Raw genomic sequence first — 56,368 nt, forward strand, 5'->3', positions numbered from 1 at the left:
CAGCCTGTGGTTGCTGGCTGCGGTCATGATCATGTGCGGCGTGCTGCTGTGGCAGTTGCAGCACTGGCTGGATTCGCTGGGAAGCCAGCTGGATGGTCGCGACCCGCAGTCGGTGCGGTACTGGGTGCGGATGCTGCTTTCCGGATTGGGCGTGGCCATGGCGGTGCCGGCCATCGGCCTTTCAGTGAACCTGCGCCGCCTGGCGCGGGCGGCGATGAGCGAGGAACGCTTCCCGCCGGCCGACCTCAAGACGCTGCGCGATGTGCGCGTGCTGCGCGGCCCCGCGGCACGCGCCTGGGCGAGCCGCGTGCGCATGGCCAGCGGGGCGGCCCTGGCCCTGGCCGGGCTGCTGCTCGGATGGGCCGCGTGGGCGTGGTGGTACTTCCGGTAAGTCGCCCCGGCCACGCGGTTCCTGCGTGCGCCCCTACTCCAGGTCCTCGACGCCCAGTTCGTCCAATGCGCTCTGCATCATCTTGCGCGCTGAATCACTGAGTGCTTCATGGTCGAGCGCGAAGCGGATGGTGGCTTCCACCAGGCCGATGTGCGTACCGCAGTCGAAACGCGTGCCGCGGAAACGGTAGGCGTTGACCGTCTCGCGGGTGAGCAGCGCGGCGATGGCATCGGTCAGCTGGATCTCGCCGCCGGCACCGGGCGCGGTGGATTCCAGCAACTCGAAGATGCGCGGGCTCAACACGTAGCGCCCGACCACGGCCAGGGTGCTGGGCGCGACCTCGGGCTTGGGCTTTTCCACGATCGCGGTGATCCGACCCTGGCGTTCACTGAAGGATTCGGTGGCGACGATGCCGTAGCTGCTGGTCTGTTCGCGCGGGACGTCCTGGACGGCCACGACACTGGCCCCTGAGGCCTGCGCCAGGTCGGCCATCTGCTTGAGCGCGCCCGGGCCGCGGTTCCAGATCAGATCGTCCGGCAGCAGCACGGCGAAGGGCTGGTCGCCGACGATCGGCTTGGCGCACAGGACCGCATGCCCCAGGCCCAGCGCCTCGGCCTGGGTGACGAACACGGCTCGCACGTGGGGCGGCAGCACGTTGCGGATCAGGTCCAGCTGTTCGGTCTTGCCGGCGCGCTCGAGCTTCTGTTCGAGCTCGTAGGCCTTGTCGAAGTAGTCGGCCACCGCATGCTTGTAGCGGTTGGTGACGAAGACCAGGGTCTCGCAGCCGGCTTCCACCGCCTCGTCCACCGCGTACTGGATCAGCGGCCGGTCGATGATCGGCAGCATTTCCTTGGGGACGGTCTTGGTGGCGGGGAGGAAGCGGGTGCCGAGGCCGGCGACGGGAAAGACGGCCGTACGGATGCGGCCGTGTGGTTTGGAACCAGCGGACATCAAACCTTCCTGATGTTACGGGTGGGGAATGCCACCACTGTAGCGGCTTCACGCGGCGGCGCATGCACGCCGACGGGTTCGAATTCGGGCACCGCGGCACGCAGCAGCGATGCCAGCGCCTCGTTGTCGAATCGCGAGGCCGCCTCGCGCAGCTGCCCGACCGAGCTCTCGATGTTGAGCGCCGAGACCTGGCGCGGTTCGGCCTGCAGGATCTTGGGGTGGGCCGTGGGGCGGTAGCGCTCGTCGGCATGGAAGAGCGTTTCGTGCAGCTTCTCGCCGGGACGCAGCCCGGTGAAGACGATGGCGATGTCGCGGCCGGGCTGCTTGCCGGCCAGGCGGATCATCTGCTCGGCCAGCAGGCGGATCGGCACCGGCTCGCCCATGTCGAGGGTGTAGATGGCTTCGTGGGTCCCGATCGCCGAGGCCTGCAGGATCAGCTGACAGGCTTCGGGGATCGTCATGAAGAAGCGCGTGACCTCGGGGTCGGTCACCGTCACCGGACCGCCGGTACGGATCTGCTCGCGGAACAGCGGCACCACGCTGCCGGCCGAGTCGAGCACGTTGCCGAAACGCACGGTGACGAACCGGGTCGAGCGGTGGTCGGCCAGCGACTGGCAGGACATTTCCGCCAGCCGCTTGGTGGCGCCCAGCACATTGACGGGATCGACCGCCTTGTCGGTCGAGATCAGCACGAACGTGCCCACGCCGTGCTCACGGCAGGCCCGCGCGACCGTGTCGGTCGCCAGCACGTTGTTGCGGATGGCGGCACGCAGCTGGGACTCCAGCAGCGGCACCTGCTTGTAGGCCGCGGCGTGGAAGACGGCGTCGGGTTCGGCCAGGCGCAGGGCGTGGTTGATCACCGCCGGGTCGCCGCAATCGCCCAGGATCGGGGTGTATTCCAGGTCGGGGAAGTCCCGCCGCAACAGGGCTTCGATCGTGGTGAGGGCGATCTCGTCGGTCTCCACCAGCGCGATGTGCCGGGCACCATGGCGGGCGCACTGACGGCACAGCTCCGAACCGATCGAACCGCCGGCGCCCGTCACCAGCACGGTGCGCGCGCCCAGCCAGCCACGGATCGACTTCCAGTCCGGCAGCACCGGCTTGCGCCCGAGCAGGTCCTCGATCGCGACTTCCTTCAGTTCACCCGGCAGCGAACGCCCTTCCAGGACGTCCTGCAGTCGGGGGACCATGCGGAAGGGCAGCCCGGTGCGCTCGCAGGCCGCCAGCACGCGCTGCATCTGGCTGGCATCAGCCGAAGGCATGGCGATGACCAGCAGCTTGGCCGCCGTCTCACGGGCGATCTCCGCCACTTCCTGGACCTTGCCGAGCACGGGCACGCCCTGCACCTTGCTGCCGCGGAGCACGCCGGCGTCGTCCAGGAATCCCACCGGATGGTAGGTCCCCACGCGACGCAGGTCGCGCACCAGGGCCTCGCCCGCGCGCCCGGCGCCCAGGATCAGGGTCCGGACGTTCGAGGACCGGTCGCGGTTTTCCAGCCTGCTGTCCTTCCAGGCGCGATAGGCCAGGCGGGGTGCGCCCAGCAACGCCATGAGCAGCATCGGATACAGCACGAGCACGGTCCGGGGGACCATGTCGAGCCGGTTATAGAGGAATAGCGCCAGTCCGATCGCGAACAGACCGAGCAGACAGGCCTTGGAGATGTTCCACAGGTCGGGAACGCTGGCGAAGCGCCAGAGGCCGCGATACAGGCCGATCTGCCAGAACACCAGTCCCTGCGCCGCCAGGACCAGGGCGACCTCCGTCGACCACAGCGGCAGTTCCGGCGGGTTGGCGACGATGCCCCAGCGCAGCCGGTGAAGCCCCTGCCACACCACCCAGACCATCAGCAGGTCATGGGTGACCACTGCCTGCCGCGGCAAGGTGTTCTTCCACCGCTCAAGCCAGGAACTCATTCCCTGTCCTTTTCCAGATTGGTGCCCAGCGTAGCCTGTCGCCCCGGCCCTCGATACTGCAGCCAGCCCCAGGCGGCCGTAGCCACCATGACCCACCCAAGGACCAAGGCTCCCCTCCCCGTCCCGTTCGTCGCAAGGCCCACTGCCAGCAGGCAGGCGACCGCGGTCCAGCCTGCGTAAGCCAATGTCACGATAGTGTGAGTACCGGCGGCTGCGGCCCAGCGCTGGTAGGCGTGCTGGGTATGCGGGGTCCACCAGCGTTCACGACGCGCCATCCGCCGAATCAGCGTCAGGGAGGCGTCGACCAGGAAGGCCGACAGCGGCAACAGCAGCAGCCATCCGTTTGCGGGCGCCGCTGCCAAAGCGGCTGTCACCAGGGTCGCCAGGACGAAGCCCAGCGAGCCACTGCCGACGTCGCCGAGGAAGATCCTGGCGCGTGGAAAATTGAAGGGAAGGAAGCCCAGGCAGGCTGCGCACAGCGCCAGCCCGAGCAACGCCCAGGCCCCACCGGCCATGGCGCCCAGCGCCCATGCGGCCAGGGCGGCCTGCGAAGCGGCCAGGCCATTGATGCCATCCATGAAGTTCCAGACGTTGGTGAGCACCATCACAGCCACGAACGCAAGAACCGCGATCCGCAGGTCGCCCCAAGTCCCGGCGGCGCCAACGGCCAGGATGCTGGCCGCGATGGCCTGCACGCCCAGCCGCAGCCAGGGCGAGAGTGGACGATGGTCATCGATCAGGCCCACGCCGGCGACCAGCATCAGGCCGATGACGAAAGCCGTCAGCAGCACGATGTGCTGCGGCTGGCGCCAGGCCAGCGCGGCCGCGGCCACCATCAGCGCCACCACGATCGCAGCGCCGCCGCCCCGGGGAGTAGGCACCGCGTGGCTGCGGCGTTCGCCGGGTTGGTCGATCAGTTCGCGATGGAGCGCGTAGCGTCGCGCCAGCCACGTGCCGGCGGCCGCGATGATGAAGTGCAGCAACCACCAGAGCACCATGCAGTCAGACCACTGCGTAGTTCAGTAGCGGCTTGACCGTTCCCCATTCCTTGCAGCTCGGGCACTGCCAGTGGTGGCTGCGTGCGCCGAACCCGCAACGGGTGCAGCGATAGCTGGGGTTGCGGACCAGCAGCTGGTCGGTGATGTGCTTGAGATCGTGCAGGGTCGCCAGCGGGTCGGCGCCCTCGGCGATCGTCAGGTCGATCAGCGCCGCTTCGCCGCGAACCGAAGGCCGGTCCTTCAGCTGGCGGGCCAGGTAGGCGCGGGCTGCCGGAACGCCTTCGTCGGCCTCCACCATCCGGGTCAGCGCGAGCACCGGCGAAATGCCGCGGTAGTGCTCGCACATCTCGGCCAGGAAGGCACGGGCGCCGGGGCCGTCGCCGGCGTGCTCGTAGCACGGCAGCAGCAGCGGAAGGATCTCGGGCAGGTAGTCGGGATCGTTGCGGGCGACGCGTTCGAAGGCCCGGATGGCGCCGGCCTCGTTGCCGGCGTCCAGTTCGATGCGCCCCTCGATCACGCCCGCGCGCACGGAGTTGGCATCGGCCTCGTAGGCGCGGGCGACGGCTTCGCGTGCGGAGTCGACTTCGCCCGCCGCGCGCTGGCGCTCGGCCAGTTCGCATTCGAACTGGGCGATGAGCTTGCCCATGGGTTCACCGGTGGCGGCCTCGAAGCGGCGCGCGTTCTCGATCGCCTTGTCCCAGTCGCGCTCGGACTGGTAGATGCCGATCAGGTGCCGCAGCGCCATCGGCGCCATGTCGAGGGCCACCAGGTCGCTGAAGACGGTCTCGGCGCGATCGAGCAGGCCCGAGCGCATGTAGTCCTCGCCCAGCGCCAGCAGGGCCTGGACCTTCTGCGAATCGCTCAACCCCGGACGCTGCACGAGCGCCTGGTGCAGCCGGATCGCGCGATCGACCTCGCCCCGGCGCCGGAACAGGTGCCCCAGGGCCACCTGGGTTTCGAAGGTGTCCTTGTCGAGCTCGGCGATGTGCAGGAACAGCTCGATGGCCTTGTCCGGCTGCTCGTTGAGCAGGTAGTTCAGGCCACGGAAATAAGTGGTGGACAGCTTGCTGACCTGGCTGTCGCTGTGGCGCTCGCCACCGCGGCGGCCGATCACCCAGCCGCTGACCGCTGCTATTGGAAGCAGCAGGAAGAACCAGAACCATTCGTTGATGAAGGCCATCGATCAGAGCCCGTGGTTAGCCGGTGGCTGCACGCGCTGCAGGCGCGCCAGTTGCCGTCGCAGGGGAAGAACCACGCTTGCGGCAATCGCCGTGCCGCCCAGGATCACACCGACCAGCAGCGCGACGAGCAAGGCGACGCCCAGTGAGGTGGTGAGATGGATGGCGCCGAAGTCGATCGCGATTTCCTGCCGGTTGAGCGCGCCCACGATGGCGCCGAGCGCGATGAAGGCGAAGGCGACCAGCAGGCGGATCACGCGCATCACGGCCTCCCGTTGGCCTTGCTTCGTCTCGCGTAGCTTAACGGACGCGTCAGATTGATGCGACGCATCATCAGGGCGGAAGACCACACGGCCTCGCCCCAGGAGCTGGAAAGCAGTGATCCGCCGCAAGCCGCGGCAGGGTTACTCGACTTCCTCGACCGGCGTGACGGCACTCACCCGTTCACGCAACTCCTTGCCGGGCTTGAAATGCGGTACGTGCTTGCCGGGCAGAGCGACCGACTCACCCGTCTTGGGGTTACGGCCCAGCCGTGGTGGACGGTAGTGCAGGGAAAAGCTGCCGAAGCCGCGGATCTCGATCCGCTCGCCCCCCGACAGCGCGCCCCCCATCATTTCCAGCAGCGCCTTGACCGCAAGATCCACGTCATCGCCCTTCAGGTGGGCCTGACGCTGGGAAAGGATCTCGATCAACTCGGATTTGGTCATGGGTGTGCGCTGTACTTCCATAGCGTGGGCGCGGGCCCACAGTTTCTGCTTGCAATCCGCCTGTGACTGCTGGCGCCGGCACTGCTGGCGCCACGCCCCGAGCGGAGCACCGTCGCCAGATGCACGGATGCGCACGAGACGGCGATTCCTGCGGTGTTGCCAGGAGCCGCCAAGCGGTTCCCGACAACGGTATTCCTACAAACGGAAGGCGACCCGGAATCCGGGCCGCCTTCGCGCCTGCTTGCAACTGGGGCGATTACTCGCCCTTGTTGCCCAGCTGCTCGCGCAGCAGCGCGCCCAGCTTCGTGGTGCCGCTGGAGGCTTCCGCCGCGGCGCGGTTGTAGTCCGCCAGGGCTTCGGCCTGCTCAGCCTGGTCCTTGGCCTTGATCGACAGCTGCATGCTGCGACCCTTGCGGTCGGTACCGACGATCTTGGCTTCGATCTCTTCGCCGACCTTCAACACCTTGCTGGCATCGTCCACGCGGTCGTGGGAGATGTCGCGCGCGGCGATGTAGCCTTCGATGCCGCCGTCGAGTTCCACGGTGGCGCCCTTGGCGTCGACTTCCTTCACGATGCCCTTGACGATGGAACCCTTGGCGTTGGTCGCCACGTAGGTGCCCATCGGATCCTGTTCCAGCTGCTTGACGCCCAGCGAGATGCGCTCACGCTCCGGATCGACTGCCAGCACGACGGCTTCCAGCGTGTCGCCCTTCTTGTAGTTGCGCACGACGTCTTCGCCGGTGGTGTTCCAGCTGATGTCGGACAGGTGGACCAGGCCGTCGATGCCGCCGTCCAGGCCGATGAAGATGCCGAAGTCGGTGATCGACTTGATCTGGCCGGACACCTTGTCGTTCTTCTTGTGGATGGCCGCGAAGGTCTCCCACGGGTTGCTGCTGACCTGCTTCATGCCCAGCGAGATGCGGCGACGCTCCTCGTCCACGTCCAGGACCATGACCTGAACCTCGTCGCCGACCTGCACGATCTTGGACGGGTTGACGTTCTTGTTGGTCCAGTCCATTTCCGAGACGTGCACCAGGCCTTCCACGCCCGGCTCGATCTCGACGAACGCGCCGTAATCGGTGACGTTGGAGACCTTGCCGAACACGCGGGTGTTGGACGGGTAGCGGCGGGCGATGTTGTCCCACGGATCCTCGCCCAGCTGCTTCAGGCCCAGGCTGACGCGGTTGCGCTCGCGGTCGTACTTGAGCACGCGGACGTCCAGCTCGGCGCCGACTTCCACGACTTCGGACGGATGGCGCACGCGCTTCCAGGCCATGTCGGTGATGTGCAGCAGGCCGTCGATGCCGCCCAGGTCGACGAACGCACCGTAATCGGTGAGGTTCTTGACGACACCCTTGAGGATGGCGCCTTCGACCAGCTTCTCGAGCAGCTGCTCGCGCTCTTCCGAATGCTCGCTCTCGACCACCGCGCGGCGGGAGACGACGATGTTGTTGCGCTTGCGGTCAAGCTTGATGAGCTTGAACTCGAGTTCCTTGCCTTCGAGGTAGGACGAGTCGCGCACCGGGCGCACGTCGACCAGGGAACCGGGCAGGAAGCCGCGGACGTCCTTGATGTCGACGGTGAAGCCGCCCTTGACCTTGCCGCTGATGCGGCCGGTGATGGTGGCGTTGGCCTGCAGGGCCTCTTCCAGCTCGTCCCACACCATCGAACGCTTGGCCTTCTCGCGCGACAGCACGGTCTCGCCGAAGCCGTTCTCGAGGGAGTCCAGGGCAACCTTGACTTCGTCGCCCACGCCGACGTCGATTTCGCCGGCGTCGTTCCGGAACTGTTCGATGGGCACGATGCCCTCGGACTTGAGGCCGGCATTGATCACCACCACGTCGCCACGAACCTCGACGACGGTACCGATGACGATGGAGCCCGGCTTCAGCTTGGCCAGGTTGGTCTGGCTCTGTTCAAACAGCTCGGCAAATGATTCGGTCATTGAAAAATACTCTGTTGGACACACGGGTCGCGGCGGAAAAACGCGGACTGACGTCCACGGGGACCGGCGACCCACCCGTTGTGCGGCACGGACGAGCCATGCCAGTTGGTGGACCCGCCGCGCAAGTGCGACGGGAATGGTTTTTGGTGCAGCCTGCCGCGGAAAAAGCGCTCAGGGCGCCGGCATCAACGCCAGCACCTGTTCGACGACCGTTTCGATCCCCAGTCCCGTGGTGTCGATGCGGACGGCGTCATCGGCCGGTCGCAGCGGCGCCACAGCTCGCTGGGCGTCACGGGCATCGCGGGCCAGAATCTCCCGCAGCAGACCGCTCAATGTAACGCGAACCCCTTTTTCCATCAACTGCTTATGGCGTCTTTCGGCCCTTTCCTCCGCACTGGCGGTGAGGAAGACCTTATGGGCGGCGTCCGGGAAGATGACCGTACCCATGTCCCGGCCGTCGGCGACCAGGCCCGGGGACTGGCGGAACTGGCGCTGCCGGTCCTTGAGGGCGGCCCGGACCTCCGGGATGGCGGCGATGGCGGAGGCCGCGGCCCCGGCCGTCTCGGTCCGCAGCTCATCGGTGGCGTCCACCCCGTTGACCACGACCCGCAGCTCGGGTTCGTCCTCGCGGAACTCGATCCGGGTGTCGAAGGCACAACGCACCAGGGCGGCGTGGTCATCCAAGTCCAGGCCCTCCCAGCCGGCCGCCAGGCCGACCGCGCGGTAGAGGGCGCCTGAATCGAGGTAATGCCAGCCCAGGCGCTGGGCCACGAGGCGGCTGATGGTGCCCTTGCCGGAACCGGAGGGCCCGTCGATCGTCAGTACGGGAATATCGTTCATCCCCGTATTATGACGACTTGGCCCCGTCCGGCCCCCAGCCGGCAGGTCCCGCCCAAGCCCGGAGGGCTGGCCGGATTCTTACCCCGTCGCGCAACCGCTTGATCCGACGACAAAATGTCGGCTAGAATCGCGGGCTGACTTTTGCCCCACCCCTCTTTTTCCCAATTTCCGTCCGAGGTTTGTCATGAAGGTCCTGTCCTCTCTGAAGTCGGCGAAGGCCCGTCACCGCGACTGCAAGGTCGTCCGCCGTCGTGGCAAGGTCTTCGTGATCTGCAAGTCGAACCCGCGTTTCAAGGCTCGCCAGCGCTGATCCGTCGCTGACCGCGCGACCGATCCACCGGCTTGGCCGGTATCGGGCGAGTGGAATGAAAGGCCGCCGCGAGGCGGCCTTTTCGCGTTTGCGGCCCCTTGAAGGGCCCGACAAGGTGCGCAAACCGTGACGGCCTCTTGCTGCCGTCGGGTGCATGCTTGTGCGTACAATCCCACGTCCACTGGGGAGTGCCACTGCCATGAAAGCCTTTATCGCCGTCCCGATGTTCGCCCTGCTGGCCTTCGCCGGCGCCGCTTCCGCGGACACGCTGCTGATCGAGCGCGTGCAGGAAGAAAACAAGGCCGCCATGCCGGCCCGCGGCCAGACCATGGCCCAGGTCGAATCGCGCTTCGGCGCGCCGGCCGAGCGCATGGATCCCCGTGGCGGCCAGAAGCGCCAGTGGCCGACGATCAACCGCTGGGTCTATCCCGCCTTCACCGTGTACTTCGAAAAGAGCAAGGTGATCGACGTGGTGGCCAACAAGGCCGACGCCGAAGAGATCGGCCCGAAGCCGCCGATCAAGTAAATTGAGGGGCCTCGCCCCTCACCCAGGCCGCCCGACCGGGCGGCCGATCAGACAAGGCGGGCCGCATGGCCCGCTTTTCGTTTCCGGCCCCCGTCCCCGACGCCCCTGCCTGCGAAAACCTGCCCGATGACCCCTACCCCCCGCTTTCCCGCCGAATGGGAACCCCAGTCCGCCGTCCTCATCGCCTGGCCGCATGCCCAGACCGACTGGGCCGATCGGCTCGGCGAGGTCGAGGAAACCTATATCGCCCTGGTGGCGGCGCTGACCCGGTTCGAGTCCGTCCTGATCTGCGTCTCCGACGACGATCTGCAGACCTACGCCGAGGCGCGCCTGCGCTCGGCCCGGATCGACCTGTCCCGGGTGCGCTTCATCCCGGTCGAATACGACGACACCTGGCTGCGCGATTCCGGCCCGATCACGCTGCGCGAGGGCGACGGCTTCCGGCTGCTGGATTTCCGGTTCACCGGGTGGGGCGGCAAGTTCGAGGCCAGCCGCGACGACCAGTTGATCCAGCACCTCGCGGAAACTGGAATCTTCCTGAAGAGTAATCGCCAACCAGTTGATTTTGCACTGGAAGGTGGCGCAATCGAGACCGACGGCGCGGGCACGCTGCTGAGCACCTGGCAGTGCCTGCACGAGCGGCACCCGGAGCGGAGCCGGGACGAGATCACCGGCAAACTGGCGCAGTGGCTGCAGCAGGACCGGGTGCTCTGGCTCGACCACGGTTACCTCGAGGGCGACGACACCGACGCGCACATCGATACCCTCGCCCGCTTTGCCGCGCCGGACGCGATCGTGTTCCAGGCCTGCGACGACCCGGCCGATTCGCATTACGCCGAACTCCACGCCATGGGCGAGGAGATCGCCGCCCTGCGCACGGTCGAGGGCCGACCGTACCGGCTGTTTCCGCTGCCCTAGGCGCGCCCGATCGTGGACGAGGGTCGGCGCCTCGCCGCCAGCTACGCCAACTTCCTCATCGTCAATGGCGCCGTGCTGATGCCGGCCTACGGCGACGAGGCCGATGCCCGCGCGCAGGAGGTACTGGCACAGGCCTTCCCGGACCGCGAAATCGTGGCCATTCCCTGCCGCCCGCTGATCTGGCAGAACGGCAGTCTGCACTGCCTGACGATGCAGTTGCCGCTGGGCGTGGTTGCCTGAGCCTCACCCCAGCGCGTCCTACAATGACGCGGGAATACCGAAGCGAGCGCACATGAAGAAGACCACCCTGCCCGTCGCCCTCATCCAGGAACGCAACCACGGCGACGCCGATGCCAACCTCGAGGTGATCGAAGCCCGCGTCGCCGAAGCGGCCAGGCGCGGCGCACGGCTGGTGCTGCTGCAGGAACTGCACAACGGCCCGTACTTCTGCCAGCACGAATCGGTCGGCGAGTTCGACCTTGCCGAGCCGATCCCCGGCCCGAGCACCCAGCGGCTGGGACCGCTGGCCAGGCAGCATGGCGTGGTGCTGGTGTCCTCGCTGTTCGAGAAGCGCGCGACCGGCCTGTACCACAACACCGCCGTGGTCTTCGACAAGGACGGCTCGACCGCGGGCAAGTACCGCAAGATGCACATCCCCGACGACCCGGGCTTCTACGAGAAGTTCTACTTCACGCCGGGCGACCTGGGCTTCGAGCCCATCGACACGTCGGTCGGCCGTCTCGGCGTGATGGTCTGCTGGGACCAGTGGTACCCCGAGGGCGCGCGGATGATGGCGCTGGCCGGCGCGGAACTGCTGCTCTATCCCACCGCCATCGGCTGGGATCCCGACGACGAGCAGGCCGAGAAGGACCGCCAGCGCAATGCCTGGATCCTCAGCCATCGTGGCCACTCGGTGGCCAACGGCCTGCCGGTCCTGTCGTGCAACCGCGTGGGCCATGAAGCCTCGCCTCTGGGCACCTCCGGCATCCAGTTCTGGGGATCGAGCCACGTCCTGGGCCCCCAGGGCGAATTCCTGGCCGAGGCCAACCAGAACGAACCGGAAATCCTGATGTGCGAGGTCGACATGGAACGCAGCGAGCACGTCCGCCGCATCTGGCCGTTCCTGCGCGACCGCCGCATCGACGCGTATGGCGATCTGCTCAAGCGGTACCGCGACTGACATGTCCGACACTGCGGCGGCCAGGCCGAGCCTGCGCGCGGCGACCGCGGCCGACCTGGCGGCGATCACGGCGCTGTATGCCGAGGAAGTCCGCACGGGCCTGGCGACGTACGAGTACGCGCCCCCGGACGAACCGGAAATGGCCAAGCGCTGGCAGGCGATCGTCTCGCAGGGCTATCCGTTCCTGGTGGCCCACCTGGATGAGCGCCTTGCCGGCTACGCCTACGCGAGCGCCTATCGCACGCGCGAGGGGTATCGCTGGACGGTTGAGGACACCGTCTACGTGCATCCGGCGCTGGCCGGACGAGGCGTCGGCCGCTCCCTGCTTCAGCGTCTGATCGATGACTGCACCACGCTGGGCTACCGGCAGATGGTCGCGGTCATCGGCGACCGCTCCAACGCTGCCTCGATCGCGCTGCACACCCGGCTCGGGTTTGCCACGGTGGGCACCTTCAGGGGGCTGGGCCGCAAACACGGCCAATGGCTGGATACGGTGCAGATGCAGCGTCCGCTGGGTTTTGGCGACAGCTGCGCGCCCTGACCGCCGAACCGACGAGCCTCGCCAGCCCTGAGACGCCGCTTTGCCGGTGCTGACGAGCGGTCGCCTAGAAACGAACGATCGTGCTATTGTTCGCCGCATGAACGCTCTCACCGCCACGTCCAAGGGTGCCGCCACGCGGGACGCCATCATCGAGCGGGCCTACGAGATCGCCCGGTTCTCCGGCGTCGAGGGCCTGTCGATCGGGCCGCTGGCCCAGGCGGTGGGCATGTCCAAGAGCGGCGTCTTCGCCCATTTCGGATCCCGCGAGGACCTGCAGATGGCGGTGATCGAATCGGCCGCCACGCGCTTCGGCGAAGCGGTCCTGATGCCGGCACTGTCGCAGCCTCGCGGCCTGCCCCCGCCTGCGCGCCGTCATGCACCACTGGTTCGAGTGGGTCCGCGGCAATTCCGGCGGTTGCGTGTTGCTGGGTTCGGTCACCGAGTACGACGACCGCCCCGGCCCCATCCGCGACCAGGTGCTGCGCAACGAGCAGCGCTGGCGCACAGAGCTTCGCCGCACCATCCAGCTGGCCATCGACTGCGGCCACCTGCGCGAGGGCGACACCGACCAGTACGCCTTCGAGCTCTACGCGATCCCGCTCGCGGTGCACCACGAATCCGGCCTGTTCGGCTACGACCTGGCCCGTCGTCATGGCGACAGCGCGGTCGAGCGCTGGATCGCCAACTACTCCCCCCACTGCCTGATCCGCCCCCGAGGTATGCCATGAACGCCATCGTTCGCCGTCCCGGCACGACCAGCATTAGCACGATCGTTCGTAATGTCATCGCCCTGTATGCGGTGCGACTGGAATTCCTGCTCGCCGGTCCCCTCGCCCCCGAGGCCATGGCACGGAAGGCGGGCGAGCTGTTCACCCGCCCCTTCCGCTCGTCCCGCAGCCGCGCGCTGGCCGCCCCCACCTGCGGGGCCGCGGAGTTCGACCTCGACATCGATGGCCTGCCCATCCACACCTATGTCTGGGGTGATCCGCACCGCCAGCCCTACGTGCTGTTCGCGCACGGCTGGTCGAGCCATGGCACGCGCGCGGCGCCGTGGCTGCGTCCGCTGCAGGACGCCGGCTACGCGGTGGTGGCGTTCGACCAGGCGGCGCACGGACGCAGCGGCGGCAGCCACACCACCCTGCCCGATTTCACCTGCCACCTGCTGTCGGTCGCGCGCCACTTCGGTCCGGCCGCCGCCGTGATCGGCCATTCGCTGGGCGGCGCCGCCGCCGCGCTGGCGCTCGCGCGCGGGCTGCGCGCCGAGCGGGCGATCCTGATCGCGCCGGCGGCCGATCCGCTGGCCGCGGTGGAACGCTTCTCGCGCTTCGTCTGGCTGGCCGGCTGGCTGGGTCGCCGGATGTTCGCGCGTTTCGAACAGGCCATGCGTTTCGACGCGACCGAGCTGCAGGCGCACGTCAACGCCCCGGCGATCGGCCGCCCCGCGTTGATCGTGCATGACGTGGAGGACCGCGAAGTGCCGTGGTCCGAGGGCGAGCGGTGGGCGCGCTTCTGGCCCGACTCCCGGCTCCTGAGCACGCGCGGCCTGGGCCACAACCGCATCGCCGACGATGCCGGCGTGATCGGGGCGGCGCTGCGCTTCCTGCGTGGAGAGGTGGTGGGCGACCGGGTCGTTTCCAGCCCGAACCTGCCCTACGGATTCGCCTGAGTCCCGGCACGGAACTTCCCGGGAGCTCGCGGCAGCCGTCGCCTGCGGGCCTGCGCGCCGTCGGTTTGCCCGTGGCGGCGCGCACGCTCTATCCTGCCCGACTTCGTGCGACGGGCACGCCTGACTGCGCGCCTCGCGCTCCGGACTGGATGAACGATTCGATGAACCCTGGCCTCGACGGCCAGCCCCACGCCATCGTCGAGCGCGACGGCGTGCGCTACACCCTGCTGGGCACCGCGCACGTCTCGCGCGCCAGCGTGGACGCGGTGCGCGATGCCGTGGCCAGCGGCCGCTACGACGCCGTCGCGGTGGAACTGGACGCGCCGCGCCTGCAGGCGCTGACGGAACCGGACGCCCTGGCCAAGCTCGACCTGGTGCAGGTGATCCGCACCGGCCGCACCGCGATGTTCGCCGCCAACCTGGCCCTCGCCGCGTACCAGCGCCGCCTGGCGGAGCAGCTGGGGATCGAACCTGGCGCGGAACTGCGGCAGGCCGTGCTCGACGCGCGCGAGCGCAACCTGCCCGTGCACCTGATCGACCGGGAAGTCGGCCTGACCTTCCGCCGTGCATCCCACCGCCTGGGCTGGTGGGGCCGCGCCAAGCTGGGCGGCGGCCTGGCCGCCTCCCTGTTCGTCGACGAGCAGGTGGGCGACGACGAGATCGAGAAGCTCAAGCAGGGCGACATGCTCGAATCCAGCTTCAGCGAGTTCGCCAGCGACAGCCCGGAAGTGTTCGACACCGTCATCGCCGAGCGCGACCGCTACATGGCGGCACGCCTGCGCGAATCGCACGGCGATGCCCGGGAAGTGCTCGCGGTCGTCGGCGCCGGCCACCTGCAGGGCATGGCCCGCCACCTGCGCGAGGAAACCCGCGAACCGGCGTCCCTGCGCGAGGAACTGGAGGCGCTGCCGAAGAAGAGCGACATTCCCTGGTTCACCCTGCTCCTCGCCGCGTTCGTGATCGGCGGTTTCGGCTGGGGCTTCTACCGCGGGGGGCTGGAAGTGGGTTCCGACCTGCTGCTGCACTGGGTCCTGGCGACCGGCACCCTAGGCGCCATCGGTTGCGCCATCGCCGGCGGCCATCCGCTGAGCATCCTGACCGCATTCGTCGCCTCCCCGGTCACCCCGCTCCATCCGGCGCTGGCGTCGGGCACGCTCAGCGCCCTGGTCGAAGCCTGGGTACGCAAGCCTACCTATGCCGACTTCATGGCCCTGCGCGATGACGTGGGCACGCTGAAGGGCTGGTGGAAGAACCGCGTCGCCCGCGTGCTGCTCAACTTCTTCCTGACCAGCCTGGGCACGGCCATCGGCGTGTGGACCGGCGGCGCGGCGATGCTGAGCAAGTTGCTGGGCTGAGTTCCGCCCGGCAGGGCCATCGCTCGTTGGAACAAGCCGATTGGCGGGCGGCCATCGGTTGAGTGGGCCTGCCAGCTGCGCGCAGCACGACGGCCTGGACACGTCGGCGGGATGCGTTCCCGCGCTGACGGGCTGCCCGGTTGAACGACCTGCCGCCGTAACCCTCGTGCCGGCTTGATCAACCCGCCGGCCTGGTTCCGGACAACGGGGCCACTCACGGCAGACAAGCTCTACTCCCCACCAAAACAAACGGGCCGGTTTCCCGGCCCGTCCGCTTGGTTCGATCGTGCCCGGCCTTTACGGGCCGGGCAATATCGCCGTGACCGAGCCGGCCGGCAGGGCCGGTTTGCCCTGGGCGCGACGGATCACGCGCACCGTGCCCGTCCTCAGGTCGTCCAGCAGCGCATAGATCGTCGGCAGGAACAGCAGGCTCACCAGCGTGGAGAACGCCAGGCCGCCGGCGATGGCACGCGCCATCGGGTAGTACGCCGGGCCGTCGCCGCCCATCTGCGTGCCGCCGATGGCGATCGGCACCATCGCCAGGATGGCCGTGCCCATCGTCATCAGGATCGGGCGCAGGCGTTCCTTGCTGCCCACCACCAGTGCCTCGGTGCGGTCCAGCCCCCGGCGGCGCAGGTTGTTGATGTGCTCGATCATCACGATGCCGTTGTTCACCACCACGCCCATCAGCACCAGGATGCCGATGAAGGCCATGATGTTGAACTCGGTGCCGGTCATCCAGAACAGCCAGAACACACCGAACACCGAGAACAGCACGCCGGACATGATCGCGGCCGGGAACAGCAGGGACTCGAACACGGCCGCCATGACGATGTAGATCAGCAGCAGTGCGATGGCCAGGTTGAACAACATCTGCTTCATCGCCTCGTCGTCGTCGCCGAAGCCGCCGCCCTCGAAGCTGTAGCTGTAGCCCGGCGGGAACGACACCGACTTGAGCGATTCCTCCATCGCCTTGCGGGCGTCGGGCATGGTCACCTTGTCGGGCAGGCCCGCCTGGATGGTCAGCGTCGTCTGCCGGTTGGCGCGCTTGATCGAGGTCGCCGCGGGCTTCACGTCCACGTCGACCATCGCCAGCAACGGCACCGTGCGGCCGTCCGGCGCGCGCACCGTGAACGACGCGATGTCCTCCACGCCGAAGTGGTCGGCGCCGGCAAAGCGGATCCACACCGGCACTTCGCTCTCGCCCCGGCGGAATTCCCGCAGCGGCGCTCCGCGCAGGGCCAGGCCGACGAACTGCGAGACCTGCTGGGCGCTGAAGCCGAAGGACGCCGCGCGCTCGCGGTCCACGTGGACGCGCAGCTCGCTGTTGGTGTCACCGATATCGATGCGGACGTCGCGCAGTTCCTTGCGCTTGGACAGGATCGGCACCAGGTCCCGGCCCAGCTCGGTCAGCGTTTCGGTGGAGTCGCCGACCAGGAAGACCTGAGCCTTCTGGCCGGGTCCGCCGCCGCCGGGACCGTTGTCGCCACCCGCGCCGATGGTCGCCCGGGCCGACTTGGGGATCTCCTTGCTGATGGCGTCCACCAGCGGCTTGATCGAGCCGGCGTCGTCGGCGAAGGTCACGCGGGTACCGGCCCAGCCTTCCTCGCTGTACCAGGAGTAGATCTGTTCGATGTGGTACTTCTTGCGGTTGGCATCCAGGAACTGCTCCACCCGCAGCACTTCGTCCGACATCTGCTCCTTGGTGTAGCTGCCGTTCCACTGGTAGAAGAACTCGGTCTCCTTGCCTTCCTCGCCGCCGAACATGTTCACCTTGGTCATCTTCAGCGGGACCAGGCTGACGGCGATGATCAGGATGATGCCCAGGATGGCCTTGCCACGGTGTTCCAGCGTCCAGCGCAGGAAGCGTCCGTACTTGTGCTGCATGCGGAAGATCAGGCCGCCTTCGTTGCGCACCATCGGCGGGGTCTTCAGCCGCGCCGAGATCATCGGGATCAGGCTCACCGCGACCAGCCAGGAGGCCAGCAGCGACACCGAGATCGTGATCGCGATCTGCGACATGTAGATGCTGAGGAAGTTGCGGTCGCCGAACAGGTTCGGGACGAACACGATGCAGTGGCACAGGGTGCCCGCCGACAGCGCGATGGCCACGTGCCGGGTGCCCAGGATCGAGGCCAGGCGCGGCTGGCCGGGAAGGCGCTCGCGTTCCTGGTAGATGCTTTCCACCACCACCACCGCGTTGTCCACCAGCATGCCCACCGCCAGCAGCAGGCCCATCATCGACAGGATGTTGAGCGTGACGCCGGCGAAGTACATGAAGCCCAGCGTCATCACGAAGCAGATGGGGATCGCCAGGGTCACCATCAGCGTCGACGGCCAGTGGCGCAGGAAGAAGAACAGCACGGCGATCGACAGCAGCAGGCCGATGCCGCCCGCCTCCGCCAGCTCCAGCAGGGACTTGGTGACGTTGTCGCCCTGGTTCTCGATGATCTTGATCTGCACGCCGCTCAGCGCCGGCTCCTCGCGGATCCGGTTGACCTCGGCCAGCGCGTTCTTCGACACCTCCACCAGGTTGGCGTTACGCTCCTTGAAGATGTCCAGGCCCACGGCCGGATGGCCGTCGAGGCGGCGGCCCATGTTCATGCGGGCCGGCTTCAGACGCACTTCGGCCACGTCGCCCAGGCGGACGCCGTTGGCGATCACCAGGTCGCGCAGTTCCTGCAGGTCGGTCAGCTCGCCCACGGGCTGCACGCGCAGGCGCCGGCCTCCGTCGTCGATCTGGCCCGCCGACACCGAGAAGTTCACCGCCTGCAGGCGCGTGCTCAGCTCGTTGAGGCTCAGGTTGTGCGCGCTGAGGCGATCGGGTTCGATCGCCACCTCCACTTCATTGGGCGGCGCGCCGGAGATCTCCACCCGCGCCACGCCCGGGATGCGCTCCAGGCGGCGCTTGAACTCGCGGTCGATCAGGTCGTAGGCCGAGACCAGGTTCTGCGACTCGCTGGCCAGCCGGACGCGGAGCACGGGCTGGTCGGTGGTGGAGAACTTCAGCACGAAGTAGCGCTGCAGGTCGTCGGGCAGGTCGGCGCGGATCGCATCGATGCGCTCGCGCGCCTCCGAGGCGGCGATCGCGACGTCGCGCTCCCAGTCGGTGAACTGCATGAAGATCGTCGCCCCGTCGGCCTTGGCCTCCGAGTCGATGCGCTTGATGCCGCTCATGGTCGACATCGACTCTTCGATCGGGCGCAGCACCGTGCGCTCGACCTCCTCCGGCGTGGAGCCCGTGTAGGGCACCTGGACGAAGATGAAGGGCGGCGAGACCTCGGGGAAGGCTTCCAGCGGCAGGCGGATCGCGGCGATCAGGCCGATGACGAACATCGACACGAAGAACATGATCGTCGTGACGGGCCGCTTGATGCTGAGTTCGGCGACACTCATGCGTGGCCTCCGTCCGTCAGCGGGTCGCCCTCGTGCTCCAGCGCGGTGGCCACTTCGGCCTGGTCACGGCGGTTGCGGCGACCGCGTTCGCGGTAGTACTCGTCGGCGCGGCGGTCCAGCCGGTCGTACACCACCGGGATCACCACCAGGGTCAGCAGCGTGGACACCAGCAGGCCGCCGATGACCGTGATCGCCATCGGCGAGCGGACCTCGGCGCCGGCGCCCATCGCCAGCGCGAGCGGCGCGAAACCGAACAGGGTGCACAGCGTGGTCATCACGATCGGACGCAGTCGCGAGCGGGCGCCTTCCACCAGTGCCGTGCGCTTGGCCACGCCTTCCTCGCGCAGCTGGTTGACCTTGTCGATCAGGATGATGGCGTTCTTGACCACCAGTCCCACCAGCAGGATCAGGCCGATGAACACCACCACCGACACCGGCGAGCGCGTCATCAGCAGTGCCAGCACGGCGCCGACCAGGGCCAGCGGGATGGTGAACAGGATCACGAAGGGATGCAGCAGCGACTCGAACTGCGAGGCCATCACCAGGTAGACCAGGAAAATGGCCAGGCCGAAGGCGAACAGCAGCGAGTTGATCGACTCCTTGAGCTCTTCGCCCTGGCCGCCGATGTGCATGCGCACGTCCGCGCCGAGCGGCTGGGCCGCCACCAGGTCCTGCACTTCCTGCACGGCGCCGCCCAGGTCGATGTCGCGCAGGTTGGCCGAGACGATCGCCACGCGTACCTGGTCGACACGGTGGATCTCGCTGGGACCGGTGGTCGACACGACGTCGGCGACGGAGTCCAGCGTGACCGGACGGCTGCTGCCCGGATTGACGATCAGGTGGCGGATGCTCTCGACCGAGGCGCGGTCCGATTCCTGCGCGCGCACCAGCACGTCGATCTTCCGGTCGCGGAAGCTGTAGCGCGTGGCCACCTCACCGCGCACCTTCTTGACCACCGCGTCGGCGATCTGGCGCGTGGTCAGGCCCAGCGACGCGGCGCGGTCCTGGTCGAAGCGGATCTGGATCTCGGGGAAGCCCTGCTCCACGGTCGACTTGACGTCGGCGTAGTGCGCGTTCTTGCGCAGCATGGCGGCCATCTGCTGGCCGGCGCGCTGGATGGTTTCCAGGTCCGTGCCGTGCAGTTCGATTTCCAGCGGCGGCGAGAAGTTGAACAGCTCCGGCCGGCTGAAGTCGACCTGCGCCTGCGGGAAGGCCCGCATCGTCGCGCGCAGCTTCTCGGTCTGGCTGGCTTCGAATTCCTTGCTGCCGCCGCCTTCCATCACGATCGACAGCTTGCCGATGTTCTCGCCGCTTTCGGTGGGGCTGGCATCCAGGCGGGTGCCGCTGCCGCTGACGCCGTACATGCTCGCGATGCCGGCATCCTTGGCATGGCGGGCCTGCAGCTGCGTCACCATCGCATCGGTGTCGCGCAGCGGCGTGCCGGGAGGCAGCTTGACCGTCATTTCGAAGCGGTCCTGGGCCAGCTGCGGGATCAGGTCGGCGCCGAGCATCGGCACCAGCACCAGGGTCAGCGCGAAGGCCGCCGCAGCGCCGCCCAGCACCAGGCCGGGGCGATCGAGCGCGGAAGGCAGCAGGCGCAGGTAGCGCGACTCCACGCGCCCATAGGTCCCCATTGCCCGATCGCTCAGCCAGCGCATCACCGGGCCCACGCCCCCGCTGACACCGCGCCACACGCGGACCACGACCCAGGCGATGCCGAAGAACGCCCAGCGGAACGCGCCACTGATCATGTGCACGATGAACGCCAGCGGCTTGAACGCGCGCGAGGCGGGCTGCCACTTCGGATGCGGCGCTTCCTCCGGGAAGGCCAGCGGCGGCCGGCCCTTCAGGGCGCTGAGCATCGGAATCAGGGTCATCGCCACGACCAGCGAGATGCCGATGGCGATCGCCACGGTCAGCGCCTGGTCGCGGAACAGCTGGCCCGCGATGCCTTCCACGAAGACCAGCGGCAGGAACACGGCGATGGTGGTCAGCGTCGAGGCGACGACGGCCATGCTGACTTCGCGCGTGCCCTGGATGGCGGCATCCAGGATGCCCAGGCCGCGTTCGCGCGCCTTGGCGATGGATTCCAGCACCACGATGGAGTCGTCGACCACCAGGCCTGTGGCCAGTGCCAGGCCGCCCAGCGACATGACGTTGAGGCTCAGGCCCAGCTGGTCCATGAAGAAGAACGTGGTGATGATCGAGATCGGCAGCGACAGGCCCACCACGAAGGTGCTCCAGCCGTCGCGCAGGAACAGGAAGATGATCAGGATCGCCAGGAAGCCGCCGATCACGGCGTCCTTCTTGACGTCGCTGATGGCGTCGCGGATGAAGCCGGACTGGTCCTCGATCGTGGTCAGTTCCACGTCGGCCGGCATCTGCTCCTTGATCTCCTTCAGCCGCGCCTGGATGGCGTCGGCGGTGGCGACCGTGTTCGAGTCGCCTTCCTTGTAGATGGCCAGTTCGACCGCTTCACGGCCGGCCAGGCGGATGATGGCCTCGCGTTCCTTGTGGCCCTGGCGCACGTCGGCCACGTCCTTCAGGCGCACCGGCATGCCGCCGGCGGCGACGCTGGAACCGGAAGACTGCGCGCTCTGCACCGAGGCCGCTGCTGCCATCGCGCTTGCGTCGCCCGAGGCAGCGGCCACGCGGGCCATCTGTTCGGCCGCGCTCGCCGCGGCGCCGCCACCGGCGGCCTGCGTGGTGACGAGCATCTCGCGGATTTCGTCCACGGTGGCGAACTGGTTGACAGTCCGCACCAGGTAACGCTGGGTTCCCTCCTCCAGGCGGCCGCCGGAGATGTTGATGTTCTCCTGCTGCAGGCGCTGGATGACGGTGTCGATCGGCAGGCTGAGCTGGGCCAGCTTCTGCTGGTCGATGTCGACCTGGATCTCATCCTCCAGGCCACCGCCGACCTTGACCGCGGCCACGCCGTCGACGGGCTCGAGCTTCTTCTTCAGGTCGTCGTCGGCGTACCGGCGCAGCATGGTGAGCGCACGCAGCGAATCGCCGTCCTTCTTGGAGGACAGCGCCAGGCGCAGGATCGGCTGGGTGGACGGATTGAAGCGCAGCAGCACCGGCTTCTTGGCTTCCAGCGGCAGCTGCACGACTTCCATCTTGTCGCGCACCTCCAGGCTGGCCTGGTTCATGTCGGTACCCCAGGCGAACTCGAGCACCACGTCGCTCTGGCCGGTGCGCGACACCGACTTGAGCTTGCGCAGTCCCTTGACCACGCCGACGGCCTCTTCGACCGGCTCGCTGATCAGGGTTTCGATTTCCGCCGGTGCCGCACCGGCGTATTCGGTGCGCACCGTCAGGGTGGGATAGCTGAGGTCAGGCAGCAGATTCACCTTCAGGCTGAACAGCGCGATCATGCCGAACAGCAGGAAGGTGATCGCCGTCATGGCGATGGTGACCCGCCGACGGACCGAGAATTCGATCAGGCCGCCGGAGGCCGCTTGCGTGGTGTTGGTCACGGGTTTGGGCCTCGGGCTCAGTTCTTCTTGGCTTCGGTCTTTTCGGCGGCGGCGACCTTGGGCGCGCCCGCACCGATCACCTGCACGACGGTGCCATCGCGCAGCGCGGTCTTGCCGGCGATCACGACCTGCTCGCCCTGCTTCACGCCCGAACGCACCTCGGCCCATTCGCCGTCGGTGTAACCCAGCTTGACCGGCACGCGCGCGGACTTGTCGCCGCGCACCACGAACACCGCCGGTTCGCTTTCATCTTCCAGCAGCGCCACGCGGGGCACCACGAGCGCATCGGCGCGCTGGTCGTAGTCGATCCGGATGCGGCCGAACATGCCCGGCTGCAGGGTGCCGCCGCCTTCGAAGGCGCAGATCACGCGGAAGGTGCCGCTGCCCGAATCCACGACCGGGGCCACGCGGTCCACCGCGCCGGTGAAGACCTTGCCCGGCAGCGCGTCGACCGTCAGCTGCACCGGCAGGCCCGGCTTGAGCGTGGCCAGTTCGCGCTCGGGGACGTTGAGCACGGCTTCCAGGCGGGAGACGTCGACGATGCGGATGATCGGCGTGTTGATCTGGACGAAGTTGCCGGTCTTGATCGAGCGCGACGCCACGATGCCGGAGATCGGCGCGGTCACGTTCGCGTACACCAGTTCCAGGTTCGCGGCCTTGTAGGCGGCGCGCGCGTTTTCCAGGTCGTAGCGCAGCTGGTCGTGGTCGTTGGCGCTGATCAGCTTCTGCTTGGCCATTTCCTGCGAGCGGGCGAAGTTGGCTTCCAGCTTGCGCAGCTGGGCCGCGGCCTGGGCGGCCTGGAGGGTGGCGCGGTCCGCGTCCAGGCGGACCAGGGTCTGCCCGGCGCGCACGTGCTGGCCTTCCTCGACCAGCACGCTCAGGGCGACGCCCGAGACCTTGGCGATGACCTGGGCTTCGGCCCGGGCGTCCAGCGGCGCGGTGCCGGTGTAGCTGGCGGCCACGGCGCGGCGGGAGGCCCTGGCGACCTCGACCGGCACGGCGTCGGGCCCCTTCTTCTCTTCCTTGGCCTTGGCTTCGGCGTCGCCGTTGCCCTTGCTGCAGGCGGACAGGGCAAGCAATCCCGTGAAGAGCAGGCCGGTCAGTACGGCGGCGTATGCGGGGCGGGCGGGGGTCTGGAGGCGCATGGAATCGGTCCCTGGAGGCAGCAGTTAATGGCGTATGCCGGTGTTGTAGATAGGTATATCACCCCGCCCTTCACGGACCATCGGCCGAAGGTCATGGTGACTGGAGCCACGGATGAGACGGGAGGAAAAAACCGGTGCCACGACGCACCCCTCCTTGCATCGCACGGGCTCCCTTTCTTCGATGCGCGGCGCCCGGGATTGGTTGCGGACATCGGCGGCTGCGGGCGCGGATGTGGCGCAGGCTTCGTTGCGACCAAGCGGACGGCTATACTTGCCGACTTGTGCGCGCAGGCCGGGGCCCGAACGGGCGGTCCCACCGGAACGAAGGCGGCGCCGCAGCCCTAGCCAATGCCCATCAGCCATTCGAGAGTGCGGACTACATGATGCGACCGCTGACGATCGCCGCCTGCCTCGCCCTGACCACCGCCGTCGCGTTTGCCGACGACGTGACGCCAGCGCAGGCCACCCCCACCGCAGCCCCCGCGGCTGCCGCCGTGCCGGCGACGCCGGCCGCTACGTCGGGCGACGCCGCCCGCGGCAAGCAGCTGGCCTTCACCTGCCACGGCTGCCATGGCGTCCGGGGCTACAAGAACGCATACCCGAGCTACCACGTGCCCCGCATCGGCGGCCAGTCCAGCACCTACCTGACCAACGCCCTGACCGAATACCTCAAGGGCACCCGCAAGCACCCGACGATGCAGGCCCAGGCGCAGAGCTTCTCTGACCAGGACGTCGCCGATATCGCCGCCTACCTGTCCAGCCTGAAGTGAGCGCATCGACCATGACGAAGAACCTCCTCGCCATCGCGCTCCTTTCGGCCGCATCGCTGGCCCTGACCGCCTGCGGCGGCGGCGAACCGACCGCTCCTGCCGAGCACGAAGCTGCCGCGGAACACGAAGCCGCCGCCGAACACGAAGCCAAGTCCTCGTCCGCCGGCCTGCCCGGTGGCCACGCCGAAGCCGGCGAGCAGCTGGCCTCGACCAAGAACGCCAAGACCGGCCAGTCCTGCGTGGATTGCCACGGCGCCGAAGGCAACGCGCCGATCGACGCCAGCTATCCGAAGCTGGGTGGGCAGTACGCCGATTACCTGGCGCAGGCCCTGCAGGGCTATCGCGGTGGCAAGCGCGAACATGCGCTGATGTCCAGCCAGGCGGCCGAGCTGACCGACCAGCAGATCGCCGACCTCGCCGCGTATTTCGGCTCGCGCACCACGCAGCTGCGCGACCTGGAAGGCACGACCGAAGAGTAAGCGCCCGGCGCTTGCTGGTATCACGGACGGCCCGCGCATGCGGGCCGTTTCTGTTTTGGACGAAGCAATCAGCCCCTTCCCCCGTTGACCAGCCTTCGGCTGTTGAAAGCAAGGGGACGATTGGGATGGGGGCGACGATCGCCGCTCACCCAACGAAAGTGACGGACCCTTCTTCTGGTGCCTCGCGACCGGCCGCCCACTTCAACCCTCCCCCGCAGGCGGAGGAGGGAGCAAGGCGCTGCGGATCCGCTGAACCATCTATCCCGCTTGCGTCACCCGCCCGGTGGCGGCTTGACGCTTCCGTTGTCTTCCTGCAGGTGCGGCTTGAACGGAATGTCCGGCGGCGGTCGCGCGCGCGCGGGCTGGTCGTTGACGTTCGGGTCGCTGATGCCGCAGCCGCCGCCCAGCTGCAGGATCGAGACGATGCACTCGATCTTCTTGGTGGTGCCCGGAATCGGGATGGCCATCCGCTTGATGCCCTTCCGCACCCATTCCTGCAGCAGCGTTTCGTGCGGATGCCAGTATTTGTCCAGCGTCGTGGGCTCATAACCCACGGGCTTGCGCTTGAGCCACGTGCCGGAGCGGTCGAGGTCGACGATGCGATCGTCGATGGTGCCGGGTGGCTGGCCGGTGTTGATGGGGCTTTCGCCCAGGCGCGGGCCGCCTTCGGCGTTGTACAGGCCCTTGGGTTCGCCGCGCTGTCCACCGGGCGTGTTGCGCGTGGACGCGCCCCAGTCGTCCGATCGCGAGGGCGTGGGGAACGCGCCAGGCGCGGACACGGGCTTGGGGCCCTGCCCTGCACTGGCCGCCGCCGGTTGCGATCCCGATCGTGCTGCCGCGGGTGCAGCCGCGGCCCCCGATGGCGCAGTACTTGAAGGTGCAGTGGATGGCGTGGCGTTGGCCGGTGACGCCGACGGGCTTGCCGCCGTCGACGCCTGCGACGCCGCCGGCCCGGGCCGGGTCGGCGTCGGCGAGGTGGCCTGCGACGTGCCGCTGGCAGGCACGGCGGACCGCGCGGCCGAAGGCGTTGGGATATCGCGCGTGCGGACCGTCGCCTCGGGACCGGCGATCGTGGGCTGGGGCGCGGAAGGCGCGGCGATTTCCACCGGCCGCACCTGACGCACGGGCGCAGCCACTTCGCGCACGGCGACGTCGGGGACCCGCGCCTGCACCGGACGCGCGGCGATCTCGCGCGGCGTCAGCTCGGGCATCGTGATCCGCGCCGGCGCCGGTATGTCCGCCTGTTCCACCGTGGCTTCGCGCGCCTGCACGTCGCGTGCGACGACCTCGCGCGGCGCGACCTGCGCCGTCGGCGCCGGCAGCACGAAATCGCTGGGTTCCGGCGTGGGCGCGCTGACTTCCACGCGCTGTTCGACCGGGGGTACCGGCGCGGGAGCCGGTTCGGGCACTTCCTGCGGCTGCACCTGTGCCACCGGTGCCTCCAGCGTGGGCTCGACCGGCGCGGGCTCGCTGACCGATGCCGCCGGCAGTGCGGGTGCGGCCTCGTCCGCCTGCGCAGCCTGCGCCGCGGCCGCCGCCGGCGTCTCCTGCACCTAGGGCACGGGCTGGCCGCCGCCGACGTCCTCCGGCGTGCCGGTGCCGACGAATTCGACCTGCACCACGTCCTCGCCGCGACGCTTGGTCGCTTCCAGTTCGACGGCGAGCAGGTAGACGAACATGAACCAGATCAGCAGCGCGACGAAGACCAGGTGCCAGACCAGGGTGATCGTTGCCGCGATCAGGTGCGTGCGACGGTCTTCGGGCGCCGGGCCGTGCCATTCCTGGCGCCACAGCGAACCAAAGGCCTGCCAGCGGGTGAGCTCGCCCGAACGGCGCGGGCGCTCGGCCAGCGGGCGGGCCAGCAGGATGTCGACCATCGACTGCGCGGTCGCGCCGGTGACCCTGCCCACGCGCGCGGCCATGCCGTCGAACCAGGCCTTCCAGGCGGGCGGGAACTCGCCCGGCGGACGACGCAGATGGGGTGACGTCAGCTGCAGCCGGCGCTGCAGCGCGAGGAGGAGATCTGCGGCGGTATACAAGCGCCGCGTTCCTCTCAGGCCGCGTCGCGCGGGATGTAGGGAGCGGCGCCGGTGTCGTGATCGGTCGCGTCACGCACTGCCGTCACCCCGGGCACCTTCTCCATCAGTGTCTTCTCGATGCCCTGCTTGAGCGTCACGTCAGCCATGCCGCAGCCATGGCAGCCGCCGCCGAAGCGCAGCCACACCACGCCGTCGGCCCCCACTTCCTGCACCGCGACGTGGCCGCGGTGCTGGGCCAGCTGCGGGTTGATCTCGTGCTCCACCAGCCAGCGCACGCGCTCGACCATCGAGGCCGAATCGCCCGGCACCTCGCCCTTGATCCGCGGCGCGCGGATCTGCAGCTGGCCGCCGGTGGCCTGGACTTCGTAGTCGATCTCCGCGCCATCCAGGTAGGAGGTGCTGGCCGCATCCAGCCACAGGGTGAAGCCGTTGCAGTCGATCGCCCATTCGTCGCCCTGCAGGTCGCCGGGTTCGGCGAACTCCAGGCGGACGTCGGCCTTCACCGTACCCGGGTGGACCGCCGACAGGCGCACGCCCAGACCGGGCAGCGCTTCGCGCTCGATCAGCTTGCGGAAGTGGGTCTGGGCGGATTCGGAAATATTGATCATGCGGCTATTCTAGCGGGGTCCACGCGGCCTTAAGCCCGGCCGTGCCTACTCTACGACGTCGAGCGATGTGAATTCGTTCAGTCGATGTGCCCGCCGGAGAAAGCGCACCATGAGCGACCTCATCCCCCTCGCACAGGCCCATTGCCTGCCCCGCCGCGGCAGCGAGCACCGCCTGACCGAGGCGCGAGTCCGCGAGCTGATGCCCGACCTGCCCGGCTGGGAACTGGTCGAGGACGGCCATGCCCTCTCCAAGACGTTCAACTTCGGCAACTATTACGAAACGATGGCCTTCGTGAATGCGCTGGCCTTCATGGCCCATCGCGAGGACCACCACCCCGACCTTGGCGTGCATTACAACCGTTGCGTGGTGCGCTTCTCGACCCACGACGTCGGCGGACTGAGCGAAAACGACTTCATCTGCGCCGCGCGCGCCGAAGCCCTGACCGGCTGAGGAGACGCCATGACCCGCTCCCTGCTTCCGACTTGCGCGCTGGCCGTGGCCGGACTCGTCCTGGCCGCCTGCGGCAAGGCGCCCGCCCCGGCTGCGTCCCTGCCGCCCGCCACGCCCCCGATGGCCCAGCACACACCGCCCCCCGATTACCCGCCGGAACTGGCCTGCCGCCAGGTCGGTGGTCAGGTCGTGCTCGATGTACGCCTGGCCCCCAACGGCGTGCCGGTGGGCATCGACATCTTCCGCAGCAGCGGCGTCAAGGCGCTGGATGACTCGGCGGTCACCGCCGTGCGTGGCTGGCAGTTCAAGGGCGCCACCGCCGGCGGCAAGCCGGTGCCGAGCAAGGTGCAGGTGCCGGTCACCTTCGCGCCGCCCAATCCGCCGCCCGACGAGTGCAACCGCTACCTGTGAGAAGGTGTTGACCGGCCGCGCGCCGGATCGAAGGAGCGAATGGACACGGACGGACTCAAGGCCTGGTGCGCGGGCTTCCCGGGCGCGCAGGCGAAACTGCTGCCGGCGCCGTCGAACGTGCTGCTCTACCAGGTGCTCGGCAAGCAGTTCGCCTATTTCAAGACCAGCGAACCCGAACGCTGGCGCTTCAGCGTACGGGTCACGCCCGACCGCTTCCTGGAACTGACCGACGTGCCCGGCGTCAAGCCGGCGCGCTACATGGCGCGCTTCCATTGGGTGACGATCGTCGATGTCGCCGCATTCGACGAGGACTACCTGCGAGAACTGGTCGCCTGGTCGTACCGCCGCGCCGTGGACGCGTTGCCGAAAGGCCAGCAGGCACGGCTGGCCAAGGCGGCGCAGGCAGCGCGGGACGACGTCTGAGGAATGCGGGCGACGGGCATCCGCCCGCGTCCACTCTCCGGGAGTCGCGTTCCACTCTTTTGGAGTCGCGATCCACTCTTTCAGAGTCACGCGCCACTCTTTTAGTGTCGCGCTCCAGTCTTTTAGATTCGCGATCCACTCTCCGAGAGTCGCGCTCCAGTCTTTTAGAGTCGCGCTCCACTCTTTTAGAGTCGCGCTCCACTCTTTTAGAGTCGCGCTCCACTCTTTTAGAGTCGCGCTCCACTCTTTTAGAGTCGCGCTCCAGTCTTTTAGAGTCGCGCTCCACTCTTTTAGAGTCGCGCTCCACTCTTTTAGAGTCGCGCTCCACTCTTTCAGAGTCGCACTCCACTCTTTTAGAGTCGCGCTCCACTCTCGGAGAGTCGCGCTCCACTCTCTGAGAGTCGCGCGCCAGTCTTTTGGAGTCGCGCTCCACTCTTTGTAGCCGTCATCCCCGCGAAGGCGGGGATCCATGGACGTTTGCCGGGTCGGACGTGGAACTCAAAGAGCGGAGCGAAACTCTCCAAGGCCGGAGCACAGGACCCGACCCGGAAGAACGAAAGCAACGTCCATGGATCCCCGCCTTCGCGGGGATGACGGATCAAGGGGGTTCCCACCCCGCCTTCGCGGGATGACGGTTCCAAGGGGATCCCCGCCTTCGCGGAGATGACGGCTCCAGGGGTTTGCCATCCCCGCCTCGGTTCCAAGGGGTTTGCCGCCTTCGCGGAATGATGGAGCGGGTTGCCACCCCTCCTTCCAAACGCTGACGGTTCCAGGGGAATTGCCATCCCGCCCGCTACGCGGGGATGACGGTTCCAGGGATATTCGCCAGCCCGCCTACACGGGCCGCCTGGCCCTCAGCCCAGCTTGTCCAGCACGTCGACCAGCTCCGGCGCCAGCGGCGCATTGAGCAGGTAAGGTGCGCGCCCGCCGTCCAGGCTGAATTCCAGGGTGGAGGCGTGCAGGAACATGCGGCGCAGGCCGGCCTGGTCGCGCAGGCGCTTGTTGGCCTCCGGGTCGCCGTACTTGTCGTCGCCGGCGATGGGGTGGCCGATGTGCTGGGAATGGACGCGGATCTGGTGGGTACGCCCGGTCTCGATGCGCACCTCGCAGTACGACTGCCCCCCGCGGCGCTCCAGCACCCGGAAATGGCTGAGCGAGGCCTTGCCGGCCGGATTGACCTGCACGTGGCGCTCGCCGCCCTGCCGCAGCCCGACGTGCAGCGGGGCGTCGACCGTCATCACGCCGTCGGGCATGCGACCGGTCAGCAGCGCCAGGTAGCGCTTGGCGATGCCGCCGTCCTCGCGCATCAGCGCCTGCATCTCGACCAGGGCCGCCCGCTTCTTGGCGACCACCAGCAGGCCGGAGGTATCCCGGTCCAGGCGATGGACCAGTTCCAGCGACTGGTTGGGACGCAGGGCCCGCAGGGTCTCGATGGCCCCGAAGGAGATGCCGCTGCCGCCGTGGCTGGCCACGCCGGAGGGCTTGTTCAGGGCCAGCAGCCGGGCGTCCTCGTACACGATCGCCGCTTCCAGGGCCTTGAGGAAACCCGCCGGCGGCGCCTGCCGGGGCCCCTCTTCGGCCAGGCGGACGGGCGGAATGCGGATCTCGTCCCCGCCCACCAGCTTGCGTTCGGCCTTGGCGCGGCCGCCATTCACCCGTACCTGGCCGGAGCGCACCAGCTTGTAGACCAGCGAGCGGGGCGCGCCCTTGAGCTGCCCGAGCAGGAAGTTGTCCAGGCGTTGGCCATCGCGGTCTTCGGGCACGCGCACGGTGCGCACGCCGCGGTCATCGGAGGCCGCAGCGGGCGCGGGGGTGTCTGAACGGGTCATTGGCTGGATGAGTCTGCTACACTGATGACGCGAGTAAGGTTTTGATTTCGCTGGGAGTCCGTCGACGGGCTCAGAGGATGAGCGGCTAGTCCGACTCAGGCTGAGCAGTCACGAAGTTCACAACACGTGGGGTCGAAAGCCCCGCTCCCGCGATCCGGTCCGCGCCTGACCACTGCCCTAGGGGCAGCCATGTTAGCAGCGACGGCCCGGCGGAACCGGCCCTCGTCCGACGGGTCAAACCGTCTGGTGATGAACACGACCCGCGCGACGGGAGTCGCCGGCCCGCAAGGCCGCGTCGGCGTTCGAGAACAGGCAGCTCCAAGCCGTCCGGACCGCCACGCAGCCCTGCGACCTGCCTCCCCCAGTCGCCGGCCTTTAGAAACGAACCAAGTAGTCAAGCGCTCCCGCGGCATGCCGTGGTGTCGTAGCGCTGGAAATTGAAGCCGGCGGCGCGTGCAGCGCGGTCAGCCATAGGCAGCCCGGGCCAGCCCCGCGCCTGTCGGCTTGCGGTATCCAGAGGCGAAACGCCCACGGCGTTCCGCGCGGCCTGCTTTCGAGCAGGATGAAGCGCGCGAGGAACGCAAACAATGAAGCGAATGCTCATCAATGCAACGCAGGCAGAAGAACTGCGCGTTGCCATCGTCGACGGCCAGACCCTGTACGACATCGACATCGAACAGCCGTCGAAGGAACAGAAGAAGTCCAACATCTACAAGGGCAAGATCACCCGCCTCGAGCCCTCGCTCGAAGCCGCCTTCGTGGATTACGGCGCCGAACGCCACGGCTTCCTGCCGCTCAAGGAAATCTCCCGCGACTACTTCCAGCCGGGCGTCGACCACAACAAGGCCGGCCTGAAGGAACTGCTGCGCGAGGGCCAGGAGATCGTGATCCAGGTCGACAAGGAAGAGCGCGGCAACAAGGGCGCCGCCCTGACCACGTTCATCTCGCTGGCCGGCCGCTACATGGTGCTGATGCCCAACTCGCCCACCGCCGGGGGCGTCTCGCGCCGGATCGAGGGCGACGACCGCGCCGCGCTCAAGGAAGCGATGGACAAGCTGAACATCCCCGATGACATGGGGGTGATCATCCGTACCGCCGGCGTCGGCCGCGATGCCGAGGAACTGCAGTGGGACCTGGACTACCTGCTCCAGGTCTGGAAGTCGGTCGCCGAGGCGGCGCTGACCAAGCCCTCGCCCTTCCTCATCTACGCCGAATCGCGCCTGATCATCCGCGCCCTGCGCGACTACATGCGCCCGGACATCGGCGAGATCCTGGTCGACACGCCGGAGATGTACGCCGAGGCGCGCGAGTTCGTCGAACAGGTGATGCCGCACAACCAGCGCAAGCTCAAGCACTACACCGACGACACCCCGCTGTTCAACCGCTTCCAGATCGAATCGCAGATCGAGAACGCGTACGAGCGTGAGGTCCGCCTGCCCTCCGGCGGCGCCCTGGTCATCGACCAGACCGAAGCGCTGACCGCGGTCGACGTCAACTCGGCCCGCGCCACCAAGGGCGGCGACATCGAGGAAACGGCGTTCCACACCAACCTGGAAGCGGCCGAGGAAGTGGCCCGCCAGCTGCGCCTGCGCGACCTGGGCGGCCTGGTGGTGATCGACTTCATCGACATGTCGTCCAACAAGCACCAGCGTGAAGTCGAGAACCGCCTGCAGAACTCGCTGCGCCACGACCGTGCGCGCGTGCAGCTGGGCCGGATCTCGCGCTTCGGCCTGATGGAGATGTCGCGCCAGCGCCTGCGTCCCTCGCTGGGCGAATCCAGCCAGATCGTCTGCCCGCGCTGCGAAGGCCACGGCCGCATGCGCAGCGTCGAATCGCTGTCGCTGTCGATCCTGCGCCTGGCCGAAGAGCACGCGATGAAGGAGAACACCGGCCAAGTGCTGGTGCAGGCTCCGACCGAGATCGCGAACTACCTGCTCAACGAAAAGCGCCGCGCGCTGAGCGAGATCGAGAAGCGCCACGACTCGCCGATCGTCATCGTCGCCGACGAGCAGCTGCACACCCCGCACTACGAAGTCACGCGCATCCGCGAGAACGAACTGGGCGAGGAAACCAGCAAGCCCAGCTACCACCGCGGCACGCCGCGCAAGCTGCCCACGCATGCGCTGACCAAGGCCCACCTCAACATCCCGGACCTGCCGGCGGTGACCAACGTGAAGCCGGCCTCGCCCGCGCCGATCCGCGAGCCGCGCGAACCCGTGGCCCCCATTGCCGTCGCGCCCGTTGCGCCCCCCGTGCCGGTGGCCCCGCCGCCGGCACCGGGCATCGTCGATCGCATCCTGGGCTTCTTCCGCGGCAGCCGGCCGATCACGGTCGAACCCACGCTCGAGCAGCGCATGCAGTCCGAGCGCGGTGAGCGTGCCCGCGCTGGCCGCGACAGCAACCGCCGCGATCGCGGCGGCAAGCCCGGCCGCGACTCGCGCCGCGAGGACTCCCGCCGGGATGACTCGCGCCGCGACGAGCGCCGTGGCGGCCAGCCGCAGGCCCAGAAGCAGCAGGCCCTTCCCCAGGCCCAGCCGCAGAAGGGTCAGCCGCAGCCCCAGGCCAAGGGACAGGCTCCCAAGCAACAGCAGCCCCGCGAGGAGCGCCAGCCCGCCCAGGCCGGCGCGCCGCGTCCGGGACGTGACCAGGCCCGGCCGCAGGGCGGCCGCCAGGAAGGCCGCGCCGATGCCGCGCGTGCCGAGGGCAAGGACGGCGCACGCGCCGACGCGCCGCGGGTCGACAACGCCAGGCCCGAACCCCGACCGGAGCGCGGCGAGCGCGTCCGTCCGGAAGCCGCCGTCACCGATGCACTGCGTAACGAAGCGCCGGCGGCCGCGGCGGCCGTCGCGTCGATCCCCGATGCCGACATGGCCGTCTCATCCGCCATCGCGGCCACCGATGCGGCCCATGTCGCGGCTGGCCACGCGGGTCCGGCGTCCGGCGATGCGGCCGATGCCGACGCTGCCGGTGAAGGCACCGGTCGTCGCCGTCGCGGACGTCGCGGCGGCCGCCGTCGTCGTCGTGGTGGTGCGGGCGAAGGTGCCGCGCTGGCCGGCGACGAGATGGCCCATGGCGAGGATTCGATGGGCGAGGACATGCTCGACCCGGGTCTGATGGACGACGAAGGCGACGATGCCGACGGCGAACGCGCCCCGGCCGCCGCCCGCTCGCAGCCGGAGTTCGACTTCGACGACCTGCCGGCGCCCGCCGTGGCCGACGCGACGCCGGCCCCCGCCCGCGAAACCGCGCACACGTTCGACACGACGCACCGCAATGTCGCCGCTGCTGTACCCCCGGCGCCGGCGGTTTCCGCCGCCGCGGTGGCCGCAGCCGTGGTGGCACCGGTGGTCGTCGAGTCGACCGTGGTCGCACCTGACGTGGTCGCTCCCGAAGTGATCGCCCCCGAAGTGGTGGCCGAGGTGATCGCACCGGCGGTCATCGCACCGGCGGTCTTCGAGTCGACGGGCAACCGTCCGACGGTCAACGGATCGGCGGAGTTTGCGCCAGCCGTCATGCCCGCCGCTGCCCCGGCCCCGTCGATGGACGTCGCTGGCCCGGCAAAGCCTGCCGCAACGCCGGCCGACGTCGCCGCGTCCGCCGTATCCGACGCCGCGTCGGGCTCTGCCGACTTCTCGGACCAGTCGCCGGCGGCGCATGCCACGCCGGCGGCCTCGACGGCGACCCGTTTCGACGCGGTGGAAATCGCGGCCGACGCGGGCGACGCCGCCATGAACGACGACGGCGCGTCCAATGGCGAAACCTCGGTGGACAAAGTCGCCGCGGCTGCCGATGCGGCCGCCGTCGTGAACACGATGCCGGCCGACGTGGCCTCGTCGACGGCTCCGGCCAGCAGCGAAGTCGAACCCGCGCTGACGGCCCCCACGCCGATCGATGAAACGCCGGCCGACGACGTGGCGGTGGAATCCGCTCCGCGCACCGCCGGTCTGTTCGACAGCCTGCCTGACAACGCCGCTCCGTCGGCGGTGCCGGGCAACGTGGACACGCCGCGCGAAGGTGGCAGCGACGAACAGCGCGTCTGATCGCTGCACCCTGCAACACCGGAACGGCCGCGAGCGATCGCGGCCGTTCTGTTTTGAGCCGTGCGGTCGTCAGATGTTGATCAGCCGCTTCCCCCGCTTGCGGGGGTGAGAGGACGCAGCTTGCGGACCACCGGTCCGCGCGTCATCGAACGCCAGCAGGCCATGCCTGCTGGCCGGGACGGTTGGGATGGGGGCGGCCGATCGCCGCGTACCCGCCCTGTCCAGCCTCAAGCTTTACCGGCACGCACTCGTCGCTAGCCCACCGGCTCGCTTTCCAGCATGCCGTGCCGCTTGAGCAGCCGCGCCAGTGCCATCGCGTCGTTGACCTGCAGCTTCTCGAACAGCCGCGACTTGTGCGTGCTGACCGTCTTCGGACTCAGGCTCAGGCACACCGCGATTTCGCCCGGGCGCTTGCCCTCGGCGAGCAGCAGGCAGATTTCCAGCTCGCGCGGCGTCAGCTCGTCGAGCGGGTTGCCGTGTCCACCCAGGCCGGCAAACGCCAGGTGCTGGGCGATCGAACGGGCCAGGTAACGCTGGCCCTGCGCCACCTGCCGCACGGCACGCAGCAGTTCGCCGGCGTCCGCGCACTTGCCGACATAACCGAAGGCCCCGGCCTCGATCAGGCGCCTGGGCAGCGGCCCATCCTCGAGCACGGAAACGATCACCACGCGGGTGCCGTGGTCGCCGCGGACGATGCGTTCGGTGATTTCCAGGCCGCTCATGCCGGGCAGGTGCAGATCGCACAGCACGATGTCGGGCTGGAGCTTGCGGATCATCGGCAGTGCGACGTCGCCACTGTCGGCTTCGCCGACGATCTCGATGTCCGGCTCGGCGCCCAGGATCATCTTCATGCCGGTGCGCACGAGCGCGTGGTCGTCCACGATGTAGACGCGGATGGTCATCCATGACTCTCCAGGTTGCTCCTGTGCCGCAGGCTAACGCCGTCCCCGGGCCACCGCAACCGCGACGTCCGCGCAACGCGGAGCGGTTCCAGAGCGGTTCCGGCGCGCGCGCGCCTGCGGCACACTGCGGGCAGTTTCCCCGCCAGCCTCCGAGCACCCGCCATGCGACTGACCCGCCCTGCCCTGCTTTCCAGTGCCCTCGCCCTCGGCCTCGCCCTGGCCGCGTGCGACGATCCCGTCGCCGCGCACACCGCGCCGGCAACGGCGGGGGCGCCCGCTTCCGCTCCCGCCGCTAGCGGTGACGATCCCTGGCTCGCTGACGTAAGCGCGATGGTCCAGGCCGATGCCGGCGCTGGCCGCCGCGTCGCCATCCAGCATCGCCTGGATGCACTGGGCATCGCGTGGCGCGACGTGCCCTTCAAGATCGACGAGGAGAGCGGCACCAACGTGTGGGCCGACGTCGCCGGCGCCCCCGAGGCTCCGCTGCTGCTGCTGGGCGCGCATTCGGACCAGGTCGCGCAGGGCGAAGGCGCGACCGACAACGCCAGCGGCAGCGCAACCGTGCTCGCGCTGGCGCAGCGCCTGAAAGCGCGGCCGCTGCAGCGCCACCGCGTGGCCGTCGCATTCTGGGACCTGGAGGAAAAAGGGCTGCTGGGTTCGAAGGCCTTCGTGGCCGCGACGGGAAGCCCCAAGCCGGCGCTCTACGTGAACTTCGACGTGTTCGGCTGGGGCGACACGGTGTGGCTGATGACGCCGCAGGCCGACTCCGCCCTCGCGCAGGCGACGGGCACCGCGGTCCAGGCGCAGGGCCTGAAGCTGTCGGCCGGCGACAAGTACCCGCCCACCGATCACCTGCCCTTCCTCAAGGCCGGCTGGCCGGCCGTGTCCTATTCGCTGGTGGGCGGTGACGAGATCGCGCTGATCCTCGACATGTACGCCGGCCGGAAGCCGGGCGCGGTGCCCAAGGTGATGCAGGTGATCCACAGCGATCACGACACCCTCGCCAACATCGACCCGGCGGCCGTGGCGCGCGGCGTCGACGCGGTGGAAGCGGCCTTGCGTGCGTGGGATGCGCAACCGGTGGCGCAGACCGGCATGCCTTGAACGACGTCGCGCCGGACAGACAAAGGGCCGCCCTCGAGGCGGCCCTTTTTCATGCTGCGCCGCGAAGCCGGCGCAGCAGAACAGGATCCTTCAGCGCAGCAGGAACTGGATGATCCGCGCCGGAAGCCCGGTATAAGGCGGACGCAGCCGATCGGTCACCGTCCAGCGCACCTGCCGCAGCACCGGCATCGCCTTGGTGAAGGTGAGGAAGCCTTCGTAACCGTGGTACTGGCCCATGCCGCTCGCGCCGATGCCGCCGAACGGCAGGTTGCTGCAGGCGTAATGGAGCAGCGTGTCGTTGATGCACACCCCGCCGGACACGGTGCGCTCCAGCAACTGGTCCACGCGTGCGCGGTCGTGTCCGAAGTGGTACAGCGCCAGCGGCCGGTCGTGCGCGTTGATGTAGTCGATCGCCTCGTCGAAGCTGCGATAGGTCTTCACCGGCAGGATCGGGCCGAAGATCTCCTCCTGCATGACGAGGGCGTCGTCGCCCGGTTCGATCACCAGCGTGGGAGGCAGCAGGCGGTCGTCCTGCGCCTGCGCCGCGTCGCCCAGCGGCAGCAGCGGAACCACTTCGTAGCCGCGGGCGACGGCGTCGTCCAGGTAGCCACGCAGGCGCTCGTACTGGCCCTGGTTGACGATGCGCGTGTAGTCGGGGGTGGCCTGGATATCGGTATAACGGCTCTGCACTTCGCGCCGCAGCGCCTGCACGAATGCATCGCGGCGCGCGTGCGGCACCAGCACGTAATCGGGGGCGATGCAGGTCTGGCCCGCGTTGAGCAGCTTGCCGGTGGCGATGCGCGCCGCGACGACATCCATCGACGCGTCCTCGCCGACGATCGCCGGCGACTTGCCGCCCAGCTCCAGCGTCACCGGGGTCAGGTTCGGCGCGGCGGCGGCCATCACCTTGCGGCCCACCGGGGTGGACCCGGTGAAGAACAGATGGTCGAAGGGCAGCGCGGAGAACGCCGAGGCCACTTCCGGTCCGCCCAGCGCCACGGCGACGCGATCGGCCGGGAAGACTTCCGACAGCAGTTCACGCAGGAACCGGCTGGTGCGCGGCGTGTGCTCGGAGGGCTTGAGGTAGACGTGGTTGCCGGCCGCGATCGCCGTGGCGAGCGGGACCAGTGCGAGGTTGACCGGGTAGTTCCACGGCGAGATGACGCCGACCACGCCGACCGGCACGTGGTGCACGCGCGCCGATGCGGGCCACAGGCGCCAGCCCACGCCGCGCCGGCGCGGCCGCATCCAGCTGCGCAGGTTGGCCAGCATGTGGTCGATCTCGACCAGCACGGTCATGCCGTCGGCGAGCAGGGTCTCGTGCGAGGAACGATGGCCGAAGTCGTCGCTGACGGCGCGCGCCATCTCCTCCAGCCGCCCGTGGAAGGCGGCCCGCAGCCGCTTGAGGTCGTCGCGGCGCTGCGCGAAATCCGGACGCTTGCGCAACCAGGCCCGACGCAGGGATTCCAGCGTGGGGGCGAGTTCGTTCGTGGGGGTGTCGGCGGCGATGTCCATGGCGGATCCTGGTCGATACGCCGAAGTATGTCCGAGCGGACGCGGCACCGCACGCGCCGGGCGGCCTCCGCTCCCGGCCACCTGCCGGACGGCCCGGAGACGCAAAGCGACCAGCCGCCCTGGCTCAGCCGTTTCGCACGGCCGCCTGGTTCCCGGCCTCACTCCCCGTCACGGCCCACGGCGCATGATCGGAACGCCGGGTCCAGCCCGGCCGGTCGGCCCGCGGCGCGCGACACGCGCGCGGAGCCTGGGAGATCCATCGACCGCGCCAGCCAAGGGAGCAGCACATGGCCTCTTCGAACGCGAGGAAGTTCGACTTCAAGCCACGCGAACAACTCGACCTGCTGGTCGATGAATTCGAACGCGACGTGGACCACCGCCTCCAGGAACTGAGAACGCACCTGGACGCGCGCGCCGAATCGATCCTGTCGATGACGGGCGCCGACGACGACCGCCACGTGTGCAACCGCATCGACGCGATCCTGCACCGCCGGGGGTTGCGGGGCCAGGATCTTCCCGAGCGCTGACCGCGCGCTGGCGAGGCCACGGGGGCGGCGGGACTCCGCGGCGGCAAACGCGGGATCGGTCGCGACGCGACACCTTCGCGGCGACATCACCGCCACGGCAAGACGATCGCGCAGGCGCCCGCTGCGCTGCGCGCGAACCTTCCGCCAGGCACCGGCGCCCTCCCGCCAACGGGACCCCGAGGTCGCCATGCTCTGGTACTACGTCGCTCCCTTCGTCGACGACAAGTGGAACATCCTCTTCGAGGACCAGCCTCGTCCCTACGTCTACGACTCGCAGGAAGAAGCGCTGAAGGCGGCGCACGAGGCCGCGCGCAGCTACACGAAAAAACACAAGGCGCCGTCGGGCGTGCGGACCCGGGAGGGCGATCGCTGGCGCGACGACGGGACCTACGGCGAAGACTAGCCTGCGGTCCCGGCGCGGCTGGCACCGCGGGCTGCGCCCGCCCCGGCGGGGCTATGATCCGGACAGACCAAGCCGCCGGAGCCTGCCGTGCATCTGGAACTGATCGTATTGGCGGCCGCGTCCGTCCTGCTGGTCGGCATGCTGGTGTTTTCCGAGCTCGGTCGCCGCCTGGCTGCCGCCAGGCTCGCGCGCGACCCGAAGGGCGTGAAGGGCACCGGATCGGCGGCGGCGGCCGTCTTCGGGCTGCTTGGCCTGCTCCTGGCCTTTACCTTCTCCGGCGCGGCCGGCCGGTTCGAAGCGCGCCGGCACCTGATCACCGAGGAAGCCAACGACATCGGCACGGCCTACCTGCGCATCGACCTGGTGCCCGGCCCGGCCCAACCCGAACTGCGGGCCCTGTTCCGGCGTTACGTCGATGTCCGGGCCGTCACCTATCGCCAGTCCAGCCTGGCGGACAGCCAGGCCCGGCTGGCCGAGGCCGCCGACCTGCAGGCGCGCATCTGGGCGGCCGCGCTGGCCGGTTGCCGGCGGCCTGAAGCCGCCACGCCCTGCACCATGCTGCTGTTGCCCGCGCTCAATGCGATGTTCGACATCACCACCACGCGCGCGATGGCCACCGAAAACCATCCGCCGCTGGTGATCTTCCTGATGCTCGCCGCGCTGAGCCTGGTCGGCGCCCTGCTGGTGGGCCACGACATGGCGGCCAACCGGGAACGTCCCTGGCTGCATCCGATCGTGTTCGCGACGATCATCTCGCTGTCGGTATACGTGATCCTGGACCTGGAGTTCCCGCACCTGGGGCTCATCCGCGTGGATTCGGCCGATCACGTGATCAGCGACCTGCGCAGCACCATGGACTGAATTCAGGCGCCTTCCAGGCCGACGATGACGTTGCCCACGGCCTTGCCGGATTCCACCAGTTCATGGGCCCTGGACGATGCGGTCCAGCGGAAGGCGCGCGGCAATGTTGTGCTGCAGTTGTCCCCGTGCCAGCAGGTCGGTCAAGCCGTTTATGGCCTGCGACCGGTCGCGTGCCGACAGGTGGTAGACGATGAAGAAATGCACGGAGATGTTCTTCAGTATCCCCGGCACGAATGGAACGCTGATGTCGGGCTGCCCGCTGCCGTAGACGACGACGTCGCCGCCTGTTGCAAGGCTGGCGAAATCCTGCTGCGCGTTGGCCGCGAAGTCGACTTCGACGATGCGGTCGACGCCCAGGCCGTCGGTGGCCGCGAGGACGGCGGTGGGCAGATCCTCGCGCCGGTAATCGATGGTGAGGTCCGCGCCGGCGGACCGGGCGAGCGCCGCCTTTTCCGGGCTGCTGACCGTGGCGATGACCTGGCGCGCCCCGGCGAGCTTGGCCATCTGCACCGCGTAATGGCCCACGGCGCCCGCGCCACCCGCCACCAGGACCCGCTTGCCGGCGACGCCGCCGCCCATGTGGACGGCGTGGTAAGCCGTCAGCGCCGGAATCCCCAGCAGGGCGCCCACTTCCAGATCCACGTTGTCGGGCAGGCGCACCGCCTGCCCGGCCGGCAGCACGAGCCACTGCGCGGCCGTGCCGTCCGCGCGCCCCCACGCCGCGTTCCAGATCCACACCCGCTCGCCGATCCGCTCCACCGGCACCTGCGGTCCGACGGCATCGATCACACCGGCGCCATCGCTGTGCGGTGTCACGCGCGGGAATGGCAGCGTCTTCGAGCGCGTTCCCGCACGGCTCTTCACGTCGGATGGATTGACGCCGGACCAGGCGATGCGGACACGCACTTCACCTGCTCCAGGCTCGGGGCGCTCCAGTTCGACTATGGAAAGCACCTCGTGCGCGTTTCCGGTTCGCGTGTAGCTTGCTGCTTTCATGGACGTCACCTGCTCCTGGGCCCGAGCCCTGACCGGGCCGGCCGTGGGTGAAGCAATCCCGACGCCGGCATCGTACTGCGAGCTTGCGTCGGTCCCTGGAACCGACGTGCCCGAACGTCGGACATGGTGATGGGTCCCCGGGGGCGACAGACGACCTGCGGTGCAACGGTGTGGTTCATCGGGTCGGCTGCCGGACCATGGCCGCACGAATCGGATATCGCCCGGCGCTCGGGCGGCCAACACTACGGTCCTGCTTCGCCACGAGACCGCCGTGATCACTCTCTACGACTACCTGCCCTCCCAGAACGCCTGGAAGGTCCGCCAGCTCCTCAACCACCTCGACCAGACCTATCGGCAGGTGCTGGTGAGCATCTTCGAGGGCGAGGGAAAGCGCCCCGCCCATCGCGCGATAAGCCCGACCGGAACGGTGCCGGCATTGCGCCTGGACGACGGCCGCGTGCTGGCCGAATCCAACGCCATCCTCATGTACCTCGGCGAAGGTTCGGCGTACCTGCCCGAAGACGCCTACGGCCGCGCCAGGGTCTGGCAATGGCTGTCGTTCGAACAGGAGCGGGTGGAAAGCCAGATCGGTGCGCTGCGGCACTGGACACTGACCGGCAAGCTCGCGCGCCGGCCGCAGCTGCTGGTGGAGCTCAAGCGCAACGCGGGCCTGCAGTCCCTCGCGATCCTCGACGCCGAGCTGGCCACGCGCGATTTCATCGCGGGCGACCACTACACCATCGCCGACATGTCGCTGTTCGCGTATGCCAGCCGCGCCGAGGAGGCGGGACTCCCGCTGCAGCCCTACCCGCATGTCCGCGCCTGGGTGGCGCGCGTGGAAGCACAGCCCGGCTTCCTGGCCACCATGCACCCGTATTCGATCGACCCCCACTCGGTCCACGAACTGCCCTGAGCCGGTCGGCGCAGGCTTCGCGGCAGCGCGCCGGGCCGTCGCCTTCAGCCACCGGGTAGTTCCCACGCGTCGCGCACGATATGCTCGACGCGGTCCCAGGGAATGTCACGTCCGTGGTGGAATTCGAGCCACAACGCACGCAGGGTCGGTACCGCTTCGTTCCACGTCCTGTTTCCAAAAACCCGTCGCGCATTGGAACCCAGCGACTTCAGGAACTGGTACTGCCCTTCGTTGATTTCTGCTGCCATCCGACGCCCCGATCCGTTCACGGCGGAGCGTAAGACGGTCGCAATGAATCACCCTTTCATCTGGCCAAACGGTTCAGATGGCGCAGACCCGGGCTGTGGGGGACTGATGCGCTGCACACCCAGGACGAACTCCCCGCGAAAGCGCATGGGCCCGCCAACGTGCTGGGAAACCTCGGGCGAACCGTAGGCAATGGCGGTACGCCAACGCCCGTGGTGTTCGACCTTGACGCCGGCCGACTCGCCGTTGCGCGAATAGGAAAGTTCAGCCGCCCTGGCGGCGATGCGGATGGCCGCGCCTTCGGACTCGTAGGTGCAACCGGCGGGATGGTCCTGCGACAGGAGTATCCAGCGGTCCTGACCATAGGGAGCAACGTAGAACCAGAACACGGGGTAGCCACCTGCGGGAACCTCATCAGAACCTATGCGCGGGTGCGTGAAGTGAGGGTATGTATTTGCGTCGAAACCGGTCCGGCGCGGTACGCAGCCTGAATTGCTCAGCAGATCGGGCACGGGGCAAGTAATGGGCGGGCTGCGTGACGGGTAACGCTTTTCCTGACCACTACCCCCAGGGGACGCGTTGCGATGCCTGCAGTAAACCCGTGCCGGCCCGCGATGCACACCCGCGGATGCCACCGCCGCGCTGCGCATGGCCGCGTTCGGCACAGCGAACTGAACGGCCCTGCCCGTCCCTGCAGGCATCGCGATGGGCAAAGCGCTGGCGCGATGCCTAGAATCCAACTGCCCCGGAAATTCCGGCGGCCAAGGGACGCACAAGCCACCCCACCCCAGGTGCCCCGCTGAAATCGCTCGCCGCCCCCACCATCGCTCTGCTTGCGCTTGCCGCCGGCACGGGCGCGTTCGCCGCATCCGGAGCATTCGCCCGCGACCCCGCCGGCGGCGCCCCGGCCGGCCAAGGCCCTGCCCCTGCAGGCATCGCTGCACGCGGCGGCGCCGGAACTGGACCAGAACGTGCTGGCCATGGCCCTGGAGGCGCGTGACTGCGCGGGACGCCGCGGGCTGGCGCCTGCGTCGCAGCGGCTGGCGGTCATCGATTACACACGCCCCTCCACCGCGCGCCGGCTCTGGGTGTTCGACCTGGACACGCGCCGACTGCTGTTCTCCGAACTGGTGGCCCATGGCAAAGGCAGCGGGGACAATTTCGCCCGCTCGTTCTCCAACGAGGCCGGCAGCCAGCAGTCCAGCCTGGGCCTGTTCCGGACCGCGGAGTCCTACATCGGTCAGCATGGCTACTCCCTGCGCATGGATGGGCTGGAACCGGGTTTCAACGACCGTGCGCGGGATCGGGCCATCGTCATGCACGGCGCGTGGTACGTGGATCCCCGGCTCGCCAGCTCGCAGGGGCGCATCGGCCGGAGCCATGGTTGTCCGGCGGTCAGGACTGAAGTCGCGCGCCGGATGATCGATACGCTCAAGGAAGGCCAGTTGCTGTTCGCCTGGTATCCCGAAGCGCAATGGGTGAAGCAGTCCCGGCTGCTGGGATGTGGCAAGTTGCGCCCGCGTGGGGCAGCGAGCCGGGGCGCGCGTCCACATTGAGCGGGCAATGTGCCTGCTCGTTGGCAAGTGGCCAACACTCCGGAGCGTGGCCAGGTCCGGCCTGGCCATCGGCACGCCCATCCGGATCGCCGGAGCAAGCGCCCTCGCCCTTGATCGAGGTCAAGCCAGCCCTGGGAGAGCGGTCCATGCTGGCGCCTGCGGGCGCGTGGCCCCGCGAATTTCGCAGGTCCGGCACGGTACGTAGCAACCCGCCGCTTACCGCGTCCGGATGGCGCCAGACGGTCGACGATGAACGCAACCGCGCCCAATCCGGAGGGTCTCACCACGGCCGAAGCGGTCGCGCGCCAGCGTCGCGATGGCCCCAACCTGCTGCCCCAGCCAGACCGTCGCAATGGGCTGCGAATCGTCTGGAGCGTGCTGCGCGAACCGATGCTGCTGCTCCTGATCGGCGCCTGCGCGCTCTACCTCCTGCTGGGCGACGCACAGGAGGCCCTTGTGCTGGCGGCTTCGGTCGTCCTCGTCGTGGGTCTCACCGTCTACCAGGAATATCGCTCCGAGCGTGCGCTGCAGGCGCTGCGCGAGCTGAGCAGTCCCCGCGCCCGCGTCCTGCGCGACGGCCAGACCCGATTGCTCGCGGCACGGGAGCTTGTGGTCGGCGATGTCATCTTCGTGACCGAAGGGGACAGGGTCCCGGCCGATTCGCACGTACTGACGGCAAGCGACCTGATGCTCGACGAATCCATGTTGACGGGCGAGTCGGCTCCGGTCCGGCGGCCGGGATCGCCGGAGGAGGACGCGGACAGCGCACTGATTCGTGCCAGCACACTGGTCGTTCGAGGCAACGGCACCGCGCAGGTGGTGGCCATCGGAGTACACACCGCCGTTGGGCAGATCGGCCAGGCCTTGCGCACACTGCGGTCGCCACCCACACCCATGGAACGGGAGATGCGTCGCGCAGTCGGGCTGTTCGCGGTGCTGGGCATCGCGTCGAGCGTAGTGCTGACGTTGCTGTACGTTGCAGTACATGGCAACTGGCTCAGTGGACTGCTCGCCGGCGTCACCCTTGCCATGGCAAACATTCCGGAGGAATTTCCGGTCGTACTGACCGTGTTCCTGGCCTTGGGCGCGTGGCGGATGGCAGGTCATCGCGCGTTGGTGCGCCGCGCACCGGCGATCGAGGCGCTGGGGTCGGTGACCGTGCTTTGCACGGACAAGACCGGCACGCTCACGCAGAACCGCATGACCCTGGCAGAACTGGTCACCGACCAGGCGCGGGCCACGCCGTCGACGCTGGCTTCCCGCGAACTGGAGGCGCTGCTGGACTGCGCGGACCTGGCGAGCGCGGATGAGCCGTTCGACCCGATGGAACGCGCCATCCGGACGGCCGCAGCGCCTCGGCCATCCACGCGCGACCGCAGAACCCGTGTCCGGGAATACCCCTTCTCATCGGAACTGCTTGCCGTAACCCATGTCTGGCGACGCGCCCTGGCCACCGGACTGGAGGTGGCATGCAAGGGCGCGCCCGAAGTCGTTGCCGGGCTCTGCAACCTGCCGGCCGAGACACGTTCCGTCGTACTTGCCCAGGCCGATGAGATGGCTCGCCGCGGGCTTCGCGTGATCGCCGCGGCATCGACTGTCTGGAACGAAGGCGAACGCAGCCTTCCCGCAACAGCCCGGGGGTTCAATCTGGAGTGGCGGGGGCTGCTAGGCCTGGCCGACCCCCTGAGGCCAGGCGTCGCCGGTGCAGTCGCCGATGCACAGGCTGCTGGCGTCCGCGTCGTCATGCTGACCGGAGATCATCTTGAGACTGCCCGCGCCATCGCCGCCCAGGCCGGAATCACGCAGGATGGCCGGATCGCACTTGGCAGCGAGCTTGAAGCGCTGGACCCGGCGACACTGGCCGAGTACGCGAACCACGTCGACGTCTTCGCCCGCGTGAAGCCCGATCACAAGCTCCGCCTGGTCAATGCCCTCAAGGACGCAGGCCAAGTCGTGGCGATGACCGGAGATGGCGTGAACGATGCACCGGCGCTCATGTCCGCCCACGTGGGCGTCGCCATGGGCGAACGCGGCACCGACGTCGCGCGGGAAGCGGCCTCCATCGTGCTGCTGGACGACAACTTCGTTACCGTCGTACGCGCGATCAGACAGGGCAGATGCATCTACGACAACATCCTCAGTGCCGTGCGGTACATCCTGGCCGTCCATGTTCCCATCACCGGCCTGGCGCTGCTGCCACTGCTGTTCGGTGGAACGTTGATCCTGATGCCCCTGCACATCGTGTTCCTCGAACTGATCATCGACCCGGCATCGACACTGGTTTTCGAGGGCGAGCCGGCGGCTGCCGACGTGATGCGACGGCCCCCGAGGCCGCCCTCGCAACGGCTGCTGGATATCCCCACGCTGGTGCGCGCCCTGGGCCAGGGACTGGCGGTCTTTGCACTGGTGACCGCGATATACCTGCTGGGGCGGTCCAAGGGCATAGCGACTCCGGAACTGTCCGCCCTGTCGTTCACTGCGCTGGTTGCAGGCAACCTCGGGCTGATCGTCGTCAATCTCTCCCGCAAGGCGAGAAGCCACTGGTGGCGTATTCGCAATCCCGCCTTCTGGATGGTGGCGCTGTCGGCCCTGGGCCTGCTGATGATCGTCACCCGGCTCCAGGGCCCCGGGAACTGGTTCGGCTTCGCGCCGCCGTCCTGGGAAATGACGATCCTCTCGCTGGTCCTCCCGCTTGTCGGGCTGGCACTTCTGGAGGCCGCGCGAGTGCTGTGGACACGTCGCCGAGTGGCGGTGACGGCTGTGCCTGGTAGCGGCTAGCCGGCTCGCCAGCAGTGTGCGACGCGAGCTGCCCGCGCAGCAGAAGCGGCATTTGATCTGGATCAAGGCCTCGTTCGACGACGGGTGCGATGGTCCCCTGCACAGCGTTGCAGGAGCGATCAGACCATGATCCACGATGTCATGCTGCCCATCACTGGCACTGCTGGCGACGCCAACGCGATCTCTGCGGCCGTGCTGCTGGCCTCCACGCTCGATGCGCACCTCGCCGTCGTGCAGCCCATCACCTTGCCACTGCCGATGCTGGGTCCCTGGGGCCCTGGCCCCGGACGACCTCGTGGACCAGTTCTACGCGCAGCTTCGCTCCGAGGCGACGCAGAAGGCGGAGCAGGTCCGGGAAAGACTCGCGAAGGAGACAGTGTCGTGGGACGTCCGTGTCGACGACGCCATGTTTGCCGAAGCACCACGCTCGATGGCCCGTCAGGCGCGATACGCGGACCTGGCCATCCTTGCAGCCCCCGATGAGGCGGCCGACGAAGCGCCCATTTCCCGCGCGTTCTTCAGCGCCATGCTCTTCGAGTCCGGTCGACCCGTGCTGGCCGTTCCTCCTCGGCAGACCCATGAAGGTCCGCTCCGTCACGCCGTCGTGGCCTGGAAACCGACCCCGGGAATCCACCCGGGCGGTCCATGATGCGCTGCCGCTGCTGGCCCGTTCCCAGTCAGTGGATGTCGTGACAGTCGACCCGGAGACCGGCGACATGGGCCAGAAGGCAGACCCTGGCGTCGACATCGCGGCGCACCTCGCGCGCCACGGCCTGCGAGTCAACCTGCTCAACATTGCGGGAGGCGGACGGACCGCCGCGGCCGCCCTGCTCCAGCACGCGCGCGAGTCGGGAGCCCAGCTTCTGGTCGCCGGCGGCTACGGACATTCGAGGCTGCGGGAGTGGGCACTGGGTGGAACAACGCGCGAGTTGCTGCACAGCGGAGCTCTGCCCATCCTCTTCTCACATTGACGGGACTGCCAGGCGCTTTTCGCGCGCCGAACACGCTCGATGCATTTGTCGGCCGATATACCGCACCCGATCTGCGCCCCACCCCCGGGCGGCGCCCTCGCCGGAAGCAGGGCGCCGGGATGAAATGAACCCGCGAGCGTCTACAGCACGAGTTCGTGGATCACCTGGCTGGCATCCTCGGGATCCATCCTGGCATCGAACCCCAGGTACCTGGCCAGGTCCGCCATGCGGACGTTCTCGGCGGAATCGATCGAGTTCATCTGCCGGATGCCGTTGGAGCGGGCAACTTCGATCAGGTGGCGCATCAGCAGCGTTCCCAGTCCCTTGCTCTGCCATTTGTCGCTGACCGTCACTGCGCACTCGCACTGCGATCCATCCGCATTGGTGCTGTAACGGCTCACCCCGACGACATGTTCCACGCCCTCCTCCCGGACAACCGCGACAAAAGCCACGTCGTGCACGTAGTCGATGTGAGTCAACTGTTCAATCAATTGCTCGCTGGGCCGGCGTACCTGTCCCAGGAAGCGATAACGCCTCTGGCGTCATCCGACAGGCCTTCGATGAAGGCGCGTTCCTCATCGCGATCCTGCGGTGTTATGGGTCGAATCACGACATGTGTCCGATCGCGAAGGGTCTCGGACCACCGGGGGAACTCAGGCCCGGCCGGGCCTTTGGAAACCAATGGACCACTGTTCACGGTTGCCTCTCCAAGGGACTCTCCCAGAGCCTAAACAATCGTCCACCACGCGCTCTTGATCCACGTCAAACACATTGCGCAAGCGCCGTTGACCAGGATCAACATCCGCCTGGGTTGCCGCACCTACGCTGGGATCGGCTCGCTTGGGAGACCGACGATGTTCAAGGACCTGCTGATACCCATGCTCGCCGGCGAGATCCCGGAGGCCGCCGTCAACACGGCATGCGCCATCGCCAGACAGCACGGAGCACACGTGGATGCGCTGGTAGGCGTCAGCGTGATAACGCCCAACGCACTGGCATGGGCATACGACCCCGCCGGGGTGCGTGAAACACTGCGCGAAACCGCGGACGCGGCGGTGGCCGCCCTTGCCGCGAGCGCACAGGCCAGGCTGGCGCGGGAAGGCGTGAACCATGGCGTGCGACGGTGCGGCAGCATCTGGCTGACGACTGCCGAGTTCGCAGCGGCCTGCGCAAGATCCTGCGACCTGGTGGTCCTGGCACGTGGTCAACTGGACGACATGGGACGGCGCCTGTTCGCGGCCTTGATGTCGGGAAGCGGCCGCCCGGTCCTGCTGGTACCGGACGGCGCGGCGGAACCTGGCCGGTTCGAACGCGTACTGGTCGCCTGGAAACCCTCCCCACAGGCAAGCAGGGCCTTGCACGATGCCCTTCCCCTTCTGCGCCAGGCCCAGCGCGTCGAGGTGATCGAGGTGGGGGAAGCCGATCAGGAGCCCCTCTCACGGGACGCCGAGCAGGCGTTGCATGCGCATCTGTCGCGGCATGGCATCGAGGCGCAGATCATCCGACGCGATGGATCCCACCTGAATCCAGCGGTCCCGATCATGCAACATGCTGCGCTGTCGACCACCGATCTCATCGTCGCCGGTGGCTACAGCCACTCCCGGGCGAGGGAACAGATCCTTGGCGGCGTGACGCGGACGCTGCTGGAGCAATCGGCCTGTCCGGTCCTGTTCTCGCATTGAGATGCGAGCCTGGGCTATTCGCCCCGCGCAGTACCGGTGAACTCACGGGACTCCCGCGCCAGTGCCTCGTAATGCTCGCGATAGCGATCCAGCGCCTGCTCATCCAGTTCCTCCAGGTCCAGCAGGGCATTGCTCGCCGCCTCCGTGACCCTGATGAGCTCATCGAGCTTGATCTGGATGGCCTCCGTATCCCGGTTCTGGGTGTTCTGGATCAGGAAGACCATGGCGAAGGTCACGATCGTCGTAGTCGTGTTGATCGCCAGTTGCCAGGTGTCGCTGAACTGGAACAACGGGCCAGTCACCAGCCAGGCGACGATGACCAGAACCGCCAGCGCGAAGGTCAGCGGCCGGCCCGCCACGCGTGAGGACTGTTTGGAAAATCGATTGAACAGCTGATTGACCATCGTGAGTTCTCCAATTTTTCTCATCCCTTGCAGAGCCTGCCGACCCGGTGATGTGACCCGACCCAAACAACGCAGGCACAAGTGCGCATCTTGCCGCCTTCCGTCAGGCCCATTGTGCGCAATCCACGTGCGGCCCGGTGGTCCTCCGGCCGTGCCTCATGGCTCATGCACGACCCCGCCCCGTCCCGCCGTCAGCCGCGCGACCACCGCCTCGGCAAGCGGCCCTGCAAGGCTGATCGCATTGGTGGCGTGGGCAATGCTGTCGGTGCTGACAACCCGCCCGGCACCGGCCCCATGCAGCGACTCCGGCGAGCCGGGGGCGAAAATGGCATGGATCACGACACAGACCGGCGGTGGAAATCCCAGTCGCCGGAGGTGCTCGATCGCCGCGCACAGCGTCCGACCCGTCGACGCGATATCGTCCACGAGTACAGGGGTGTGGGCGCGGAACCGATCCATGTGCGGGACGGCGACCTCGACGTCGCGGTCGCCATGCCGTGTCTTGTGGAGCACCTGGAACGGTGCGTCCGCCCGCGCGGCTACCTGCGACACCCACTGCGCGCTCTCGGCATCGGGGCCGATCAGCAGCGGCATCGGGACGTTGGTGCGGATCCAGTCCGCCAGGTGGGGCGCTGCCGCCACGCAGGTCGTGGGCATGCGGAAGACGGCGTCCAGTGACGACACGCGGTGCAGGTGCGGGTCCACGGTGACAAGCCAGTCCACCGTCTGATCCAGGAACTGCGCGAACGCGTTCATGCTGATGGCTTCGCCACCGTGGAAGCGCGCATCCTGGCGCATGTAGGACAGGTACGGCGAAACCAGCCCCACGCTTGCCGCCCCGAACTCCCGCGCCGTATTCGCGGCGAACCGGACCGGCAGGGCCTTGCGGTCCGGATCATTGAGGCTGGTGAAGACGATCACGTCGGCACCGGCAACATCCTCGTCCACCGTCACCAGCGACTCCCCGTCGGGAAAGTGCCGCCATTGGAAGCGACCCAGCCGCGCGCCGAGCCGTGTTGCCACGGCCGAGGCGACGCAGATGTCATCCGGGAACGAGAGCACGACCGCCGCCATCAATACTCGCCAGCAATGGTGAGAATGTCCGGGTGCGCGTGCGCGTACTCCAGTGCGTAGGCGAGCTCGCCAGGCGATTCGGCGTGCACCACCAGCAGGGGATCTCCCCGCTGGACACGGTCACCTTCGCGCAGGGTGCACACCAGGCCCGCCGCCGCGTCACGTGGAGCTCCGGCCAGCTTGGCAACCCGTGCCAGTTGGCGATTGTTGATGCAGGCGATCGTTCCGCTGGACGCGGCGAGCAGCGGCCGGACAAACCTGGCGACGCCTGGCTCGCGGAATCCCCCTTGTGCGTTACAGATGGCCATGAACTTGTGCAGGGCGGCGCCAGAAGCGAGCACCGCGGCAGCCTGCGCCCGGCCAGCGCCCTGCGCCACGCCGGGCAAAAGCTCCAGTACGGCGCCGGCTATGTCGAGCGCGCGCTCACGCAGATCGGCGGGAGCGTAGGGAATGCCTCTGAGCACCGCCAGGACGTCATGCGCTTCCAGCGCGGGTCCGATCCCGCGACCTACTGGCTGACTTCCATCGGAATAGCGAACGCCCACCCGCAGCCCCACCGCCTCACCCACGAATGCCAACCGACGCGCGATTGCGTCCGCGGCCGCCGGGGTGCGGATCTTGGCCGTGATCCCGACTGGTATATCGATCAGGACGTGCGTCGAGCCTGCGGCGACCTTCTTGGACAGGATGCTGGCGACCATCTGGCCGTCACTGTCGAAATCCAGAGGGCGCTCGATCTGGATCAGGATGTCGTCGGCGGGACTCAGTCGCATCCTTCCTCCCGACGCCAGGCATCCGCCTTCGCGTTCCACCACGACGCGGAGGGTGTCCGACTCCAGGTCGACGTTGGTCATCGTCGCCATCACATCGGCCGTACCGGCCGGCGAAGTGATGGCCCTAGAAGAGGTCTTGGGCACCCGATGGCCCAGCGCGGCGACGATGGAGACCACGATCGGCGTCGTCCGATTGCCGGGCAGACCGCCGACGCAGTGCTTGTCCAGCACCGGCCCCGGCCCCCAGTCCAGGCGTTCACCCACCTCGATCATCGCCCGCGTCAGGGCCACGGATTCATCCAGGTCCATCCGGTCTCCGGCACAGGCGGTGACGAAGGCCGCCAGTTCGATATCCGACAGCCGGGCGGTCATGACATCCCTCAGGACCGCCGCAAACCTGGGCTCGTCCAGTCGCTCGCCAAAGACCTTGGCCCTGAGCACGCCGGCCGACTCGGGCGGGTCGGCATGGGCGAATCCGGCGAGCGCGCCAGGCTGCGGAGCAAGCGCCTGCCATGCCGCGTCGGAGAGTGCTGCTTCGCAGGGGCCAAGCCAGTCTCCCGTGACCACGTTGAGGATCGCCACGATCTCGCGGCCGCCGCAGGTGACCTTGACCCGCGTCAACGCAGCGAAACCTTCGGCTCGGCAGACCAGGCATCCCTCACGCAGGTACAGCACCGGCTGACGATAGGTATCGATGCCAGCGCGGCGCAGCGGCAGGCGGATGTGCTCCGGGCTGTACCGGTCTGGTCCGGCCGCTGGGTTGGTCTCATTCATTCGAGCGTCCCGCAGTGCTCTGGCGACTCTACTCGCCGACCCGGAACTCCAGTTGACCCTGATCAACAGTTGTTGGGATCCGGCCGGAAATCGCCGGAAGCGCCTGGCTTTCCGCCAGCGTCCGTGCAGTTGATACAGATCAATGCGACTGGCGCTGCGGGATGCGATCGTCGGGCCCGGCTCGACCAGAGCAGGCCCGCATGATCCATGACCTCACCCTCGCGGTCACCGGCACGACGGGCGACCGGAACGCCCTCGCGGCGGCGGTCGCCCTCGCCGCTCAACACAAGGCCCACCTGACGGCGGTCCAGCCACTCGAGCTCCCGGTTCCGCTGCCAGCCCCCTGGGATACCGCGCCAGTGACGGTGGAGCACGAAATCTGTAACGCCCGGCGCGCCGAAGCAAACCAGCGGGCCGAGAGGCTTCGCGACGAACTGTCCTTGCAAGCCATTTCTTCGGAGGTTCGGGTTGCGGAAGCCCGCTACATCGATGCCCCACTGGCCGTCGCCCTTCTGGCACGCCATGCGGACCTGGGTGTGGTCGCGGCGCCTGTCCAGAATGCGGATGACGGAGCGATTGCGCGCGCCTTCATCGGCTCGCTGCTTTTCGAGTCTGGACGTCCGGTCCTGGTCGTTCCAGCTCACCATGCCATCGAGCTGCCCCTTCAGCACGCGGTCGTGGCGTGGAAGCCCACCCGTGAGGCCACGCGAGCCGTCCACGACGCATTGCCGTTGTTGAACCCGGCGGCGACGATCGACGTGGTCGTCGTGGACCCGCGATCGGGCGAACCTGACCAAGGGGAAGAACCGGGATGCGACATCGCCGGCCACCTGGCCCGACACGGCTTCAAGGTCAACGTCGTCACGCTCAAGCGGGGCCACGACACGGTCGCCACCACCCTCCTTCGCCACGCTGCGCAATCCAACGCGCGGATGCTGGTCGCGGGCGGCTACGGTCACTCGCGCATGCGCGAATGGGCGCTGGGCGGTACGACGCGCGAACTGCTCCAGGCCATGCACCTGCCGATCCTGTTCTCGCACTAGGCGAGCACGCATTCACCACGGCCTGATGCCGCGGCGCATGTCTGCGTGCTCGCGTGCAATGGCTTCAGCGCGCGGTGTACCCGCCATCGATCACGAGTTCGGAGCCCGTCATGAACTTCGATTCGTCCGAGGCCAGGTAGACTACGCCCCACGCGATGTCATCGGGCTCACCGACATGCCCCAGCGGATGAAGCTGGCCCAGGTCCGCGCGGGCCGCGGCCAGATCCGTGGCGCCGCTTGCGCCCATGTGGTGGACCACCATGGGTGTCCAGATATAGCCCGGGTGCACGGAGTTGACGCGGATTTTGTCGGCGGCGTAGAGCAGCGCGTCGGTGCGGGTCATCAGGGTCACCGCGCCCTTGGAGGCATGGTAGGGCGGCACGTCCGGCGCACCGACCAGGCCATAGATCGACGAGAGGTTGATGATGCTGCCCGACCCGGCGCGGCGCAGGTGCGGGATCGCATGCTTGATGCAGAAGAACACCCCCTTCACGTTCACCGCCTGCACGCGGTCCCACTCGGCCTCCGTTACCTCGTGCGTCGGCTTGTTGACGCCGGCGATGCCCGCGTTGTTGACGAGCACGTGCACGGCGCCAAAGTGATCGGCCACGCCGTCGATGGCCGCCTGCACGGCGCGTTCGTCGGCGACGTCGACGTGCCAGTAGCGCGCGGGGAAGCCCCCCCCCTGCAGTTCCCCGGCGAAGGCGCGCCCGGCCTCGTCCTCCACATCGAACAGCGCCAGCTTCGCGCCCTCCTGCGCCAGGCGCAACGAACAGGCATGGCCTATGCCCAGGCTTGCGCCGGTGACGATGCAGACTTTGTCCTTGACGCGATTCATGGTGCCTCCACGTCAATGGCCAATGCCGGCGTCGCAACCGTCCCTGTGCCTTTGCTAATGACGCGCTTGTGGAGACGGCACGCCAGGGGCGCTGGGACCGGCTTCCGCGCGCCCCCCGGCCGATGCGTCACGTCGATTGAGACGGGCAACGAAACGACGCAGCTCGTCGCGGTGGGCGCCCGGCCACATCCGCACCCTTGCCGCCTTCCGTGCAGAAAAAGGCCACCTTCTTGGCTTGCGTGGCATTTCGTTCGGCGAAGGTCCGGACCGGGGCCGCCAGCCGGCTGGCCCAGATGGGCCCGCCAATCACCAGGAGGTCGTAATCCGCCGGGGCATGCGCGCCGGCAAGAATTGCAGGCCTGCGCCTGAGCGTCGCGTCGAACAACGCGCCGACGACGCCCCTCAGCCCACGCCGTGGCTTTGGCTCCCTGATTTCCTCCATGTCCGCGCCGGTGGCGGCTCGAATCTCCTCGGCCACGCGTCGGGTGTTGCCACCCATCGAGTAGTAGGCGATCAGGATGTCGTTCATGGCTGCACCTCACCCGTCGTCATGGATTCCAGGCGATGTCCCTCGCAGTCCCTGGCTTCGCGCGGCGGGACGGACACGCCACCGGAAGCCATTGCGGGAACACCCTTGCCGGTAATCGCCCATCCAGTATCGGTGCGTACGGCGTCAAACGATTTGACCCAAATCAAGCATTGCTCTCACTGCGCCGCGGACAGATCAACACACTGGCCGTACTCAGGCACGTGGGCCGGCCATTGAAGTTCGCGTTCGATGCGAAGCCGCAGGGCGTCGGCTGCGTCGGGCTCGCCATGGGTCACGAAAACACCTCGTGGGGACCGCGGCGCAGTACGCAGCCAGGCGATCACCTCGTCCGCGTCCGCATGCGCGGAGGCCGAGCCCAACTGCACGACCTCGGCACGGACAGGAACGTCCTGGCCGAAGATGCGCAGTGCGGTTTCGCCACGGGCCAACGCCGCCCCGCGGGTACCGCCGGCCTGGAAACCGGACAGGAGGATGCCGTTGCGATGATCGGGAGCGAATGCAATCAGGTGATGCAGCACCCGTCCGCCTGTCGCCATGCCACTCGCCGCCACGATGATCATGGGACCTCGGCGTCGGTTCAAGGCCTTGGACTGCTCCACGGTGTTGACGATCCGGGTCACCCGCTGCATGGCCTGCAACTGGCCGCCACTGAGCCGGTGCTGGTCCCGATATCGCTGATACAGGCCGGTGACATCTGCCGCCATGGGACTGTTGAGGTACACCGGCACCTCGGGGATCTCGCCGCGCGCCTGGAGCTGGGCAATCATGTGCAGCAGCAGCTGCGCCCGCCCGACGGCGAAGGCCGGGATGACCGCCACGCCGCCCCGGGCGAGGACGCGCCCCAATGCTTCCTTCAGCTCCTGCTCGAATGCCATGGGCAGGTGTTGGCGATTGCCATAGGTCGACTCGACGACCAGCCAGTCCGATTCCCAAATCGGCGCCGGTGCCCGCATGACGGGATCGCAGGGCCGTCCGATATCGCCGCTGAAGGTGATTCGTGTTTCCCCGAAGGCAAGCGAAACCGCCGATGCGCCCAGGATGTGGCCTTGCGGGCGCAGGGTCGCAACCAATCCCGGCACCGGTTCGAATGCCTGATCGAACGGCACCGGCCGGAACACCCGCAGCGCGCGACGGGCGTCCTCTTCGGTGTAGAGCGGCTCGGCAGGATGGTGCCTGGAAGTCCCCTTCCTGTTGGCGTAACCGGCTTCCTCCTCGAGCAGGTGGCCCGAATCCGGCAGCAGGACGCCGCACAGGTCGCGCGTGGCGTCAGTACACCAGACCGCTCCGGAGAAGCCCGCAGAGATCAGCCGCGGCAGGTAGCCGCTGTGGTCGAGATGGGCATGCGTCAGGATCACGGCATCGATGGAGGCCGGGTCGACCGGAAAGGGCGCCCAGTTCCGCAGGCGCAATGCCTTGTAGCCCTGGAACAGGCCGCAGTCGACCAGCACACGGTGGCTGCCCGCGTCCACCAGGTAGCGTGAGCCCGTCACCGTGGCATTTGCTCCCAGGAAGGTCAGGCGGAAAGCCGCAGGCTCTGGAGCTGGCGTGGTCGGGCTCATCGATTTCCGGTCCGGTGCGATGGCCACACAATGACTGATGGGCCCCGGCGGGCCTTGATCGGCGTCAAACAATCCGCGGCTGGCGTGACCATGATTGCGCTCCTGCGCGCTTCGTTCGTAGGGGTACGCACCGGTTGAGACACAGCAGCCGGATTGCTGACGCAGGTCAATATCCCATCGCCGCGGCGGTCCAGGATCAGCAGGTGCCACCGACGCATCGCGTTGGCCGTGTCGGCTACGCCGCTGCCGGGAACTTGTCCCAGGGAGCCCTGTATGAAGAACTGTGCGCAGATCGTCCTGTTGCTGCTGCTCGGCGCAGGCAGCAGCCTTTCTTCCCCTGGAATTTTGGCAGCGGAGGGCTACAGCAACTGCGAAGGCTTCATCGATTCATTGCCGGCGACCATCACGGC

General features: G+C 68.2%; 52 protein-coding genes and 2 pseudogenes (2 of these 54 running past the window's edge). 26 read left to right on the forward strand and 28 right to left on the reverse strand.

The window, feature by feature from the left end:
* Positions 1–391 carry the 3' portion of a hypothetical protein gene (locus I8J32_RS13465; RefSeq protein WP_200616470.1) on the forward strand. It extends 38 nt beyond the left edge of the window, so 391 of the gene's 429 nt are visible here — the last part of the coding sequence; the start codon falls outside the window, past its left edge; it ends in the stop codon at positions 389–391.
* A 33-nt stretch (positions 392–424) separates the two neighbouring features.
* Here the strand turns inward: I8J32_RS13465 and galU are convergent, their stop codons facing one another.
* The 8 genes from galU to cmk form a co-directional block, all read right to left on the reverse strand.
* Positions 425–1,342, reverse strand: coding sequence for a UTP--glucose-1-phosphate uridylyltransferase GalU (gene galU / locus I8J32_RS13470; protein ID WP_207526616.1), 918 nt, complete (start codon positions 1,340–1,342; stop codon positions 425–427).
* A complete protein-coding gene (locus I8J32_RS13475; protein WP_245156334.1) occupies positions 1,342–3,255 on the reverse strand; it encodes a polysaccharide biosynthesis protein in 1,914 nt (637 codons plus the stop codon). Before I8J32_RS13475 ends, galU begins: the two co-directional genes overlap by 1 nt.
* On the reverse strand, positions 3,252–4,253 hold the full coding sequence (locus I8J32_RS13480) for an MraY family glycosyltransferase (RefSeq protein ID WP_200616473.1): 1,002 nt from the start codon (positions 4,251–4,253) through the stop codon (positions 3,252–3,254). Before I8J32_RS13480 ends, I8J32_RS13475 begins: the two co-directional genes overlap by 4 nt.
* Positions 4,254–4,257: 4 nt before the next feature.
* Entirely contained in the window at positions 4,258–5,433 is a 1,176-nt protein-coding gene (gene lapB / locus I8J32_RS13485) for a lipopolysaccharide assembly protein LapB (protein WP_200616474.1), read from the reverse strand.
* Between the two features lie 3 nt (positions 5,434–5,436).
* The gene (locus tag I8J32_RS13490; RefSeq protein ID WP_200616476.1) at positions 5,437–5,694 is read right to left on the reverse strand and encodes a lipopolysaccharide assembly protein LapA domain-containing protein; all 258 of its coding nucleotides are present in this window, start codon (positions 5,692–5,694) and stop codon (positions 5,437–5,439) included.
* A gap of 141 nt (positions 5,695–5,835) precedes the next feature.
* Positions 5,836–6,138 (reverse strand): integration host factor subunit beta, encoded by a 303-nt coding sequence (locus I8J32_RS13495; protein WP_245156335.1) that lies wholly within the window; start codon positions 6,136–6,138, stop codon positions 5,836–5,838.
* A 256-nt stretch (positions 6,139–6,394) separates the two neighbouring features.
* A complete protein-coding gene (gene rpsA / locus I8J32_RS13500; protein ID WP_200616478.1) occupies positions 6,395–8,083 on the reverse strand; it encodes a 30S ribosomal protein S1 in 1,689 nt (562 codons plus the stop codon).
* 171 nt (positions 8,084–8,254) lie between these two features.
* Entirely contained in the window at positions 8,255–8,923 is a 669-nt protein-coding gene (gene cmk, locus I8J32_RS13505) for a (d)CMP kinase (protein ID WP_200616479.1), read from the reverse strand.
* 184 nt (positions 8,924–9,107) lie between these two features.
* Between cmk and ykgO the strand changes: the two genes are divergently transcribed.
* The 8 genes and pseudogenes from ykgO (at position 9,108) to I8J32_RS13545 (ending at position 15,419) form a co-directional block, all read left to right on the forward strand.
* On the forward strand, positions 9,108–9,233 hold the full coding sequence (ykgO, locus tag I8J32_RS13510) for a type B 50S ribosomal protein L36 (protein WP_010342887.1): 126 nt from the start codon (positions 9,108–9,110) through the stop codon (positions 9,231–9,233).
* Positions 9,234–9,432: 199 nt separating this feature from the next.
* Positions 9,433–9,759 carry a hypothetical protein gene (locus tag I8J32_RS13515; protein WP_200616480.1) on the forward strand — a complete coding sequence of 109 codons (327 nt, stop codon included), beginning with the start codon at positions 9,433–9,435 and terminating at the stop codon, positions 9,757–9,759.
* Between the two features lie 126 nt (positions 9,760–9,885).
* Positions 9,886–10,917: pseudogene (locus I8J32_RS13520) on the forward strand (agmatine deiminase family protein).
* Positions 10,918–10,969: 52 nt separating this feature from the next.
* Positions 10,970–11,857 (forward strand): carbon-nitrogen hydrolase, encoded by an 888-nt coding sequence (locus I8J32_RS13525; RefSeq protein WP_200616482.1) that lies wholly within the window; start codon positions 10,970–10,972, stop codon positions 11,855–11,857.
* Position 11,858: 1 nt separating this feature from the next.
* A complete protein-coding gene (locus I8J32_RS13530; protein WP_200616483.1) occupies positions 11,859–12,398 on the forward strand; it encodes a GNAT family N-acetyltransferase in 540 nt (179 codons plus the stop codon).
* Between the two features lie 374 nt (positions 12,399–12,772).
* The gene (locus I8J32_RS17705) at positions 12,773–13,126 is read left to right on the forward strand and encodes a TetR family transcriptional regulator C-terminal domain-containing protein (RefSeq protein WP_245156540.1); all 354 of its coding nucleotides are present in this window, start codon (positions 12,773–12,775) and stop codon (positions 13,124–13,126) included.
* Positions 13,123–14,064, forward strand: a complete 942-nt coding sequence (locus I8J32_RS13540; RefSeq protein ID WP_200616485.1) for an alpha/beta hydrolase — start codon at positions 13,123–13,125, stop codon at positions 14,062–14,064. The genes I8J32_RS17705 and I8J32_RS13540 overlap by 4 nt, the downstream gene beginning before the upstream one ends.
* 149 nt (positions 14,065–14,213) lie before the next feature.
* On the forward strand, positions 14,214–15,419 hold the full coding sequence (locus I8J32_RS13545; RefSeq protein WP_200616486.1) for a TraB/GumN family protein: 1,206 nt from the start codon (positions 14,214–14,216) through the stop codon (positions 15,417–15,419).
* A gap of 297 nt (positions 15,420–15,716) precedes the next feature.
* On the opposite strand, the gene I8J32_RS13550 is transcribed toward I8J32_RS13545, so the two are convergent.
* From I8J32_RS13550 to I8J32_RS13560, 3 genes are read right to left on the reverse strand one after another with little or no spacing between them, the layout of a single operon-like run.
* Entirely contained in the window at positions 15,717–18,815 is a 3,099-nt protein-coding gene (locus I8J32_RS13550; protein WP_200616487.1) for an efflux RND transporter permease subunit, read from the reverse strand.
* Positions 18,812–22,315, reverse strand: coding sequence for an efflux RND transporter permease subunit (locus tag I8J32_RS13555; RefSeq protein ID WP_407061031.1), 3,504 nt, complete (start codon positions 22,313–22,315; stop codon positions 18,812–18,814). The genes I8J32_RS13550 and I8J32_RS13555 overlap by 4 nt, the downstream gene beginning before the upstream one ends.
* A complete protein-coding gene (locus I8J32_RS13560; protein ID WP_200616488.1) occupies positions 22,312–23,439 on the reverse strand; it encodes an efflux RND transporter periplasmic adaptor subunit in 1,128 nt (375 codons plus the stop codon). The genes I8J32_RS13555 and I8J32_RS13560 overlap by 4 nt, the downstream gene beginning before the upstream one ends.
* A gap of 383 nt (positions 23,440–23,822) precedes the next feature.
* On the opposite strand from I8J32_RS13560, the gene I8J32_RS13565 reads away from it, so the two are divergent.
* Positions 23,823–24,209 carry a c-type cytochrome gene (locus tag I8J32_RS13565; RefSeq protein ID WP_200616501.1) on the forward strand — a complete coding sequence of 129 codons (387 nt, stop codon included), beginning with the start codon at positions 23,823–23,825 and terminating at the stop codon, positions 24,207–24,209.
* Between the two features lie 11 nt (positions 24,210–24,220).
* Positions 24,221–24,688: a c-type cytochrome gene (locus I8J32_RS13570; RefSeq protein ID WP_200616489.1), complete on the forward strand. Its 468-nt coding sequence runs from the start codon at positions 24,221–24,223 to the stop codon at positions 24,686–24,688.
* A gap of 272 nt (positions 24,689–24,960) precedes the next feature.
* Here I8J32_RS13570 and I8J32_RS13575 read toward each other — a convergent pair whose 3' ends face one another.
* The 3 genes from I8J32_RS13575 to I8J32_RS13585 are packed head-to-tail and all read right to left on the reverse strand — an operon-like array spanning position 24,961 to position 27,335.
* The gene (locus I8J32_RS13575) at positions 24,961–26,241 is read right to left on the reverse strand and encodes a transmembrane repetitive protein (RefSeq protein ID WP_207526617.1); all 1,281 of its coding nucleotides are present in this window, start codon (positions 26,239–26,241) and stop codon (positions 24,961–24,963) included.
* On the reverse strand, positions 26,242–26,727 hold the full coding sequence (locus I8J32_RS13580) for a hypothetical protein (protein ID WP_207526618.1): 486 nt from the start codon (positions 26,725–26,727) through the stop codon (positions 26,242–26,244).
* Positions 26,728–26,741: 14 nt separating this feature from the next.
* On the reverse strand, positions 26,742–27,335 hold the full coding sequence (locus I8J32_RS13585) for an NfuA family Fe-S biogenesis protein (RefSeq protein ID WP_200616491.1): 594 nt from the start codon (positions 27,333–27,335) through the stop codon (positions 26,742–26,744).
* A gap of 109 nt (positions 27,336–27,444) precedes the next feature.
* On the opposite strand from I8J32_RS13585, the gene I8J32_RS13590 reads away from it, so the two are divergent.
* From I8J32_RS13590 to I8J32_RS13600, 3 genes are read left to right on the forward strand one after another with little or no spacing between them, the layout of a single operon-like run.
* Complete coding sequence (locus I8J32_RS13590) at positions 27,445–27,786, forward strand: 4a-hydroxytetrahydrobiopterin dehydratase (RefSeq protein ID WP_200616492.1); 342 nt, start codon at positions 27,445–27,447, stop codon at positions 27,784–27,786.
* Between the two features lie 9 nt (positions 27,787–27,795).
* Positions 27,796–28,197: an energy transducer TonB gene (locus I8J32_RS13595; protein WP_200616493.1), complete on the forward strand. Its 402-nt coding sequence runs from the start codon at positions 27,796–27,798 to the stop codon at positions 28,195–28,197.
* Positions 28,198–28,236: 39 nt separating this feature from the next.
* The gene (locus tag I8J32_RS13600) at positions 28,237–28,620 is read left to right on the forward strand and encodes an MmcQ/YjbR family DNA-binding protein (RefSeq protein ID WP_200616494.1); all 384 of its coding nucleotides are present in this window, start codon (positions 28,237–28,239) and stop codon (positions 28,618–28,620) included.
* A gap of 854 nt (positions 28,621–29,474) precedes the next feature.
* Here I8J32_RS13600 and I8J32_RS13605 read toward each other — a convergent pair.
* A complete protein-coding gene (locus tag I8J32_RS13605) occupies positions 29,475–30,449 on the reverse strand; it encodes an RluA family pseudouridine synthase (RefSeq protein ID WP_200615608.1) in 975 nt (324 codons plus the stop codon).
* 587 nt (positions 30,450–31,036) lie between these two features.
* Here I8J32_RS13605 and I8J32_RS13610 point away from each other — a divergent pair.
* Positions 31,037–34,489: an Rne/Rng family ribonuclease gene (locus tag I8J32_RS13610; RefSeq protein ID WP_200615609.1), complete on the forward strand. Its 3,453-nt coding sequence runs from the start codon at positions 31,037–31,039 to the stop codon at positions 34,487–34,489.
* Between the two features lie 254 nt (positions 34,490–34,743).
* Here I8J32_RS13610 and I8J32_RS13615 read toward each other — a convergent pair whose 3' ends face one another.
* Positions 34,744–35,391, reverse strand: coding sequence for a response regulator (locus I8J32_RS13615; protein ID WP_207526619.1), 648 nt, complete (start codon positions 35,389–35,391; stop codon positions 34,744–34,746).
* Between the two features lie 162 nt (positions 35,392–35,553).
* Here I8J32_RS13615 and I8J32_RS13620 point away from each other — a divergent pair, with 162 nt between their 5' ends.
* The gene (locus tag I8J32_RS13620) at positions 35,554–36,495 is read left to right on the forward strand and encodes a M28 family metallopeptidase (RefSeq protein ID WP_200615611.1); all 942 of its coding nucleotides are present in this window, start codon (positions 35,554–35,556) and stop codon (positions 36,493–36,495) included.
* 90 nt (positions 36,496–36,585) lie between these two features.
* Here I8J32_RS13620 and I8J32_RS13625 read toward each other — a convergent pair whose 3' ends face one another.
* A complete protein-coding gene (locus tag I8J32_RS13625; protein ID WP_200615612.1) occupies positions 36,586–38,010 on the reverse strand; it encodes a coniferyl aldehyde dehydrogenase in 1,425 nt (474 codons plus the stop codon).
* Positions 38,011–38,297: 287 nt separating this feature from the next.
* Between I8J32_RS13625 and I8J32_RS13630 the strand changes: the two genes are divergently transcribed.
* From I8J32_RS13630 to I8J32_RS13640, 3 genes are all read left to right on the forward strand, one after another.
* Positions 38,298–38,537, forward strand: coding sequence for a hypothetical protein (locus I8J32_RS13630; RefSeq protein ID WP_200615613.1), 240 nt, complete (start codon positions 38,298–38,300; stop codon positions 38,535–38,537).
* Between the two features lie 187 nt (positions 38,538–38,724).
* Entirely contained in the window at positions 38,725–38,940 is a 216-nt protein-coding gene (locus I8J32_RS13635; protein ID WP_200615614.1) for a hypothetical protein, read from the forward strand.
* Positions 38,941–39,027: 87 nt separating this feature from the next.
* A complete protein-coding gene (locus I8J32_RS13640; protein ID WP_200615615.1) occupies positions 39,028–39,801 on the forward strand; it encodes a bestrophin-like domain in 774 nt (257 codons plus the stop codon).
* A 60-nt stretch (positions 39,802–39,861) separates the two neighbouring features.
* Here I8J32_RS13640 and I8J32_RS13645 read toward each other — a convergent pair whose 3' ends face one another.
* Positions 39,862–40,797: an NADPH:quinone reductase gene (locus tag I8J32_RS13645; protein ID WP_207526620.1), complete on the reverse strand. Its 936-nt coding sequence runs from the start codon at positions 40,795–40,797 to the stop codon at positions 39,862–39,864.
* A gap of 271 nt (positions 40,798–41,068) precedes the next feature.
* On the opposite strand from I8J32_RS13645, the gene I8J32_RS13650 reads away from it, so the two are divergent.
* Positions 41,069–41,710, forward strand: coding sequence for a glutathione S-transferase family protein (locus I8J32_RS13650; RefSeq protein WP_200615617.1), 642 nt, complete (start codon positions 41,069–41,071; stop codon positions 41,708–41,710).
* A 44-nt stretch (positions 41,711–41,754) separates the two neighbouring features.
* Here the strand turns inward: I8J32_RS13650 and I8J32_RS13655 are convergent, their stop codons facing one another.
* Both I8J32_RS13655 and I8J32_RS13660 read right to left on the reverse strand, forming a co-directional pair.
* A complete protein-coding gene (locus tag I8J32_RS13655) occupies positions 41,755–41,958 on the reverse strand; it encodes a hypothetical protein (protein ID WP_200615618.1) in 204 nt (67 codons plus the stop codon).
* Between the two features lie 48 nt (positions 41,959–42,006).
* A complete protein-coding gene (locus I8J32_RS13660; protein WP_200615619.1) occupies positions 42,007–42,345 on the reverse strand; it encodes a hypothetical protein in 339 nt (112 codons plus the stop codon).
* Between the two features lie 410 nt (positions 42,346–42,755).
* Here I8J32_RS13660 and I8J32_RS13665 point away from each other — a divergent pair.
* From I8J32_RS13665 to I8J32_RS13675, 3 genes and pseudogenes are all read left to right on the forward strand, one after another.
* Positions 42,756–43,512 (forward strand): annotated as a pseudogene (locus tag I8J32_RS13665) (murein L,D-transpeptidase catalytic domain family protein).
* A gap of 249 nt (positions 43,513–43,761) precedes the next feature.
* Complete coding sequence (locus I8J32_RS13670) at positions 43,762–46,290, forward strand: cation-translocating P-type ATPase (RefSeq protein ID WP_200615620.1); 2,529 nt, start codon at positions 43,762–43,764, stop codon at positions 46,288–46,290.
* Positions 46,291–46,585: 295 nt separating this feature from the next.
* Entirely contained in the window at positions 46,586–46,939 is a 354-nt protein-coding gene (locus I8J32_RS13675; protein ID WP_207526621.1) for a hypothetical protein, read from the forward strand.
* Positions 46,940–46,967: 28 nt separating this feature from the next.
* Here the strand turns inward: I8J32_RS13675 and I8J32_RS13680 are convergent, their stop codons facing one another.
* Both I8J32_RS13680 and I8J32_RS13685 read right to left on the reverse strand, forming a co-directional pair.
* Positions 46,968–47,177 carry a hypothetical protein gene (locus I8J32_RS13680; RefSeq protein WP_207526622.1) on the reverse strand — a complete coding sequence of 70 codons (210 nt, stop codon included), beginning with the start codon at positions 47,175–47,177 and terminating at the stop codon, positions 46,968–46,970.
* 224 nt (positions 47,178–47,401) lie between these two features.
* Entirely contained in the window at positions 47,402–47,740 is a 339-nt protein-coding gene (locus tag I8J32_RS13685; RefSeq protein WP_207526623.1) for a GNAT family N-acetyltransferase, read from the reverse strand.
* Between the two features lie 375 nt (positions 47,741–48,115).
* Between I8J32_RS13685 and I8J32_RS13690 the strand changes: the two genes are divergently transcribed.
* A complete protein-coding gene (locus I8J32_RS13690) occupies positions 48,116–48,943 on the forward strand; it encodes a universal stress protein (protein WP_200615622.1) in 828 nt (275 codons plus the stop codon).
* Between the two features lie 14 nt (positions 48,944–48,957).
* On the opposite strand, the gene I8J32_RS13695 is transcribed toward I8J32_RS13690, so the two are convergent.
* The 3 genes from I8J32_RS13695 to I8J32_RS13705 all read right to left on the reverse strand — a co-directional run bounded on the left by I8J32_RS13695 (position 48,958) and on the right by I8J32_RS13705 (position 51,968).
* On the reverse strand, positions 48,958–49,347 hold the full coding sequence (locus I8J32_RS13695; protein WP_200615623.1) for a low affinity iron permease family protein: 390 nt from the start codon (positions 49,345–49,347) through the stop codon (positions 48,958–48,960).
* Positions 49,348–49,503: 156 nt separating this feature from the next.
* Positions 49,504–50,421 carry a ribose-phosphate diphosphokinase gene (locus I8J32_RS13700; RefSeq protein ID WP_200615624.1) on the reverse strand — a complete coding sequence of 306 codons (918 nt, stop codon included), beginning with the start codon at positions 50,419–50,421 and terminating at the stop codon, positions 49,504–49,506.
* On the reverse strand, positions 50,421–51,968 hold the full coding sequence (locus I8J32_RS13705; RefSeq protein ID WP_200615625.1) for a thymidine phosphorylase family protein: 1,548 nt from the start codon (positions 51,966–51,968) through the stop codon (positions 50,421–50,423). Before I8J32_RS13705 ends, I8J32_RS13700 begins: the two co-directional genes overlap by 1 nt.
* A 200-nt stretch (positions 51,969–52,168) precedes the next feature.
* On the opposite strand from I8J32_RS13705, the gene I8J32_RS13710 reads away from it, so the two are divergent.
* A complete protein-coding gene (locus I8J32_RS13710; RefSeq protein WP_200615626.1) occupies positions 52,169–53,011 on the forward strand; it encodes a universal stress protein in 843 nt (280 codons plus the stop codon).
* Between the two features lie 64 nt (positions 53,012–53,075).
* On the opposite strand, the gene I8J32_RS13715 is transcribed toward I8J32_RS13710, so the two are convergent.
* From I8J32_RS13715 to I8J32_RS13725, 3 genes are all read right to left on the reverse strand, one after another.
* Positions 53,076–53,849 carry an SDR family NAD(P)-dependent oxidoreductase gene (locus tag I8J32_RS13715; RefSeq protein WP_207526624.1) on the reverse strand — a complete coding sequence of 258 codons (774 nt, stop codon included), beginning with the start codon at positions 53,847–53,849 and terminating at the stop codon, positions 53,076–53,078.
* Positions 53,850–53,976: 127 nt separating this feature from the next.
* Positions 53,977–54,378, reverse strand: coding sequence for a flavodoxin family protein (locus tag I8J32_RS13720; RefSeq protein WP_200615628.1), 402 nt, complete (start codon positions 54,376–54,378; stop codon positions 53,977–53,979).
* A 176-nt stretch (positions 54,379–54,554) separates the two neighbouring features.
* Entirely contained in the window at positions 54,555–55,958 is a 1,404-nt protein-coding gene (locus I8J32_RS13725; RefSeq protein ID WP_200615629.1) for an MBL fold metallo-hydrolase RNA specificity domain-containing protein, read from the reverse strand.
* A gap of 300 nt (positions 55,959–56,258) precedes the next feature.
* On the opposite strand from I8J32_RS13725, the gene I8J32_RS13730 reads away from it, so the two are divergent.
* Positions 56,259–56,368 carry the 5' end (the start) of a right-handed parallel beta-helix repeat-containing protein gene (locus tag I8J32_RS13730; RefSeq protein ID WP_200615630.1) on the forward strand. It continues 727 nt past the right edge of the window, so 110 of the gene's 837 nt are visible here — the first part of the coding sequence; it begins with the start codon at positions 56,259–56,261; its stop codon lies off the right edge, out of view.

The organism is Lysobacter solisilvae (genome assembly GCF_016613535.2).
GTDB lineage: Bacteria > Pseudomonadota > Gammaproteobacteria > Xanthomonadales > Xanthomonadaceae > Agrilutibacter > Agrilutibacter solisilvae.

Excerpts from the sequence above, each read along its gene's own strand:
- galU (WP_207526616.1), bottom strand. The coding sequence starts at position 1,342 with ATGTCCGCTGGTTCCAAACCACACGGCCGCATCCGTACGGCCGTCTTT.
- I8J32_RS13475 (WP_245156334.1), bottom strand. The coding sequence starts at position 3,255 with ATGAGTTCCTGGCTTGAGCGGTGGAAGAACACCTTGCCGCGGCAGGCA.
- I8J32_RS13480 (WP_200616473.1), bottom strand. The coding sequence starts at position 4,253 with ATGGTGCTCTGGTGGTTGCTGCACTTCATCATCGCGGCCGCCGGCACG.
- lapB (WP_200616474.1), bottom strand. The coding sequence starts at position 5,433 with ATGGCCTTCATCAACGAATGGTTCTGGTTCTTCCTGCTGCTTCCAATA.
- I8J32_RS13490 (WP_200616476.1), bottom strand. The coding sequence starts at position 5,694 with ATGCGCGTGATCCGCCTGCTGGTCGCCTTCGCCTTCATCGCGCTCGGC.
- I8J32_RS13495 (WP_245156335.1), bottom strand. The coding sequence starts at position 6,138 with ATGACCAAATCCGAGTTGATCGAGATCCTTTCCCAGCGTCAGGCCCAC.
- rpsA (WP_200616478.1), bottom strand. The coding sequence starts at position 8,083 with ATGACCGAATCATTTGCCGAGCTGTTTGAACAGAGCCAGACCAACCTG.
- cmk (WP_200616479.1), bottom strand. The coding sequence starts at position 8,923 with ATGAACGATATTCCCGTACTGACGATCGACGGGCCCTCCGGTTCCGGC.
- ykgO (WP_010342887.1), top strand. The coding sequence starts at position 9,108 with ATGAAGGTCCTGTCCTCTCTGAAGTCGGCGAAGGCCCGTCACCGCGAC.
- I8J32_RS13515 (WP_200616480.1), top strand. The coding sequence starts at position 9,433 with ATGAAAGCCTTTATCGCCGTCCCGATGTTCGCCCTGCTGGCCTTCGCC.
- I8J32_RS13525 (WP_200616482.1), top strand. The coding sequence starts at position 10,970 with ATGAAGAAGACCACCCTGCCCGTCGCCCTCATCCAGGAACGCAACCAC.
- I8J32_RS13530 (WP_200616483.1), top strand. The coding sequence starts at position 11,859 with ATGTCCGACACTGCGGCGGCCAGGCCGAGCCTGCGCGCGGCGACCGCG.
- I8J32_RS17705 (WP_245156540.1), top strand. The coding sequence starts at position 12,773 with ATGCACCACTGGTTCGAGTGGGTCCGCGGCAATTCCGGCGGTTGCGTG.
- I8J32_RS13540 (WP_200616485.1), top strand. The coding sequence starts at position 13,123 with ATGAACGCCATCGTTCGCCGTCCCGGCACGACCAGCATTAGCACGATC.
- I8J32_RS13545 (WP_200616486.1), top strand. The coding sequence starts at position 14,214 with ATGAACGATTCGATGAACCCTGGCCTCGACGGCCAGCCCCACGCCATC.
- I8J32_RS13550 (WP_200616487.1), bottom strand. The coding sequence starts at position 18,815 with ATGAGTGTCGCCGAACTCAGCATCAAGCGGCCCGTCACGACGATCATG.
- I8J32_RS13560 (WP_200616488.1), bottom strand. The coding sequence starts at position 23,439 with ATGCGCCTCCAGACCCCCGCCCGCCCCGCATACGCCGCCGTACTGACC.
- I8J32_RS13565 (WP_200616501.1), top strand. The coding sequence starts at position 23,823 with ATGCGACCGCTGACGATCGCCGCCTGCCTCGCCCTGACCACCGCCGTC.
- I8J32_RS13570 (WP_200616489.1), top strand. The coding sequence starts at position 24,221 with ATGACGAAGAACCTCCTCGCCATCGCGCTCCTTTCGGCCGCATCGCTG.
- I8J32_RS13585 (WP_200616491.1), bottom strand. The coding sequence starts at position 27,335 with ATGATCAATATTTCCGAATCCGCCCAGACCCACTTCCGCAAGCTGATC.
- I8J32_RS13590 (WP_200616492.1), top strand. The coding sequence starts at position 27,445 with ATGAGCGACCTCATCCCCCTCGCACAGGCCCATTGCCTGCCCCGCCGC.
- I8J32_RS13595 (WP_200616493.1), top strand. The coding sequence starts at position 27,796 with ATGACCCGCTCCCTGCTTCCGACTTGCGCGCTGGCCGTGGCCGGACTC.
- I8J32_RS13600 (WP_200616494.1), top strand. The coding sequence starts at position 28,237 with ATGGACACGGACGGACTCAAGGCCTGGTGCGCGGGCTTCCCGGGCGCG.
- I8J32_RS13605 (WP_200615608.1), bottom strand. The coding sequence starts at position 30,449 with ATGACCCGTTCAGACACCCCCGCGCCCGCTGCGGCCTCCGATGACCGC.
- I8J32_RS13610 (WP_200615609.1), top strand. The coding sequence starts at position 31,037 with ATGAAGCGAATGCTCATCAATGCAACGCAGGCAGAAGAACTGCGCGTT.
- I8J32_RS13615 (WP_207526619.1), bottom strand. The coding sequence starts at position 35,391 with ATGACCATCCGCGTCTACATCGTGGACGACCACGCGCTCGTGCGCACC.
- I8J32_RS13620 (WP_200615611.1), top strand. The coding sequence starts at position 35,554 with ATGCGACTGACCCGCCCTGCCCTGCTTTCCAGTGCCCTCGCCCTCGGC.
- I8J32_RS13625 (WP_200615612.1), bottom strand. The coding sequence starts at position 38,010 with ATGGACATCGCCGCCGACACCCCCACGAACGAACTCGCCCCCACGCTG.
- I8J32_RS13630 (WP_200615613.1), top strand. The coding sequence starts at position 38,298 with ATGGCCTCTTCGAACGCGAGGAAGTTCGACTTCAAGCCACGCGAACAA.
- I8J32_RS13635 (WP_200615614.1), top strand. The coding sequence starts at position 38,725 with ATGCTCTGGTACTACGTCGCTCCCTTCGTCGACGACAAGTGGAACATC.
- I8J32_RS13645 (WP_207526620.1), bottom strand. The coding sequence starts at position 40,797 with ATGAAAGCAGCAAGCTACACGCGAACCGGAAACGCGCACGAGGTGCTT.
- I8J32_RS13655 (WP_200615618.1), bottom strand. The coding sequence starts at position 41,958 with ATGGCAGCAGAAATCAACGAAGGGCAGTACCAGTTCCTGAAGTCGCTG.
- I8J32_RS13670 (WP_200615620.1), top strand. The coding sequence starts at position 43,762 with ATGAACGCAACCGCGCCCAATCCGGAGGGTCTCACCACGGCCGAAGCG.
- I8J32_RS13680 (WP_207526622.1), bottom strand. The coding sequence starts at position 47,177 with ATGTCCGTAGCCGCCGGCGACCAGAAGCTGGGCTCCCGACTCGCGCGC.
- I8J32_RS13690 (WP_200615622.1), top strand. The coding sequence starts at position 48,116 with ATGTTCAAGGACCTGCTGATACCCATGCTCGCCGGCGAGATCCCGGAG.
- I8J32_RS13695 (WP_200615623.1), bottom strand. The coding sequence starts at position 49,347 with ATGGTCAATCAGCTGTTCAATCGATTTTCCAAACAGTCCTCACGCGTG.
- I8J32_RS13700 (WP_200615624.1), bottom strand. The coding sequence starts at position 50,421 with ATGGCGGCGGTCGTGCTCTCGTTCCCGGATGACATCTGCGTCGCCTCG.
- I8J32_RS13705 (WP_200615625.1), bottom strand. The coding sequence starts at position 51,968 with ATGAATGAGACCAACCCAGCGGCCGGACCAGACCGGTACAGCCCGGAG.
- I8J32_RS13710 (WP_200615626.1), top strand. The coding sequence starts at position 52,169 with ATGATCCATGACCTCACCCTCGCGGTCACCGGCACGACGGGCGACCGG.
- I8J32_RS13715 (WP_207526624.1), bottom strand. The coding sequence starts at position 53,849 with ATGAATCGCGTCAAGGACAAAGTCTGCATCGTCACCGGCGCAAGCCTG.
- I8J32_RS13720 (WP_200615628.1), bottom strand. The coding sequence starts at position 54,378 with ATGAACGACATCCTGATCGCCTACTACTCGATGGGTGGCAACACCCGA.
- I8J32_RS13725 (WP_200615629.1), bottom strand. The coding sequence starts at position 55,958 with ATGAGCCCGACCACGCCAGCTCCAGAGCCTGCGGCTTTCCGCCTGACC.